Origin of the sequence: Pseudoduganella rivuli, assembly GCF_009674485.1 — a bacterium.
Lineage (GTDB): Bacteria > Pseudomonadota > Gammaproteobacteria > Burkholderiales > Burkholderiaceae_D > Rugamonas > Rugamonas rivuli_B.
On the sequence record NZ_WKJJ01000008.1, the window covers coordinates 287,450 to 342,001 of the forward strand.

Sequence of the window (54,552 nt, forward strand, 5' to 3'; positions counted from 1 at the left end):
ACCATCATGGTCATGCCTTCCTGCGCCAGCCCCACCATCACGTCCAGCACTTCATTGATCATTTCCGGGTCCAGCGCCGACGTCGGCTCGTCGAACAGCATGGCGATCGGGTCCATCGACAGCGCGCGGGCGATCGCCACGCGCTGCTGCTGGCCGCCCGACAGCTGGCCGGGGAACTTGTCCTGGTGCGCCAGCAGGCCGACCCGGTCCAGGTATTTCAAGCCCTTGGCATTGGCTTCGTCCTGGCCGCGCTTCAACACCTTGACCTGGGCGATGGTCAGGTTTTCGCGGATGGTCAGGTGCGGGAACAGTTCGAAATTCTGGAACACCATGCCGATGCGCGCGCGCAGCGCCGACAGGTTGGTCTTCGGGTCGCACACCGCCACGTTGTCGACCAGGATATTGCCGCGCTGGATAGGTTCCAGCCCGTTGACGGTCTTGATCAGCGTGGACTTGCCGGACCCCGACGGGCCGCAAATCACCATGACGTCACCCTTGCGGACATGCGTGCTGCAATCGGTCAGCACCTGGAAGTGCCCGTACCACTTGCTGATGTTTTCAATTTTAATCATTTGCTCTCTCACTGAAGGGATATCGATGGTTACCGAATGATGGCGACGCGCTGCTGCAACCGGCGCACCAGGGCCGACAAGCCAAAGCACAGCGCGAAGTACACCACCGCCACGAACGTATACATTTCCACCAGGCGCCCGTCGCGCTGGGCCACCTTGCCGGCGGCGCCGACGAAGTCGGGAATCGACAGCACGTACACCAGCGAGACGTCCTGGAACAGCACGATGGTTTGCGTCAGCAGAACGGGGATCATGTTGCGGAATGCTTGCGGCAGCACGACGTGCGACATGGTCTGGCGATAATTCATGCCCAGCGCGCGGCCGGCCCAGACCTGGCCGCGCGGAATCGCCTGTATGCCGCTGCGCATGATCTCGCAGTAATACGCCGCTTCGAACATGATGAAAGTGATCAGCGCCGACGTGAACGCGCCGACCTGCACCGGCGTCGGCGAACCGATCACCCAGGCCGCGATATACGGCACCAGGAAGTAAAACCAGAAGATCACCAGCACCAGCGGTATCGAGCGCACCAGGTTGACGTAGCCGGAGGCGAACACCGACACTGCCTTGATGCTGGACAGCCGCATCAGCGCTAACAAGGTGCCCACCACGATGCCGCCGGCCATGGCCAGCGCCGTCAGCTTCAGCGTGAACAGCATGCCGGTCTGGAACAGATAGCCCCACGAACGGGCGATCACGTCGAAATCAAAATTGCCGAGCATCTCAATGTCCTCCCGAGGCGGCGCCCGCCACGATAAAGCCAGGCACCGCGACTTTCTTTTCCAGGCGGTGCATCAGGTACACCACGCAAATGTTGACCGTCACGTAAATCAGCGTCGCGGCGGAAAATGCTTCGAATACCTGGAATGAAAATTCCTGGATGGCGCGCGCGCTGGCCGTCAATTCCATCAGGCCGATGGTCAGCGCCACCGAACTGTTCTTGATGATGTTGAGGAATTCGCTGGTCAGCGGCGGCAGGATCACGCGCGCCGCCATCGGCAGCAGCACGTAGCGGTAAGTCTGCCCCAGGGTCAGGCCGAGCGCCGTGCCGGCCATGCGCTGCCCGCGCGGCAACGCGGCGATACCGGTCGACACTTGCACCGCCACCCGCGACGACGTGAAAAAGCCCAGGCACAGCACGGCGGTGACGAACGGCGCGTTCGGCAGCGCCTTGATCCAGTCGCCGGCCGCCTGTGGCAGCACTTCGGGCATCACGAAGAACCACAGGAACATTTGCACCAGCAGTGGAATGTTGCGGAACAATTCCACATACGCGTTGGCCAGCGCCGCCAGCGCCTTGTTGGGCAGCGTGCGCGCGGTACCGACCAGCAGACCCAGGGCCAGGGCCATCAGCCAGGCGGTCAATGACGTGGCCAGGGTCCACGCCAGGCCCGACCACAAGGTATCGAGGTAGGTGCCGGCGCCATCGGGCGCCATTTCCCAGAAGATGCGCCAGTTCCAGTGGTAATTCATACGTTATCCTTATTCGTGAAGTGAGCCAGCCCGCGTGTTATTTCTTTTTGGTGGCGGCTTTCTGCGCTTCCGGCACGGCCGCGTAATCGGCCGGGTCGCCCGAATCGGTCGGCTTGGCCAGCACGTGCTCCAGTTGCGGCGGCATCGGGAAGCGCATGTTGATGCCCTTGGGCGGGATCGGCGACATGAACCATTTGTGGTACAGGCGCTGCATGTCGTCGCCCGACTTGTAGACGCGCACCAGCGCGTCATCGACCACCTTCTTGAATGCCGCGTCACCCTTGCGCATCATGATCCCGTAGGGTTCCACCGACAGCGCTTCGGACGTGATTTCATAGTCGCCGGGCGTTTTCGAATTGGCGCGCTGCGCCGCCAGCAGGATGTCGTCATTCGCTTCGGCCACGGCGCGGCCGGTTTCCACCATCAGGAACGACTCGGGATGGTCCTTGCCGACAATGATGTTCATGCCCAGGTTTTGTTCCTTGTTCAGGATCGTCATCTGCTTCAGCGTGGACGTGCCGGCGGTGGCCACCAGGGTCTTGCCCTTCATGTCGGCCAGCGTATGGATGTTGGACGATTTCTTCGCCATCAGCCGGTTGGCCACGACGAACATGGTGGGGGCGAACGCCACCTGCTGCTGGCGTTCCAGGTTGTTGGTGGTGGAGCCGCATTCGAGGTCGATGGTGCCGTTGGCCATCAGCGGGATGCGGTTGGCCGACGTGACCGGGTTCATCGCCACTTTCAGCTCGGTCAGGCCCAGTTGCTTTTGCAGCGCCGTCACCACCTTCATGCACAGTTCGATCGAATAGCCCTGATATTGCTGCTTGTCGTCCAGGTAGGAAAACGGCACGGAACCGTCGCGCACACCCAGCGTGATGGTCCCGCTCTTTTTGATCTTGGCCAGCGTGCCGCCCTCATCCTGCGCTTGCGCCAGCGCGGCGGCGGACAGCATACCCAGGCTAAACAGTGCGGCGATATAGTTCGACGATTTCATCAGACAGACTCCAGAAAAATCCGGCACTGCGTACCGGCGGGATGGGCAGGATGGGCAGCGGCCCATCCCGGGGTTAAGGAAACGGATCAGGCTTAGAAAATGTGGCGGATGCCGAGGTTGGTGGCGGCGTTGCCGCTGCCGGTCTCGGTGGCGTTGCCGACCTTGAACGTGGCGCCGTTGCTGTTGGCGATATGGCCATACGCGGCATACAGGTCGGTGCGCTTGGACAGCGAATAGGTGTAGCCCACCGCCCACTGGTTGGCGTTGCGGGCGGCCGCGGTCTGGTCGTCATGGCGGATATACGACGCATACAGCTTGTGCGCGCCCAGCGGCACGATCACGCCGACGATGGTGTCGTCGCTGCGTGCACCGGCCAGGCCATGGTTTTCCGCATAGCCCAGGGCCACATCCACCGCGCCGAGACGGTAGCGCGCCGTCACCAGCGCATTGCGGGTCTGGTCGGTCGCCGTTGCGTTATGGCGCTGGAACCAGCCCGCCGCCACCGTCAGGCCGCCCTGCACGTAATACACGGCCGTGCTGTAGGCGCGGTTCTTTTCGCTGTTGCCGGCGGTTTCGCCCATGCCGACCGCCACTTCGGCCGTCAAACCATTGAATTGCGGCGAGGCGTACTGCACCATGTTGTCGACCCGGGTATTGGTCACCATGATGTTGCCCGCATTGCCGGCCATGCCGATGCAGAACGGGTCGGCCACGTCGCGCAACGCCTTGTAATACGGCGAATACTGGCGGCCCAGCGTCACAGTGCCGGCCGCGCTGGCCAGGCCGACATAGGCCTGGCGGCCGAACAGCAAACCGCCCTGCGCCGCCGAGCCGTTGTCGATGTTCAAGCCATTTTCAACCTGGAAGATGGCCGCCAGGCCGCCGCCCAGGTCTTCCTTGCCCTTGAAACCCAGGCGCGAGCCGGACGCCACGCCCGGACCGATATTGGTCACGCTGCCCGCCGGACCGCCCGATTCGCGCACCAGCGCGGCGTCGGCCACGCCATAGACAGTCACGGTCGACTGGGCCCAGGCGCTCCCCGCGCACAGGCCGGAAATGGAAATGGCGGCAGCAATGGTCATTCGATTCATTTTTACGTCCTTTTTCTAGTTATGCGGAACCGGTTTTATTTAAATCCGTTCCGTTTTAAAAATTCAGGGGTGTCGTTTTAAATTCGAATCAAATTGTTTATTTGACCGGCAATACGCATGCACTTATCCATTCCAGCAATAAACCAAGGGTGGCGGTTATCGCAGGGCGTAATAATCCACAGGCGCCTATTTGGGCCTGGACTGAACTTCTAAATTAATTCCGGTTTTTTTAAGCGATATGCTTTATCGCTTCGCCATGTGTTTGAACCAGGTTTCTTGCCAAATCAACCTGGCGGACAATGTTGACGGCAACGCAACGAAAAGTATGGCCGGCCGGCGTCAGGCTGAGCGGCATGGAACTGCGGTCCACCAACTCGGCGCCAATCCATGATTCCAGGGACTGGATACGGCGGCTGAATGCCGCCTGGCTGGCGTTGCGCGCAAACGCGGAACGCTTGAAACTGCGCATCTCCGCCAGACACAGAAAATCTTCGACCCATCTCGTATCCATCATTCCCTCGTTAGTATTTGACCGGCCACCGGGATATTGTCTGCCTCTCTACTAGCAGTTTGCATGCCAACTAGATTAATTGCCGGAGGAAATCAAATATGTCCATGATTTACCATGAATTTTTAAATACGGTGGGAATGGCCTCGTTCGCTGCTCGTGTGTAAATCCACACGCGCAGGCCATTCGCGGTATGGATTTCGATACGCCCCATGCCTGCCTGTCCGATCGCCTTGAAAAAGTGATGATTAGAAATATTTTCTAAGGTAATATGTTCAGGGCATTCTTCCTGCCGACCTTCCCGAGGCAACAATTGCTGGCTTTTAGATCTGGTTTATTCAACCGCCCGGCGCTGGTATATACGCTGGGCACCGTGTTGCTGGGCTTGGCCGCAGCGGCGGTCGTGCAGGTGTATGCATGGAGCGCGCAACAGGGATACGACCAGCTCAACGACATGCTGGAGCACCAGCTCGATTTATATGCGGGCGGACTGGAAAGTGAACTGGGCAAACACGAATACCTGCCGGGCATTATTGCCATGGACCAGGATGTGCAAGCGTTGCTGGCCAGGCCGGACGACATGAAGCAGCTGGAAAAGACCAGCAAGCGCCTCTCCAGCCTGAACGTGCGGGCCGGCGCCATGATGACGTTCCTGGTCAACAGCACGGGCAACATTTCCGCTGCCAGCGACTGGTACCAGCAGGACAGCCGGATGGGCCGCGACGTGTCCACGCTGCCCTATGTCAGGGAAGCCCTGCAAGGCAGGCCGGCGCGCTACTTTTCACGCAGCGCGGAACGCAATACGCCGGAATACTATTTTGCCCAGCCGATCCTGCAGAATGGCGCGGTACTGGGCGTGGCGGTCGTCAAGATCAGTCTCGACCCGATCGAGTCGACGTGGAGCGCGTCGATTACCCAATCGAGCCACGAAATGCTGCTGGTGGTCGATGAAAACGACACGGTCATCATCGCCACCGCGCCCGAATGGCGTAACCAGCACGCGCCCCGCCTGCCCATGTCCGGCACCGCCGTCCTGCGCAGCCAGGGGCCCAATGCGGCACTGATCCTGTATGCGGCCCAGAGCCGCGCCATGCCGCACCAGGGCTGGCGCCTGGTGATGCTGGCCAGCGCCGGCAACGCCACCGTCAATGCCTTGCGCAACGCCATCGGCGCCGGCGTGCTGCTGGCCTTCGTCAGCCTGCTCGGGCTGTTCCTGGCGCAGCGCCGGCGCGCCATCGCCAGCCGCTTGAAAGCACGCGAAGCATTGCAGCGCGCGCATGACTTGCTGGAAGTGCGCATCGCGGAACGCACCGCCGAACTGCACGACATGAACCAGGAATTGCTGCGCGAAGTCAGCGAACGCAAACACGCGGAACAGGTGTTGCGCGCATCCCAGGACAGCCTGATTCACGCCAGCCGATTGGCGCTGCTGGGCCAGATGTCGGCCGGCATCACGCACGAAATCAGCCAGCCGCTGACGGCGCTGCGCTCGCTGTCATTCAATTCCCAGCTGTTGTTGAAGCGCGGCGAAATGGCGCGCATCGAAAAGAACCTGCAATCGATCAGCGCGCTGACCGAGCGCATGGGCCACCTGACCGAACAGCTCAAGTCCTTTTCGCGCAAGACGCCGCTGGCGTTGCGGCCATTCCTGCTGGCCGATGCGGTGGACGCCACCCTGCTATTGCTGGAAAACCGCATCCGTACCGAACAAATCACCGTGCATACCGTCATCGATGCCAGATTGCGCGCGCTGTGCGACAGTAACCGCCTGGAACAGGTGTTGATCAACCTGTGCGCCAACGCGCTGGACGCGATGCGCGAGGCGCCGGCCAGGACGCTGTCGATACGGGTCTGGCATGCCGGCGGCCGCGCTCATATCCGCGTGGAAGACAGCGGCACCGGCATCCCCGACGACGTGCTGGCGCGCCTGTTCGAACCCTTCTTCAGCACCAAGCTGCCGGGTCAGGGCCTGGGCTTGGGGCTGGCCATCTCGGCCGATATCGTGCGCGATTTCGGCGGCACCCTGCGCGCGTCGAATATTCCGGGCGGCGCCGCATTTGAACTCGATCTCCAGCTCTGCGAGGAAATCTCCCATGTTTGAAGGTTACAAAATCATTTTCGTCGAAGACGACCATGCGGTACGCAGCAGCGTGGCGGAAACGCTGGAGCTGGCCGGTTTTGCGGTGGAACCCTACGAGTCGGCCGAACACGCCCTGCCCCATATCGTGGAAGGCTTGCCCGGCATCGTGATCACCGACGTGCGGCTGCCCGGCATGGACGGCTTCGGCCTGCTGCGCCAGGTCTGCGCCACCGACGCCGCCATCCCGGTGATCCTGGTGACCGGCCATGGCGACGTGTCGATGGCGGTCGACGCCATGCGGCACGGCGCCTACGATTTCATTGAAAAGCCGTATGCGATGGAGCGGTTGGTGGAAGTGGCCACGCGCGCCGTGGAAAAGCGCACGCTGCGCCTGGAAGTCGACACCTTGCGCCGCAAACTCACGCAGACGTGCGGCCTGGACGCCACGCTGGTGGGCGAATCGCCCGCCATCCGCCTGCTGCGCGAACAGATCCTGAACCTGGCCGACACGCCGGCCGACGTGCTGGTATTCGGAGAAACCGGCACCGGCAAGGAAGTCGTGGCGCGCTGCCTGCACGAGCACAGCAACCGCCGCCGCGCCAATTTTGTCGCCATCAATTGCGGCGGCTTGCCCGAAACGCTGTTCGAGAGCGAGATTTTCGGCCACGAAGCGGGCGCCTTCACCAACGCCAGCAAACGGCGCGTCGGCAAGATCGAGCACGCGCATGGCGGCACGCTGATGCTCGATGAAATCGAAAGCATGCCGATGAACTTCCAGGTCAAGCTGCTGCGCGCGCTGCAGGAGCGCAAGATCGAACGGCTGGGCTCCAACGAACAGGTGGCGATCGATTTCCGCATCGTGGCCGCCACCAAGTATGACTTGAAGACGCTGAGCGATCAGGGCAAATTCCGCAGCGACCTGTATTACCGGCTCAATGTCGCCACGCTGACCTTGCCGCCGCTGCGCGAACGGCGCGACGATATTCCCCTGCTGTTCGAACACTTCCTGCTGCAGGCGGCGCGCCGCTATGGCCGCGAGGCCCCGGCCCTGCCGGCCGACCATGTCCGCAAGCTGATGGCCCATGACTGGCCCGGCAACGTGCGGGAATTGCGCAACGCGGCCGACCGTTTCGTGCTGGGCCTGCCCGGCGAAGGTGGCGCCGGCGCCGGACCGCTGACGCTGGGACAGCAGATGGACATGGTGGAAAAAACCCTGATCGAGCAGGCGCTGAAAGCGCACCAGGGCAAACCGCTGCCGGTGTGCGAAACGCTGGGGATCGGCAAGAAGACCTTGTACGACAAACTGCACCGGCACGGCATCGTCATCGACGATTTCCGTCCCGACGCGGGCTGAGCGGCCCGGGCGGACCGCCGCCCGCGTCAGCGGTAGTCAGCGGGATCGCCCGAATCGGTCGGCGCGGCCACCACGCGCCGCAACGCCGCGCTCATCGGCATATGCAATTCGATGCGGCTGTTCGGCAGCGGCGACTGGAACCATTTACGGTAGATTTGATGGATTTCACCCGAGCGGTACAGCTCGATGATGGCGTCGTCCACCACCCGCTTGAATTCCGGATCGCGCTTGCGCAACACCATGCCATAAGGTTCCTGCGGCAAGTCCGAGCGGTGCACCGCGTAATCGCCCGGCTTGGCCGCCGTGGCGGCCAGCCCCAGCAACAGTATTTCATCCATCGCGAACGCGGCGGCGCGGTCCGACTCCACCATGGCGAACGCATCGGCATGGTCTTTGGCCGCGATGATGCGCAAGTCGAGGTCCAGCGCACGGCTCCATTCCTGCAACGCCTTGACGGTGGTGGTGCCGGCGGTGGACACCACGGTGCGCCCCTTGAGTTCGGCCAGGCTCTGGAAACTGTTGGCTTTCCTGGACATCAGGCTGCTGGACGAGACAAACGTGGTGACGGAAAACGCCACTTCCTTTTGCCGCTCCAGCGTATTGGACGTCGAACCGCATTCGATGTCGACGATGTCATTGGCGACGAACGCCATGCGGTTGGCCGCCGTCACAGGCCGGTACATCACTTCCAGCGTCGGCAGCTTCAGCCGGTTTTTCACGGCCGCCACCACCCGCTCGCACAGTTCGATGGAATAGCCGATCGGCCGCTGCTGCCGGTCCAGGTACGAAAACGGGATGGACTTGTCGCGGAAACCAATCGAGATGACGCCGGTTTCCTTGATTTTCCTGAGGGTGCCCGAATCCTGCGCATGGGCGCCCGCGGCCAGCAGGGCGGACAAGGCAAGCAGCAGGCATGATTTTTTCATAACGGCATCAAGAGTAGATTTCATTGCCGATGGGGAATGTATGTACATGGTACGCCATTTGGACAGGCACAGTGGAGGGAACCGGGGCCAGCCGGAAAATCGCGACCGCCTGTTCGAGCCGTTCAGCCTGGATTTGCAGGCTGGCGGCCGCGGCAGCAGCCTGCTCGACCAGCGCGGCATTTTGTTGCGTCATGTCGTCCATCCGCGCCATGGCCTGGCTGATGTCTTGCAAGCCCGTGCTTTGGGCTTCGCTGGCGGCGGCAATATCGGCCATGATGGCCGCCACCGATTGCACCGAGGTGACGATGCGCGCCATGGTCTGGCCGGCAATGTCGACCAGGCGGCTGCCGCCATCGACCATGCCGACGGAGTCGCCGATCAGGATCTTGATTTCCCTGGCGGCAGCCGCGCTGCGCTGCGCCAGCTGGCGCACTTCGGAAGCCACCACGGCAAAGCCGCGCCCCTGCTCGCCGGCGCGCGCCGCTTCCACGGCGGCGTTCAGCGCCAGGATATTGGTCTGGAAGGCAATGCCATCGATGACCCCGGTGATGTCCGCGATCTTGCGCGCACTGGACTGGATGGCGCGCATGGTGTCGACCACTTCGGTCATCAGTCGCCCGCCCGTGGCGGCGACCGCCGCGGCATCCAGCACCAGGTCATTGGCTTGCCGCGCATGTCCGGCATTCCTGCCAACGGCGCCGGTCAGCGCCTGCATGGCGCTGGCGGTGTGTTCCTGCGACCCTGCCTGCGCTTCGGTGCGCGCCGACAAATCGGCATTGCCGATGGCGATTTCACGGGCCGCCACGCCGATATTGCAGGCGCCGTGCTGGATTTGCCGCACGGCGCCAATCAACTGGTGCTGCATGGTCTGCAATGCGCGCACCAGGGCGCCGGTTTCATCGTTCGGTGCGGACCCGATTTCCTGGCTCAGGTCGCCGGTGGCGATGGCGCCGGCAATGCGGCCCGCGTGATGCAGCGGCGCCGTGATGGTCCGGGTGGTCAGCCAGGCGATGACGGCGCCCAGCGCCAGCGCCAGCCCGCCCAGCGACCACATGCCCAGCATCGCGGCCTGGTAATGCCGGCCCGATGCGGCAGCCGCTTCCTTCATGGCGGCGCGCCGGTGGTCGGCCAGTTGGCTCAGCGCCGCCATCCATTGTTCATGGGGGCCCGACAGCGCCTTCACGGCCAGTGCGGCATCGAAATAATTGCCATCGGCCGCCTGGCGCCTGACCTGCTCCAGCATTGGCATGACCACCGCTTGCCGCGCCTGCACCTGCGTCAGCAAACGCATCCCTTCGGGGCTGGCGCTGTGCCACAGCAGGTGACGCAGCGCGCGGTCATAGGCGGCCAGCGTGTCCACCAGGCGCTTGCTTTCCTGCGCCTGTTCCGCGACATCGGTGGGGGCGCTCAACTTGCGCAGGATCAGCGCCAGCGCGCCGCCGTTTTCACGCATGCTGGTGGCGGCATCGAGGCCGGCGGCTTCGTCGTTGACGATGGCGTCGGTCAGGGTTTGCATCTGGCTCATCTGCCATAAACCCAACCCCAGCAGCGCGATTGCGCACAGCAGCACGATACTGAACCCCAGCGCCAGGCGCTGGCCGATCTTGATATTGGCGATGGTGGGCATGCCATTCCCCGTGTAGACATGAAGCCGCGCGGGAGGAAGCGGCGCGGTCGCTTTAAGGACGCAGCCATCGTCACACGGTTTTTTTCTACGGGCAAACCTTATGCAAAATACGCAATCGGTGTGCAGGCAATCCTGCATTCAGTCAGCGCTGCGCTGTCACGTGCCGCGGCAACAGCAGCACCGCTTCCGCGTTCGACGGCGAAAAGCACTTGTCCGCCGCTTCCAGGTACGGCAGCCACACGTGGTTCACATGCTCGCGGGGACTGAGCAGGATGGGAATATCGCGCGGCACTTCGACGGAAAACACGTGTTCCGTATTCTGCGTCACGCCCGGCGCGTAGCGGTGCCGCCACACGGGGTAAATTTCGTAAATGTTCGACAGATGCCAGTCGCGCAGCACGATGGTTTCACCATCGGCCACGATGCCCGTCTCTTCGAACAATTCACGGGTCGCGGTGGTCAGTAACGGCTCGTCCGGCGCATCGAGCGAACCGGTCACCGATTGCCAATAACCCTGCTTGTCGGCACGCTCGATCAGCAGTACTTGCAGGTCGGCCGTGTGGATCACGACCAGGACGGATTCGGGGATTTTGTAAGGCTTATCCATGCAGAATGCAGGCAAAACGCAGGCAAAAGAAAAGGCGCCGCAGCGCCTTTTCCATCACGACTGATTAACCAGCCACTTTCGGCTCGGCCGTGCGCAGGCGGATATGCAGCTCGCGCAGTTGCTTCTCGTCGACTTCCGACGGCGCCTGGGTCAGCAGGCACTGGGCGCGCTGGGTTTTCGGGAAGGCGATCACGTCGCGGATCGAATCGGACTTGGTCATCAGCGTCACGATACGGTCCAGGCCGAAGGCCAGGCCGCCGTGCGGAGGCGCGCCGTATTGCAGCGCGTCCAGCAGGAAGCCGAACTTCAGGCGGGCTTCGTCGGCATCGATCTTCAGTGCGCGGAACACTTTCGACTGCACTTCTTCGCGGTGGATACGGATCGAACCGCCGCCCAGTTCCCAGCCGTTCAACACCATGTCGTAAGCCTTGGCAACGCAGGCGCCCGGATTGGTTTCCAGCATGTCTTCGTGGCCGTCTTTTGGCGCGGTGAACGGGTGGTGGGTTGCGGTCCAGCGGTCGTCTTCCTCGTCGTATTCGAACATCGGGAAGTCGATCACCCACAGCGGCGCCCACACGTCGTCGAACAGGCCGTTGGCCTTGCCGAACTCGGAGTGGCCGATCTTCACGCGCAGCGCGCCGATCGCATCGTTGACCACCTTGGCCTTGTCGGCGCCGAAGAAGATCAGGTCGCCGTCTTGCGCGCCCGTCAGTTCCAGGATCTTGGCCAGGGCCGCGTCGTGGATGTTTTTCACGATCGGCGACTGCAGGCCGTCACGGCCTTTGGCTTTCTCGTTGACCTTGATGTACGCCAGGCCTTTCGCGCCGTAGATGGCGACGAACTGGGTGTACGCGTCGATTTCCGAACGCGGCATGTCCGCGCCCTTCGGTACGCGCATGCCGACCACGCGGCCGTTTTTCATGTTGGCGGCGCCGGAGAAGACCTTGAAGTCCACGTCCTTCATGACGTCGGTCAGTTCGGTGAATTCCAGCTTGACGCGCATGTCCGGCTTGTCCGAACCGTATTTGCCCATGGCTTCGGAGAAGTCCATCACCGGGAACGGGTTAGGCAGGTCGACCGACATCGTGTTCTTGAACACTTTGCGGATCATGTCTTCGAACAGGTCACGGATTTCCTGTTCGTTCAGGAACGACGTTTCGCAGTCGATCTGCGTGAATTCCGGCTGGCGGTCGGCGCGCAAGTCTTCGTCGCGGAAGCACTTGGTGATCTGGTAGTAGCGATCGAAGTTGGCCACCATCAGCAGCTGCTTGAACAGCTGCGGCGATTGCGGCAGCGCGAAGAAGTTGCCGGCGTTGACGCGGGATGGCACCAGGTAGTCGCGTGCGCCTTCCGGGGTCGACTTGGTCAGGGTCGGGGTCTCGATGTCGATGAAGCCCAGTTCGTCGAGGTACTTGCGCACTTCCATCGTGACTTTGTAGCGCAGGCGCAGGTTGTTCTGCATTTGCGGACGGCGCAGGTCCAGCACGCGGTGCGTCAGGCGGGTGGTTTCCGACAGGTTGTCGTCGTCCAGCTGGAATGGCACGGCCACGGACGCGTTCAGCACTTCGACTTGCGAAGCGACGACTTCGATCTTGCCGGATTTCAGGTTGGCGTTGACGGTGCCGGCCAGGCGGTCTTTGACCAGGCCGGTCACGCGCAGGCAGTATTCGTTACGGACCGATTCAGCGACTTTGAAAACTTCAGCCTGCTCCGGATTGCAGACCACCTGAACCAGGCCTTCGCGGTCGCGCAGGTCGATGAAAATCACGCCGCCGTGGTCACGGCGACGGTGTACCCAGCCGCACAGGCTGACGGTTTGGCCGAGCTGGGCTTCAGTGGTGAGGCCGCAGTAATGAGTGCGCATAGACATGTTATTTCTCAGTTCAGGTTAATTTGGTTCATTCAGGCGCAACCACGCCCATGGAAACGATGTATTTCAGGGCGGCATCGACGCTCATATCGAGCTCGATGACATCTTTTTTTGCCATCATCAGGAAAAATCCCGACGTCGGGTTCGGCGTGGTCGGTACGTACACACTGACGTAGTCGCCATCCAGGTGATTCTTCACGTCGCCGCCCGGCACACCGGTCAGGAAGGCGATCGTGCGCGAATCCTGGTGCGGATAGGGAATCAGCACCGCTTTACGGAAAGCATTGCCGGACGACGAAAACAGCGTATCCGACACTTGCTTGACGCTGCCATACAGCGAACTGACCACGGGAATGCGGTGCAGCAGCTTTTCCCACATGCGCACGACGTAATTGCCGACCAGGTTATTGGTCAGCAAGCCGGTCACCAGCACGATAATGAACGTCAAAATCGTGCCCAGGCCGGGAATATCAAAACCGATCAGCGTGCGTGGCTGCCAGCGTTCCGGCACCAGCAACAGCGACTGGTCCAGCGTACTGATGACCAGGTTCAGTACCCAGGCGGTAATCGCCAGCGGTACCAGAATCAGCAAACCGGTAATGAAATACTTGCGCATCGGGGTCCTTTCGCCTTCAGGCTGCGGGTTTGGTGGCGGCAGCGGGCGCCGCTGCCGGTGCAGCAGGAGCGGCAGACGACGCGGACGACGATTCCGTCGCCGGGGCAGCCGCGGCGGCGTCGGTCTTGGGCGCACTCGCCACGCCGGTGGCCGGCGCGGAGCCGCCACGGAAGTCCGTCACATACCAGCCGGTTCCCTTCAACTGGAAACCAGCGGCGGTCAGCTGCTTCTTGAAACTGGATTTGCTGCAGGCCGGGCAATCCGTCAGCTGCGGATCGGAAATCTTTTGCAGCACTTCATCGGCATGGCCACATTCCTCGCAGCGGTAGGCGTAGATAGGCATCTTTACTCCGCAAAAAACATCAAAAACCCTGAATTATAAAGCCTTTTTTCCGCCCGGCGTCAGTTTTGGCGCGGCGGCCGCGGCGGTTCAGACACGGAACCAGCTCATCCACCGTTCCTTGCCGGCAAAAACAGGGATGGAATCCCACACCGGTTCGTCCGCCACGCACGTGAAGTACGGCGACAGCAGCGCATCGAGTTCGGCGCGGGTAATGCCGAACGGCGGCCCCTTGGGATTGTTATCAAAGAAGAAAAATCCCGCCAGCATGCCGCCCGGCGCCAGCAATTGCGCCCAGCGCTCGGCCACTTGCGGCCACAGGTGGCGCGGCAGCGCACACAGGAAGGCCCGCTCGTAGATGCATTGCAGCGGTGCGGACGGCTGCCACGCGAAGAAATCCGCCTCCTCCACGCGGTCCTGCCACTGCGGCCCGACCGCTTCCTTGCCGGCAGCCACGGCGGCCGGCGAGAAATCGATGGCCGTCACGTCCCAGCCCGCTTCCGACAGGTAGGCCAGTTCGTAGGCGGAACCGCAGCCGGGAATCAGCGTCGCCGGCAACGGCAAGCCCGCCGCCGCGGCGCCATGGGCCGTATCCTTGACGAACTGGCGCAAGCGTTCGGGAATGCCGCCCCGGTCCCATGGCGTGAAATGCTTGCCAAAACGTTCATCCCAGAACGCGGGCGACATCGGGTCGCGGCTGTTGAACTCCAGTGCATCCATCACATCACTCCCCGCCAGTGCATGTACGCGCGCAGTCCCACCGCACCGAGTATGAAGGCGCCGGCAAAGTAGACAATAAAGCTCAGCAAGCGGTTGGTGCGCTGCTGTTCGTCGATCAGGGTGCGCAGCAATTCATCATTTTTATCCGGCTCGCTGGCCACGGACAAGGCGCGGTGCACCAGGCGTGGCAATTGCGGCAACACGTGCGTGTAGCGGGGCGCTTCCGACTTCAGGCGCTCCAGCATGCCTTGCCAGCCCACCTGCTCCGCCATCCAGCGTTCCAGGTACGGCTTGGCGGTCTTCCACAAGTCCAGGTCCGGGTCCAGCTGGCGGCCCAGTCCTTCGATGTTCAGCATGGTTTTTTGCAGCAGCACCAGTTGCGGCTGCACTTCCACGTTGAAACGGCGCGACGTCTGGAACAGGCGCAGCAGGATCTGGCCAAACGAAATATCTTTCAGCGGCCGGTCGAAAATGGGTTCGCAGCACGCGCGGACAGCCGATTCCAGTTCATCGACGCGGGTTTCCTTCGGCGCCCAGCCGGACTCGATGTGGGCTTCGGCCACCCGCTTATAGTCGCGGCGGAAGAAGGCCAGGAAGTTTTGCGACAAGTAATCCTTGTCGAAATCGTTCAGCGTGCCGACGATGCCGAAGTCCAGCGCGATATAGCGGCCAAAGGTGGCCGGGTCGATCGAGACCAGGATGTTACCTGGGTGCATGTCCGCGTGGAAAAAGCCATCGCGGAACACCTGGGTGAAGAAGATTTCCACGCCGTCGCTGGACAATTTTTTCAAATCCACGCCCGCTTCGATCAGGCGTTCCGTTTGCGACACGGGAATGCCATGCATGCGCTCCATGACAATCACGCTGGGCGAGCAGTAATCCCAAAACATTTCCGGCACCAGCAGCAAGTCGCCATCGGCGAAATTGCGGCGCAACTGGCTGGCATTGGCCGCTTCGCGCATCAAGTCCAGCTCATCGTGCAAGTGCTTGTCGAATTCCGCCACCACTTCCTTGGGTTTCAAGCGCTTGGCGTCTTCCCACAGGCGGCTGACCACGTCGGCCGCCAGGTGCATCAACGCCACGTCCTTGTCGATGGACTGGCGCATGCCGGGGCGCAGCACCTTGACCGCCACCTGCGTGCCGTCTTTCAGCGTGGCGAAGTGCACCTGTGCAATCGAGGCGGACGCGACGGGAATACGCTCGAACGTGGCAAACAGGCGGTCCGGGTGGCCGCCCAGCGAGCGCTCGATTTGCGCGATGGCGAGGTCGGAATCGAACGGCGGCACGCGGTCTTGCAGCAGCGCCAGCTCTTCCACGATATCGGCGGGAATCAAATCGCGCCGCGTCGACAGCACCTGGCCGAACTTGACGAAAATCGGACCCAGTTCTTCCAGCGCCATGCGCAGGCGGCGGCCACGGGGCGCGGAAATGTCGCGCCAGAAGAACAGCACGTCCATCAGGCGCGACGTGCGCGGCACGTCCAGGCCGGAAATGGCGATTTCATCGAGGCCGTAGCGGAGGGCGACGCGCAGGATTTTCAGCAGCCTCAGGAATTTCAGGATCATCTAGGTTCCGATGTGTGGGTTAAGCAGCGCCGCGTTGCGCAAGTTTCTTTTCCAGGTTGGCCAGGCGCTTGGCGAAGCGCTCGACGTCGTCGCGCAAGCGCGTCACGTCCGCGCCGAAACCGTCCGTCACGTCCGGCCGGACCAGCACGGGATTTTCCTCCAACAGGTATTCCGCCGTGTTTTCCGCCAGTTTGCGGTTGCCCGCCAGGAATGCGCCAAACAGCGATTTCGCCCCTTCCACCATGCGGACGGCCGCGACCGGGCCAACCAGCTTTTCCAGGTCGTGTTCCGCTTCCCAGCGCAGCGATTTCACCAGTTGCGAAATCGTGTTGGCAAAATCCGCGTCACCTTCAAGTTGCACATAGGAAAAAGCGCGGTCGCGGTTTTGCGCGATCAGCGGCAGGTCGGACAGCTTGACCTTGATCGTCACGTTGGCGGCCGTATCGCCCGCCGCCACGTCCACGTAGCCATCGCTGGTGGCTTGCAGGCGCACCACGACAGGACTGGCGTCGATGCAGGCGACCTTGCCCGCGTTCTGGCGCAGCGCCTCGCGCGCCCACGGCTCCTGGGCCAGCAAATGGTTGATGGTGGCGGCGACGGGCGCCAGCGGGGATGGCAAATTCGGTGGGATCGGCGATGGCATGCTTGCGGGCAGAAAAAGAAAAAAAACCGCCCGAAATTCGGGCGGTCTCGATCTTACTACAGAGGACGGGCGATCAAGCCAGTTGCTGGATACCGGCCAGCAGCCAGCCGGCGTTGCCGCTGACAGGCTTGGACAGGTTCCACACTTCCTGGAACGGTTCCGCCAGGGCGGTCGGCGACGGCTTGATGGTGCCGTAGAACTTCACGCTGGCCAGGTAATCGCGGCCATCGTTTTCAATGCCCAGCAATTCCGCCTCAATGGTGACCACGTCCGTGTAATCGGCCTGGCCGCCGCGTTCCGTGATTTGCATCTTCAGTTCGGCAAATACTTCCGGCGTCGTGAATTCGCGAATATCGGCCACGTCACCTTTATCCCACGCCGCTTGCAGGCGGATGAAATTGCCCTTGGCGTGGCGCAGGAACGTCGCCGCGTCGAAGTCGGCCGGCACGCCCCACGGTGCTTGCGCGGCGGCTGGCGCATCGCCCGGCTTGGCCAGGTTCAGGCCGCCCGCGGCAGGCTGCAGTGGCGGCAGGTTATAGTCCGGCGCCGGCGCGGCAGGCGGTTGCTGCCATGCATTGCTGTAGCCAGCCGGGGCCATCTGCGGTTGCTGTGGCGACATCTTGCTGCGGATCAAGCGCCAGATCAGGAACGCGCCACCCACCAGCAGGGCAATCATCAGCATCGAGCTGATGGCGCTGGCCAGGGCGCCGCCCAGGCCGAAGTGCGACAACAGGGCGCCCAGGCCCAGGCCCAGCAGCGCGCCGCCCAGGATACCTTTCCATGGGCTGGCCGGCTTCGGCGGCACTGCCGGTGGCGTCACGGCGCCCGGCGCGCGGGCCGGCTGAACGGCTTGACTGGCCGGCGGCGCGGCAGGCGGCGTCGCCTGGCGCGGCATGTTGCTGACGCTTTGCGACTGGCGGCCGATCGACCTGCCGCCGCCCATCGGACGGGCCAGCGCGTCGCCGATCATGGCGGCAGCGGACAGCGCCAGCGTGGCGCCGATCAAAAATTTCTTCATGTTCATGGCAGCTCTTTCTTACAGTTTGATACCGGTGTGCAAAGCGGCCACACCCGCCGTCAGGTTGTAATACTGGACCCGCTCCAGGCCCGCATCCTGCATCATGGTTTTCAGGGTTTCCTGGTCCGGATGCATGCGAATCGATTCCGCCAGGTACCGGTAGCTTTCCGCATCGTTGGCGATTTTCTGGCCCAGCCACGGCAATACCGAGAACGAATACAAGTCGTACGGCTTTTGCAGCGGCTCGGCAACCTTGGAAAACTCCAGCACCAGCAATTTGCCGCCCGGCTTCAGCACGCGGCGCATTTCCGACAGCGCCACATCCTTGTGCGTCATGTTGCGCAAGCCAAAGGCCACGCTGACACGGTCAAAATAATTGTCCGGGAACGGTAATTTCTCGGCGTCACACAACAAGGTGGGGGTGACCATCCCTTTGTTCAAGAGGCGGTCGCGGCCCACGCGCAGCATGGATTCGTTAATGTCGGTCAGCCACACTTCGCCCGTCGGCCCCGCCTGTTTCGCGAACGCCTTGGCCAAATCTCCCGTGCCGCCCGCGATATCGAGGCATTTGAAGCCGGGGCGCACGGCGGCATTGGCGATCGTAAAGGTCTTCCACAAACGGTGCAGGCCTGCCGACATCAAGTCATTCATGACGTCGTACTTGGCCGCCACGGAATGGAAGACCTTGGCGACTTCCTTGACTTTATCTGCTTCGTTGACGGTTTTATAGCCGAAATGGGTAGTATTGGTCATAGTGCGGAGCCAGTTGAGTTTGCCTGCATTATACAAGCGCCAACGGTCCGCCGCCCCTTTCAGCCCGCTTCCCGCTCGAACTTGGCCAGCACGTCGGCAATCTTTTGCGGTGTATAGGGTTTCACGACAAACCCGGCCGCACCGCGATTCATTGCAGAAATGACATTATCGATGGCGCTGTGGGCGGAAACCATCACGTACGCGCAGCCGGGCCGCGTCTGGCGCGCCATTTCCAGCACTTCCAGCCCGCTGAAGCCGGGCATGTCGATATCGAGGAAAGCCAGCCGCAATGATTTGTCGCCCGTGCGCAGGTGCTCCATCGATTGCTGCCCGTCGGACGCATGCAGGAAATTGCTGTAGCCACAACTCTTCAGTACGGACGCCAGCAGGTTGCGCATCGTCGCTTCATCGTCGGCAATCAATACGGAGATACGGTTCTTGTCTACCATGGCTTCCTTTCAGGCCGGCTGCGCCAGCAAACGCCGCACGTCGTCGAGTTGTTGTATCGCTGCCAGCACGGCGGCGGCCCGCGCGCCATCGCCAGCCACGAATGCCTGCTCCAGCTCAGCAGCCAGTTCTGTCACGCGCGGATAACCAAAGCTGCCCGCGCTCCCCTTCAACATATGGGCAATCTCCCGCCCTTCGGCGTGCGCATGGGCGGCGACCATGCCGGCCAGCGCCGCCAGCGCAGCCTTGAGCCGCGCTTCGAACTGGCGCCGCATATCGTCATAGCCTTCCAGTTGCGCATAGGGTAGCGGCGCCGGTGCCGCAGCGCTTGCCGCCAGCAGTCCGGCCAGCAGGCGGCCCAGCTCGGCGAAATCCACCGGCTTGGCGACGCATTCGTTGCAGCCCGCCGCCCTGTAGCGTTCGCGGTCTTCCGCCATCACGTTGGCCGTCAGCGCCACGATGGGTGTGGCGTAGCCGGTGCTGCGCAACAGGCGCGTGGCCTGGACGCCATCCATGTTCGGCATCTGGATATCCATCAGCACCACGTCATAATGACCGGCCAGCGCCAGCTCCACGGCGCGCGCGCCATCCGGTGCCGTGTCGACCGCCAGGCCCATCTGCGCCAGCCAGGCGCTGATCAGGCGGCGGTTGTCCGGCCCGTCTTCCGCCAGCAACACGGTGCCGGCCAATTGCCACACGGGTTCCTGCAACTGCGCCTGCGGGACTGTCCATGCCGGCATGGCCGCCAGCCATTCGGCGTCCGGCGCCGGCGGCGCCAAGATGTCCACCTCAAAGACCGAGCCCTGCCCCGGCGCGCTGTGCACCCGCGCCGTGCCGCCCATGCGCACGGCAAGCTGCTGCACCAGATGCAAGCCCAGCCCTGTGCCGCCATAGCGGCGCGCCACAGAACTGTCGGCCTGCGTGAAGGGTTGGAACAAGCCGGCCTGCTGCTCTGCCGTCATGCCGATGCCGGTATCGGCGACGCGGCATTGCAGGCGCCCCACTTCGCGTACGTAATGCAAGGTCAGCGTCACGCTGCCGCGCTCCGTGAACTTGACGGCGTTGCCGCACAGGTTGAACAGGATTTGCCGCCAGCGCGTCGGGTCGCCCACCACGTGCGACGGGAATGGGTAGACCGCGTCAAAGCGCACGGCGATGCCCTTGTTGCGCGCTTCGGCCTCGATCGCCGGCAACAGGCCGCGCGCCACGTCCAGCGGCGAAAACCGCACTTCTTCCAGCACCAGCCGGCCCGCCTCGATCTTGGAAATATCGAGAATGTCGTTAATGATGGTCAGCAAGTGCTGGCCGTTGCGCATGATGATTTCCCCCGCTTCCGCGCTGGGCATGCCGCCGCCGGAGGGCGCCAGCGTTTCCGCAAAGCCGATGATGGACGTCAGCGGTGTGCGGATTTCATGGCTCATCATGGCCAGGAATTCGGATTTCGCCCGGTTGGCCGCTTCCGCGGCGCCGGCCAGCGCGCGCATCTTTTCCATATCCTGTTCGCGCCTGCGCAGCGCCCGCACCAGCCCGGCAAAGGCCAGCACCATGGCCACCGCACTGGCCATCACCACGGCCGTCAACACTTGCGCGTAGCTGCGCCACTGGGCCAGGAACAAATCTTCCGTCACCGTGATATTGACGACCAGCGGATATTGCCCCACCAGCCGCACCGCCCCCATGCGCTGCACGCGGTTGCCCCCTTCGGAAAAACGGGGCGCATCGGTCACCAGCACGCCATCGGTCTTGCGCATTTGCTCGATCACGCGATACGACGTGCCGCTGCGGTTGACTTTCCCCATCAGCGCATCGTCATGAGGCGAACGGGCCAGCAACGTGAAATCGCGCCGGTACAGTGTGACGGACGCACCGTCACCAAGGCTGATCTTGCGGTAGAAGTCGGTCAGGAACGAACTGGAAAAGCCCACCAGCGCCAACCCCAGGAATTGCCCCTGCGGTCCCGTCAGGCGGCGGCTCAGGTAAAACGTCCACGCCTGGTTACCCTTGTTGCGGACCGGCGCGCTGACAAACACGCCCAGCTTGGGATCCTTCAGGTGAGCCTTGAAGTAGTCGCGGTCGGACAGGTTGATGGGGGGCGCGGGATGCGAACGGGTGAAATTCACCACATCGCCATTGGCCGCCACGATGGTGATGACGTCGACTTGCGGCAGCCCCTCGGCCATGTCGCCCATGCGCTGGAACGCTGCCGCCGTTCCCATTTGCTCGCGCAATTCCCGGTCAGTACTGATGCCGGACGCCTGCACGGATTCGACAATACTGCCCAAGATCAGGTAACCGGACGCCACTTCCTGCGCCGTCTGTTCGGCAATCACCAGCGACAGGTTGGACAGGTGGCGCTGCCACTCGGCGATCGATTGTTCCCGCGAAGCCCACAGCGCAAAGCCGAGCGCGCCGAGCATGGCTGCCACCAGGCAGCTCCCCAGCAAAACAATTAAACGGCTGGAACGGACGAACTGGCGCATCGGCACACATGTCAGGGAAACAGGTGCCTACAATACCATGTTGTTAGCAGGGTTGTTCAGGACATAGTGGGGCGGCGTGGCATTCACGCCGCATGGGGCGATGCCGGTCAGTGCTTGTGGCCGCAGCCGTGCGCCTTCGGCGCGGACGGCAATACCGTGCCAGGTTCGCGGCCGGAGTCGCCTTCAAAGCCCGCCGCGTGCAGCCTGGCCAGATAGTCGGCCCACAACTGTTCCTGTTCGGCGCCCAGCTTGTACAGGTAATCCCACGTAAACAAGCCGGAATTATGGCCGTCGGTAAACGTCGGCTTGACCGCGTAATTGCCGACCGGGTCCAGCGCCGAAATGCCGACGTCGCGCTGGCCCACTTGCAGGATTTCCTGGCCCGGGCCGTGGCCCTTGACTTCCGCCGACGGCGAATACACGCGCAACAGTTCAAACGGAATGTTGAACGATGCACCATCGTCGAAAGCCACTTCGAGGATGCGGGATTTGCTGTGGACAGTCAGGCCGGTGGGATTTTTCATTGGTCGAGATTGGCAATGATGGCTGCGCGCAATTGCGGCAGCAGGGCACGGCGTGCGGCCACTTCTTGTAGATGTGGCTCGCGCTGGGCCGGGCCCCAGGTCGGTTGGGGGAAATGCACGTCGCTGGCAAAGCGCGGAATCACGTGCCAGTGCACGTGCGGCGTCATGTTGCCAAAGCTGGCCACATTGATTTTATCGGGCGCCATGACGGCACGCTGCGCCGCTTCGACTTGCCACACCACCCGCATCACGTGGTCGCGCTCGGCGGGCGCCAGGTCCGTCATTTCCTTGACGTGCGCATTCCAGATCACGCGCGCAAAGCCCGGATAGTGCGGTTCGTCGACCAGCACTACGGACACTTGCGCGTCCCGCCACACCAGCACATCGGCCGGTGGGCTGGCGAGCAGGTTGCACAAGTCACAGGCCATTACACCAGCACCCGTTCGATACCGCCGTTATTGGCTTGCGCCACATAATCCGGCATCCAGTTCTCGCCCAGCAAATGCTTGGCGATTTCCACCACGATGTAATCGGCCGTGGTGCCGGCATCTTCGCCGTAACGCGATACGCCGCCCAGGCAGGCCGGGCAGCTGGTCAACACCTTGACTTCGCCCGTGAAGCCATCTTCGCGCAGTTTGTCCGCGTGCTTGACCATTTCCTGTTCCTTGCGGAAGCGGACCTGCGTCGAGATGTCCGGACGGGCCGCCATCAAGGTGCCCGAATCGCCGCAGCAACGGTCGTTTTTCTCGATCTTGGTGTCGTCCACCGTGGTGATCAAGCCGTTCACCGTCTTCAGCGGGTCCTGCATCTTCATCGGCGTGTGGCAAGGGTCGTGGTACATATAGCGCGTACCTGCGACACCTTCCAGCTTGACGCCCTTTTCCAGCAGGTATTCATGGATATCCATGATGCGGCAGCCCGGGAAGATTTTCTCGAACTCGTAACCCGCCAGCTGGTCATAGCAAGTGCCGCACGACACCACCACGGTCTTGATGTCCAGGTAGTTCAAGGTGTTGGCCATGCGGTGGAACAGCACGCGGTTGTCCGTCACCATCTTGTCGGCTTTATCAAAATCGCCCGCGCCCCGCTGCGGATAACCGCAGCACAGGTAACCCGGCGGCAGCACCGTCTGTACGCCGACATTCCACAGCATCGCTTGCGTGGCCAGGCCCACTTGCGAGAACAGGCGCTCCGAGCCGCAGCCCGGGAAGTAAAACACGGCTTCCGAATCGGCCGTGGTTTTCTTCGGATCGCGGATGATCGGGATCACCTTGTTGTCCTCGATGTCCAGCAAGCCGCGCGCGGTTTTCTTCGGCAGGTTGCCCGGCATCTTCTTGTTGATGAAGTGGATCACCTGTTCCTTGATGGGCGGCTTGCCCACGGTCGGAGGCGGCGCCTTGGTCTGGTCCTTGGCGAATTTCTTCAACACGTCATTGCCCAGGCGCTGCGCTTTATAGGCAATCTCCATCCCCTGTCGCACCGCGTTGATGGTGGTCGGATCGGTCGCGTTCAGGAAGAACATCGCGGCCTTCTTGCCGGGATTGAAGCTGCGCTTGTCCATCTTGCGCAACAGGTTGCGCATGTTCATCGACACATCGCCAAAGTCGATATTGACCGGGCATGGCGATTCGCACTTGTGGCACACGGTGCAGTGGTCCGCCACGTCTTCGAATTCTTCCCAATGGCGGATCGAAATACCGCGGCGCGTCTGTTCCTCGTACAGGAACGCTTCGATCAGCGACGACGTCGCGAGGATCTTGTCGCGCGGCGAGTACAGCAGGTTGGCGCGCGGCACGTGCGTCGAGCACACGGGTTTGCACTTGCCGCAGCGCAGGCAATCCTTGACGCTGTTGGCAATCGCGCCGATATCGCTTTGCTGCATGATCAGCGATTCGTGGCCCATCAGGCCGAACGACGGCGTGTACGCATTGCGCAAGTCCGCTTCCATGCCCGGCAAATTCAGCAGCTTGCCCTTGTTGAAGCGGCCTTCCGGGTCCACCCGTTCCTTGTACTTGCGGAAGTCGCCGATTTCTTCTTCGGTCAGGAATTCCAGCTTGGTGATGCCGATGCCGTGCTCGCCCGAAATCACGCCGTTCAGCGAACGGGCCAGCACCATGATGCGCGCCACGGCCTTGTGCGCCAGTTGCAGCATCTCGTAATGGTCCGAGTTGACCGGCAAGTTGGTGTGCACGTTGCCGTCGCCCGCGTGCATGTGCAGCGCGACGAACACGCGGCCGCGCAGCACGCGCTTGTGGATCACCGCGCATTCATCGAGGATCAGTTTGTATGCGGCGCCGTTGAAGATCTGGCGCAGTTGCGCGCGGATTTCCTGCTTCCAGCTGATGCGCACCGTGTGGTCTTGCACGATGTCGAACAGGATCGCGTCCGGCTGGCGTTCCAGGCGCGCATCGATGACGGCATCGAGATGGCCCAGGCCCAGCTCGCGCAACTCGTCGCGCAGCGATACGACGGGCTGGTCCAGCTTGTCGAGGATGGTTTGCCAGCGTTTCTGCACCAGTTCCAGCAAGGCTTGCGCCTGCTGCTGGCGGTCGCCCAGCATTTCCGCGTCGCCCACCTTGTCGTCGGACGCATCGTCGCTCTTGCCGACCGGCAGGTTGCCAGCGTCAAAGAATTCGCGCAGTTCGGCCGCCAGTTGCAGCTTGTTGGTGATCGACAGTTCGACGTTGATGCGCTCGATGCCATCCGTGTACTCGCCCATGCGGTTCAGCGGAATCACCACGTCTTCATTGATCTTGAACGCGTTGGTGTGCTTGGCAATCGCGGCGGTACGGGCGCGGTCCAGCCAGAATTTCTTGCGCGCTTCCGGGCTGACGGCGACGAAGCCTTCACCCACGCGGGTATTGGCCAGACGCACCACTTCCGAGGCGGCCAGCGCCACCGCGTTTTCATCGTCGCCGACGATATCGCCAAACAGCGCCATCTTCGGCAAGGTGCCGCGCTTGGACTTGGTGGCGTAACCCACGGCGCGCAGGTAGCGCTCATCGAGATGTTCCAGGCCCGCCAGGCGCAGCGTCTTGAATTGTTCGCCCTTGGCCGGCAAGCCGTCCAGGTAATCCTTGATTTCCACGATCGATGGAATCGCATCGCGCGCCTGGCCGAAGAATTCCAGGCACACGGTGCGGGTGAATTTCGGCATCTTGTGCAGGATCCAGCGCGCCGACGTGATCAGGCCGTCGCAGCCCTCCTTCTGGATGCCCGGCAGGCCGGCCAGGAATTTGTCCGTGACGTCCTTGCCCAGGCCCTCCTTGCGGAACACGCGGCCGGCGATTTCCAGGATTTCCGTCTTGAACGGCGCGCCCTTGGCTTCGCCTTTGGCGTTCGGGTGCGTCCACTCCAGCTTGAAGCGGGCCAGCGGCGTATCGTGGATCTTCGACAGGTTGTGGTCCAGGCGCGTGACTTCCAGCCAGTCGCCCTGCGGATCGACCATCTTCCACGACGCCAGATTGTCCAGCGCGGTGCCCCACAGCACGGCTTTCTTGCCGCCCGCATTCATCGCGATATTGCCGCCGATGCACGAGGCGTGGGCCGACGTCGGGTCCACGGCAAACACGAAACCGGCCTTCTCGGCCGCTTCCGACACTTTGTTCGTGATGACGCCGGCGCCGGTGTAAATGGTCGCGTATTCGCGGTCCACGCCCGGCAGCATTTCCATTTTCACGGCGCCCATGTCCAGCAGCTTTTCCGTGTTGATGACGGCCGACAGCGGCGTCAGCGGAATCGCGCCGCCCGTGTAGCCGGTGCCGCCGCCACGCGGGATGATGGTCAGGCCCAGTTCGATACAGCCTTTGACCAGGCCGGCCATTTCATCTTCGGTATCCGGCGTGAGGACGACGAACGGATATTCCACGCGCCAGTCGGTGGCGTCCGTCACGTGCGAAATACGCTTCATGCCGTCGAAGCAGACGTTGTGCTTTTCCGTGTAGCGGCCCAGCACCTTGGTGGCGCGCTTGCGCAAGTCGTACATTTGGCGGAATTCTTCGCCAAATTTTTCCACGGCCTGGCTGGCTGCTTTCAGCAATTGTTCCACGGAGGCGCTGCGCGATGGATCGCCGCCGGCTCCGGCGTCCACGGCCATGCGGCGCTTGTCCACTTCGGACAGGCGGTGGTGAAGCGCATCGATCAATTCCTGGCGGCGCTTCGGATTGTCCAGCAAGTCGTCCTGCAGGTACGGGTTGCGGCGCACGGCCCAGATATCGCCCAGCACTTCGTACAGCATGCGTGCGGAACGGCCGGTCTGGCGCGCGGCGCGCAATTCGTCCAGCAAGCGCCAGGAATCTTCTCCCAACAGACGGATGACGATCTCGCGATCGGAAAACGACGTGTAGTTATAAGGGATTTCACGCAACCGGGTGGGTGCGGGACCATTTGGCGATTCGGCGAGCAATGCTTGGATTTGTGCTGGGGCGTTCATGATGGATGTACTGCGGACTGACCCTAAGGATGGCCATTCTATCGTATTGCGCCGCACCACGCCGGAACAGCCTTAGCCGACGACGGGGTTACGTAAGCGTCAATTGACCAAAATTAATTCGAAAAACACTCATCTTACCGCAATTTGATGCCAATTATCGAATACCGGCAAAACAAGGTTTGCCGCAACCGGCATTAGGCAAAACAGACTAAATCGTTTCGAAGGGCTTAGCCGCCCAGCGTATGCGCGATGGATTTCCAGACACCGTCCGGCACGTACAGCAAAACCGACGTCATCGTGACGTAGCGGGCGAACTTGCCGATCGCCATGTAGACGATGCAGGGCCAGAACGGCAGCTTGAGCCAGCCGCCCAGCGTGCACAGGGGATCGCCGATGCCCGGCACCCACGACAGCAGCATGGTTTTCGCGCCATAGCGGGCCAGCCAGGCAAACCAGCGGCTTTCCCGCTCTTTGGCAAACGCGCTCTTGGCCTTGTAGCCCAGCCAGTAGTCGACCGCGCCGCCCAGCGTATTGCCGCAGGTGGCGACCAGGATGGCGGGCCAGAACAGCGCCTGGTTGGCTTTGATGGTGGCAAACACGGCCGGTTCGGAGCCCAGCGGCACCAGGGTGGCGGAGACAAAACTGACGAGAAATACCGAAGTCAGGCCGACTTCGGGCGCGGCCAGCAGGTTCAACAGCCAGCGGATGGAAGATTCAATCATGTTCCCATTATAATGAACCAGCGAATTATCCATTTCGCACATGATTTACTATCGAGCAGTACACTACCCCACCCGGCCAGCGCTATCCGCGCGGCGCCAGGTGCACAGCCTCAATTCGGTTACCCGCCGTTGAAAGCATGTCCTTGCCCTGCCAGCAATCTGGCGCCTACGACCCAAGCAGACTATGACTATCGACTATCTGAAGAAAACCCTGACCGCCCGCGTTTACGACGTGGCCCACGAAACGCCGCTTGAGCTGGCGCCGACCCTGTCGCAGCGCTTCCAGAACCGAATTTATTTCAAGCGCGAAGACATGCAGGACGTATTCAGCTTCAAGATTCGCGGCGCCTATAACAAGATGGCGCACCTGAGCGAAGCTCAGCTGAAACGCGGCGTGATTTGCGCTTCCGCAGGCAACCACGCGCAGGGAGTCGCTTTGTCCGCTGCCAAGATGGGTTGCCGCGCCATCATCGTGATGCCGACCACGACGCCGCAAGTCAAGGTCGATGCGGTGCGCTCCCGTGGCGGCGCCGCGGTGGAAGTCGTGCTGCATGGCGAATCGTACACGGACGCGTACAACCACGCGCTGTCGCTGGAAAAAGAACAGAAACTCACGTTCGTGCACCCGTTCGACGATCCGGACGTGATTGCCGGCCAGGGCACGATCGGCATGGAAATCCTGCGCCAGCACGCGGGCCCGATCCACGCGATCTTCGTGCCGATCGGCGGCGGCGGCCTGATCACCGGCATTGCCGCTTACGTCAAGCAAATCCGCCCGGACATCAAGATCATCGGTGTGCAAACCTTTGATTCCGACGCCATGGCGCGCAGCCTGAAAACCGGCGAACGCGTCACGCTGCCCGACGTCGGCCTGTTCGCCGACGGCACGGCCGTGCGCCTGTGTGGCCAGGAAACATTCCGCCTGGCGCAGCAATATGTTGACGAAGTCATCATTGTTGACACGGACGCCCTGTGCGCCGCCATCAAGGACGTGTTCACCGATACCCGTTCGATCCTGGAGCCGTCCGGCGCGCTGTCGATCGCCGGCGCCAAGGCTTACGTGGAACGCGCCGCGCTGACCAGGGAACCGGTCAAGAATGAAACCCTGATCGCCATTGCCAGCGGCGCCAACATGAACTTCGACCGCTTGCGCTTCGTGGCCGAACGTGCGGAACTGGGCGAAGCGCGCGAAGCCGTGTTTGCCGTGACGTTGCCGGAACAGCGCGGCAGCTTCAAGCGCTTCTGCTCGCTGGTGGGCCCGCGCAACGTGACGGAATTTAACTACCGGATCAGCGATGCCAACGAAGCGCACGTGTTTGTCGGTGTGCAAATTTCCGACCGGGGCGAATCGTCCGCGCTGGCGCGCAGCTTCGAAGCCAACGAATTCAAGACGCTGGATTTGACGCACGATGAACTGGCCAAGTCGCACTTGCGCCACCTGGTGGGCGGCAAGAGCACCCTGGCCAAGGATGAATTGCTGTACCGCTTCGAGTTCCCCGAACGCCCGGGCGCGCTGATGCGCTTCCTGGACAGCATGGCGCCGAACTGGAACATTTCCCTGTGTCACTACCGCTCGCAGGGCGGCGACGTGGGCCGCATCCTGATCGGCTTGCAAGTGCCACAAGATGAAATGGGCGAGTTCGCGCAATTCCTGGCCGGCCTGGGCTATCGCTACTGGGATGAAAGCGCCAATCCCGTGTACAAACTGTTCCTCTGACGTCCCCCTGACGTCTTCCCCAGGCGGACCGCCCGGTCCGCCTGTATGCATCGCTTTCACCGTCCCCATCACGAAAACGCATATGCCGCAATGCCGCAATTGCGCTACCATTCGTCTTTCGCCTATCGCTTTTTGTCCACACCATGACCAACACTGCCGACCAGTCCCCGCTGGGGAAATCTTCCGCGTACCGCACGGATTACGCGCCTGAACTGTTGTTCCCGATTCCCCGCCAGGGCAAGCGTGACGAGCTGGGCCTGACCGGCACGATGCCGTTCTTCGGCGTCGACATCTGGAATGCCTATGAACTGTCGTGGCTGAACATGCGGGGCAAGCCGCAAGTGGCGGTGGCAAAAATCACGGTACCGGCCGACTCGCCCAATATCATCGAGTCGAAATCATTCAAGCTGTATCTGAACTCGTTTAATCAAACCAAAGTCGCCGATGCGGATGCATTGAAGATTTTGCTGGAGCAGGATTTATCGGCGGCCGCCGGTGCTTCCGTGCACGTGACGATTATCGAACAGCAGGATTTCAATAAACTGGCCATGGGCGAACTGGAAGGCGTGTTATTGGATCGCCTGGATATTGAAGTCGATAATTATTCGCCACAGCCGGAAACCCTGAAAGCCGACTTCGACGAACAGCCTGTCGAGGAAGTTTTTATTTCCCATTTATTGAAATCCAACTGCCTCGTCACGGGACAGCCTGATTGGGGCAGCGTGCAGATCCAATATTATGGCCCGCAAATCGACCAGGAGAGTTTGCTTAAATACCTGATCGGTTTCCGCGAACATAACGAATTCCACGAGCAATGTGTGGAGCGTATCTTCACGGATATCCTGCGCCAGTGCAAACCACAGCAATTATCCGTTTATGCGCGCTATACACGCCGTGGTGGACTGGATATTAATCCGTGGCGGAGTAACTATACCAGCGGGCAAAAGCCATCGAACCTGCGTAACGCCCGCCAGTAATTCAGCACGGTTCACGAACGCCGCTGTCCGGGTCATTGCCCGGCAGCGGCGTTTTGCATTTCAACGCCCCAAGCAGTAAAAACCGCCGTTTCAGGCTACTTTTATGCCCACGATTGGCGCAATCGCGCCAATATTTGGCACGAGTTAATATTTTCTTTCATTAATCGATTTAAATACCGATATAACTGCAATTTAAATCGGCTTATTAAAATGTCCTGGACATTGTCATCGGTGATTTTCAGTGAGAATTCACTGTTTTAGCTCAGCAACAAAGTGCTTGAAATGCGCTGAACTTCAGGGGTACTATCTTTTTAGCCGGCACCGCCTGGAAGCCGGGTGCAATGGTTTTTACGACAACATTGCATTTCATTGGTAAAACCGCTGGCGTCGGTTCGACGCCGTTTTCATCATGGCCATTTCTTTTTGACAGGGATTCTGATGCTGGTTTCCATTTCTGAAGCTGCCCGTATGGTACGGCGAGGCCGGGCGACGCTGTACCGCGATATCGACCGGGGGCGCTTGCACAAAGCTATTTCCCCCAATGGCGAATCCGTGCTCGACACGGCGGAATTGATCCGAGTGTATGGGCAATTATTCATGCACGGAACAAACAATGATGCGCACGGCGCGCCCTATATCACGCCCCCCGCCAGTCTTGATACGCATGCCACCTCGAATTTCCACGATGTACCGAAAGACGACAGTTTGTTCCGTATCATGGAGGAACGCATCCATTCGCTGGAGCGCATCATTGCGCTGGAAGCGGAATTGCGCAAAGTAAAAGACCAGGTCACCAGTGAAATGCGCGCCCGGCTCGACGATAAAGACCAGCTGATTAAAATGCTGGAAGAAAAGGTCCAGCATCTCGAGCACGGGTTGCCAGCGGAGCAAGGCGGCGACGCCGGCAAGGAACCACGGGGCTTCTGGGCCAAGTACGCGCGGGGCCGCTGACCACCTCCGGGGCTGGCATCCTGTCCAGCCCGCCCCCTTGCGGCACAGCCGTGCCGCCTCCATATTCCCTTCATCATGGCTTGCCATACTGACCACCAGCCGGCGATAGATGCCAGGAATGTGTCAGTTTTTAGCGCAAGCAAATTCAGCCGTGTATCACCTGCCTCAAAATTGTCTTACAATGAGTCAAGAACTATTGCAGTTTTCTAAGCTGCTGCCGTTAACTCAGTTAGACGTTGAAAAGTTGGCGAAACCGCATTCTCTCAGGTAAATATCTGGCGTTTACACTGAAAAGTGCGTGCGGAGAGCTTACCCGTGCCAGTGTGTATTTTTAACAATGCTACGGCCTGCCCCTGGCGGACTGCGGCGGATAGTGGCTACGACCTTGGCACGAGCGAATTCATGTTACACGGCTGAAAAACAAGCCTATAATTCTGCTCGCAAGCCACCTTTGTGCGCCGCACCATTCCACGTCGCGTTATGAACAACCTGAGCAAAATCCTTTCACTCGAAAACGTGCAACTGGACTTAGAAGTGTCCAGTAAGAAACGAGCTTTCGAGCAAGCCGGCCTGATCTTTGAAAACAATTGCGGCATTGCCCGCTCGACCGTTTCCGACAACCTGTTTGCGCGCGAGCGCCTGGGATCGACCGGTTTGGGTCACGGCGTGGCGGTACCGCACGGGCGCATCAAGGGAATGAAGAGCTTGAAATCGCCGCTGGCGGCGTTCGTCCGGCTGGCGGAGCCGATTCCCTTTGAATCGCCGGATGGCAAGCCGGTCAGCCTGCTGTTCTTCCTGCTGATTCCAGATCATGTCACGCAACAGCACCTGGAAATCCTGTCGGAAATCGCCGAAATGTTTTCGGATGATGCGTTCCGCACGGCGCTGGCGACGGACCCTGATCCGCAATCCGTATATTCGCGTATCGTGAATTGGCAACCCAGCCTGCAAGCCGCAGGTTAAACTGTCAGGATTGCCATCCTGAACTGAACGACCATGCTGCAAACGCCACTGACGATCCAACGCCTGTATGACGATAATCGTGAAAGTTTGCAGCTGGGGTGGTTCGCCGGGTTTCCCGGCGGCGAACGCCTGATTTCCGGCGACGTCGCCTCCGCCGCCGACCAGGTTGGCCACCTCAACACCATCCACCCGGGCCGTATCCAAGTGTTCGGCCACCAGGAAATCAATTATTACCAGCGCCTGAAATCGCTGACGCGCGCGCACGTGATTGGCGAATTGATCGCCGGCGGCCCGCCCGCGCTGATCATTGCGCAAGGCCTGGAAACGCCGCCAGACATCCTGGCGATCTGCGACGAGAAAAACATCCCCCTGTTTTCCACCCCGCTGCCGGCGGCGCAGGTGATCGACTTCCTGCGCGTCTACCTGTCGAAGAAACTGGCGCAGCGCATCATCATGCACGGTGTCTTCATGGACGTGCTGGGCGTCGGCGTGCTGATCACGGGCGATTCCGGCCTCGGCAAATCGGAGCTGGGCCTGGAACTGATTTCCCGCAGCCATGGCCTGGTGGCGGACGATGCGGTGGAGTTCGCCCGCATCGCGCCCAACATGATCGAAGGCCGCTGCCCTGCCCTGCTGCAAAACTTGCTGGAAGTGCGCGGCCTGGGCTTGCTGGACATTAAAGCCATCTTTGGCGAAACCGCCGTGCGCCGCAAGATGCGGTTGAAACTGATCGTGCACCTGGTGCGCCGCTCCGCGCTGGAAGAAGAAGTGGAGCGCCTGCCGTTCCAGTTCCCGACCGAAGACGTGCTGGGCCTGCCGATCCGCAAAGTCGTGATCCCCGTCGCGGCCGGCCGCAACATCGCGGTGCTGCTGGAAGCCGCGGTGCGCAATACAATTTTGCAGCTGCGGGGCATCGATACATTACAGGAATTCATGGAGCGCCAGCGCCAGGCCATGTCCGGCGATTAAGCGGCGGCCTGGAGTGCAAAACGGTAGCGATCAGCGCGAGCACTATCGGTAGGCATTGAGGTATTATCAATACCTATGCGAATCGTGCTCATTACCGGTATATCCGGCTCCGGAAAATCCGTCGCCCTGAACGTCCTCGAGGACACGGGCTTTTACTGCGTCGATAATTTGCCGCCTGGCTTGCTGGCCCACCTGGTCACCCAGTTGGCTGACGAAGGGACACAGGCACTGGCCGTCGCCGTCGACGCGCGCAGCTCCCAATCGCTGGCCAGCCTGCCCGGTGTCGTGAGCGACCTGCGCGTGCAGGGACATGACGTGAAAATCATGTTCCTGACGGCCAATACCCATTCCCTCGTCGCGCGCTTCTCGGAAACGCGCCGCAGCCACCCGCTGTCGCACGAACTGAAGCCAGGCCATAATCCGGCCGCGCGCCGCACCCTGATCGAATGCATCCTGGAAGAGCGGGAACGCCTGTCGGCGATCGAGCAGCTGGGACACGTGATCGACACGTCGGAACTGAGCGCCAACAAGCTGCGCGCCTGGGTCAAGGACCTGGTGCAAAGCGAAAACGCGCCGCTGACCGTGTTCTTCGAATCGTTCGCGTTCAAGCTGGGCGTGCCGCTCGATGCGGACTTCGTGTTCGACGTGCGCGCCATTCCGAACCCGTATTACGACCTCGCGCTGCGACCGATGACAGGCCGCGACGCGCCGGTCATCGCCTTCCTCGATGCGCAACCAAGCGCCGAAGAAATGTTCAAGGATATCCGCGACTTCATCACCAAGTGGCTGCCATCGTTCAAGGGCGACAACCGCAGCTACCTGACGGTGGCGATCGGCTGCACCGGCGGCCAGCACCGCTCCGTGTACATGGCGGAGCGGCTGGCGCGGCATTTCCACCAGAGTGAGCGCGTGGTGTTGCGGCACCGCGAACAGTCGTAATGTAAAAGGCCTGCCCTGGCGGCAGGCCCTGGTCTTTTACGCCAGGTGGCGCAGCGGATGCGCCCATGCCGGCCAGGCCGGTTCAAAGAAGCGTTCCACCATGGCCGGCGTCACGTCGTCCAGCGACGCTGGCGACCACTTCGGCGCATTATCCTTGTCGATCACCAGCGCGCGCACGCCTTCCAGCACTTCGCCATGTTCGAAATTGCGGCGCACCACATTGCGCTCCATGCGCAGGCAATCAGCCACGTCCAGCGACGCGCCACGGTCCAGCAGCGACAGCGTCACGCACATCATCAGCGGCGAGCGGCCCTGCATGACCTTCAGTGTTTTCTGCGCAAATTCGCTGCTGTCGCCCGCCAGCGACGCCATCATGGCCGGCACGGACGCCGGCGCGAAATGACGCTCGATGGCAGCGCGTTCAGTTTCCATTGCCGCCACGCCGGCCTGCGCGCGGAACGGCGCGGCAAAATCGGCAATGCGCTGAACTAATTGCGCGCCCGGCGTGGTGTCCAGCAATGCCGCCAGCGCCGGTAATTGCGCCACCGGCACGAAGTGGTCGGCCAGGCCCACGTACAGCGCGTCGGCCGCGCCCACGGTCACGCCCGTGACGCCGAGATAGCGTCCCAGGCGGCCCGGCGCATGCGACAGGAAGTGGCTGCCGCCCACGTCCGGGAACAAGCCGATATTCACTTCCGGCATCGCCATCTTCGTGCGCTCCGTGACGATGCGGACGCCGCAGCCGGGACCACCCTGTGCAATGCCCATGCCGCCGCCCATGACCACGCCATCCATGACGGCGATATACGGTTTCGGGTAGTAATGGATCAAGTGGTTCAGCGCATATTCTTCCGTGAAGAAGTCTTCCAGCAGCGCGCTGCCGCCCTGCGGCGTGGCTTTGCCCGCATCGTGGAAGAAGCGGATATCGCCGCCTGCGCACAGGGCTTTTTCACTGCTGCTGCGGATCACCACGGCTGCCACCTGCGCATCGTCGCGCCAGGCCAGCAGGATTCCCGTCATGGCGCGCACCATGTCGAGCGACAGGGAATTCAGGGCCTTGGGACGGTCCAGCGTAATGAAACCGGTACCATTGCTGACGTGGGTAACGACGTGGTTGAGGACGTGTTCGCTCATGACGGGGATCGCTAAGTTAAAAGAAAGCTATTGTAGCGTCGGCAGCAGAGCAGGCGCAAAAAAGGGCGCCTGATGCGCCCTTTTCGTCCGTATGCCGGGGACCGCTTATGCGGTAGCGGCCGGCTCGTCGTAATTATCCGGGAGATGTTTAATCGCCGTGTGGTTATGCTCTTGTACTTTGGATTTGTATTTCATGACCTGGCGATCCAGTTTGTCGACCAGCGTATCGATGGCGGCGTACAAGTCTTGCGACAGGCTCTCCACGTACACGGTCTTGCCGGACATTCGCAAATTGATCTCGGCTTTCTGCCTTTTCTCTTTCTCGGTGAGGTTATCTACAGTCAGGATGACAGCAATATCAATTACTTGATCGAAATGACGTTTTACGCGCTCCAGTTTGTTCTGAACGTATTCGCGAATCGCGGGGGTCACTTCGAGATGATGTCCACTGATGGTGAGATTCATACACACTCCTAAAGATGAAGGTTCGTACGCATCGCAGTTGTGCTGTGGCGCGCAGGGGAACCCAGTAACACTACAGAGCTTTGCGCAGACTTACGGGCGGGATTTTCAATGCTTCGCGATATTTGGCAACAGTTCGTCGCGCAATTACCATGCCTTGTTCCCCCAGCATGTCCGCAATCTTACTGTCGGATAATGGATTTTTAGGGTCTTCTGCTCCTGTCAATTGCACGATCAGCGCCCGTATCGCCGTGGAGGACGCCTCTCCTCCTGCTTCCGTTGCGACGTGGCTGCCAAAGAAGTATTTCAACTCAAACATGCCATGGGGCGTCAGCATGTATTTTTGAGTTGTTACGCGAGAAATAGTGCTCTCGTGTAGACCCAGTGTATCAGCAATTTCACGCAACACAAGGGGCCGCATCGCAACCGCGCCGTGCGAGAAGAAATTCTTTTGCCGCTCGACGATGGCTTGCGCCACGCGCAAGATCGTATCGAAGCGCTGACGCATGTTTTTAATCAGCCACTTGGCTTCCTGCAACTGCGCGCCCATCGCGGACTCGCCCTTGCCCTGCTTCAACAGATTGGCGTACATGGCATTGACGCGCAAGCGGGGCATGACATCATTGTTCAGCGTCACCTGCCAGCCATTGCGGGCTTTTTTCACCACCACGTCCGGCACCACGTAATCCGACACGTCCGAAGCGAATTCCGCGCCCGGATGGGGATTGCACAGGCGGATCACGGCTTGCGCTTCGCGCAAATCCTCATCGTCGCAATCCAGGGCTTTTTTCAGCTTGTTGAATTCGCGCTGGGCAAACCATGTCAGGTGCTTTTCCACGATGGTCAGCGCCATGCGGCGCGTCACCAGCGGCACGTTCGGCAATTGCTTTATTTGCAACGCCAGGCATTCGGACGCGCTGCGCGCGCCCACTCCGGACGGATCGAACGATTGCAGCAGCGCCAGCGCCGTGCGCAGTTCATCCAGCTCCACTTCCGCCTCTTCCGGCAGGCGGGCATGGATTTCCTCCAGCGTCTCTTCCAGGTAACCGTTGTCGTCCAGCGCGTCGATGATCAATTCCATCAAAATGCGGTCGCGCTCTTCCGTGACCGTCACGCGCATCTGTTCCAGCAAATGTTCGCGCAACGTGCAATGGCTGGCTTCGATCTGTGGCCGGGAATCGTCATCGTCCGGATTCTTGGCGCGGCCGACGTCGCCCCAGTCGCTGTCGCCTTCGGCGGCGCCGGATGCATCGCCGTCGCCATCGGCGCCGGCTTCATAGGACTGTTCGCCGTCGGCGGGCGCCGCGCCTTCCTGCGGCGGCTGCAGGGTATCCGGCGTGGCTTCCGCACCGTTTTGCACGGGTGCGCTGATGGCGCCATCGGCCAGCAGGCGCACCGAGTGGTCGAGCGGATCGTCGAGGCGCTCCAGCAGCGGGTTTTCGCCGAGGATTTGTTCCAGTTCCTGGTGCAGCTCCAGCGTGGACAATTGCAGCAGGCGGATCGACTGCTGCAACTGGGGAGTCAGCGCAAGGTGCTGCGAAGTGCGAAGTTGCAGTGACTGTTTCATCGGATTTTCTACATACGGAAATGTTCACCCAGGTAGACGCGGCGCACGGATTCGTCGGCGATGATATCGTCCGGACGGCCCGAGGCCAGTACGGCGCCCTGGTTGATGATGTACGCGCGGTCGCAGATACCCAGCGTCTCGCGCACATTGTGGTCAGTGATCAGCACACCGATACCGCGCTCCTTGAGGAAACGGACAATGCGCTGGATTTCGATGACGGCGATCGGGTCGACGCCGGCAAACGGTTCGTCCAGCAGCACGAAGCGGGGATTGGTGGCCAGCGCGCGTGCGATTTCCACGCGGCGGCGCTCGCCGCCAGACAGCGACAGCGCCGGGTTTTCACGCAATTTCTCGATTTGCAGATCCGCCAGCAGCCGGTTCAGCCGCTCGTCGATCTCCGCCTTCGCCAGCGGTTTGCCGTTGACCTTTTGGATCTCCAGCACCGCGCGGATGTTTTCTTCCACCGTCAGCTTGCGGAACACCGAAGCTTCCTGCGGCAGGTAGGACAGGCCCAGCGCCGCGCGCTGGTGGATCGGCATCGACGACACATCTTTGCCGGCAATGTCGATGCTGCCCGCGTCGGACGGCACCAGGCCCACGATCATGTAAAACGACGTGGTCTTGCCGGCGCCGTTCGGTCCCAGCAAGCCCACCACTTCGCCGCATTCGACCTGCAGCGACACGTCATGCACCACCTGGCGCTTGCCATACGACTTTTGCAAGCCGCGCACCAGCAGCGTGCTGCCGCAGTTGGCAGCCTGCTCCGGCGCCGCGGTTTGTGCCGCGGCTCGCGTCGCCGCCTGAATTTCCGCCTGCGCCATCTTATTTCCCCGCCTCGGGCTGCGTTGCGCCATCCGGCGGCGGACGCTTGGCGGACGGCTGGATCACCATCGTGCCGCGGCCCGCACCCGGTTTGCTGTCGCCCGTCACGGTATTGCGCACGGCGAAGTATTCCTTGCGGCTGTCATACGAAATGAATTCGCCGGCCACTTCATCGCTGGGGCGGCTGCCTTCCAGGCGCTTGATGCGGGCTTTCGAAAACAGTTTGACCAGTTCGATGCGGCCGTCGTAATCGATGCGTTCCGCCTCGCCTTCGACCCATTGCTCGCCTTCGCCGTCGCGCTTCTGGCGGAACGTGGCGGGTTTGCCCGGCACGCCCGTCAAGGTCACGTATTGGTAGCCTTCCGGGTCCTGCGTCACCACGGCCTTGTCGGACTTCATGCGCAGGGTACCGCGCGTCAGCACGACATTGCCGCGCAAGGTGCGGATCTGCTTGACGTCGTCCAGGTCGGCCGTGTCGTACTGGATTTCCGTCGGCTTGTACGAGTCCGCCTTTTCCGCGTGGCTGGCGCCCATTGCCAGCAGCAGCGCGGCCGTGGCCGCAAAGTATTTAATCGCCATACGTCATCACTTCCATATATTCAAGGTTGCGCCTTCGGCGGCATCACGAGGGTGCCTCGGCCTTGCAGGTGCACTTCGCGCGTCGCATTATTGGCGCGCATGCCTTGCGCCGTCATGCTGGCGCCGCCCTGCACCACCTGCACCGGCTGGTCCGTTTCCATCCGGTCTTCATCCGGATAGACCGTCATCGCCTGCGTGGTCATCACCATCGCGGCAGATTTGCCGCTGGCGGCACGGTCCACCCGCACATTGTCTTTCAGCGTCACGCGCGTATTGTTTTCATCCACGCGCGCGCGCGCCGCATGTATGTCCATCGGCGGCCGGCCTTCCGCCATGTTGCGCACCACCGGCTTGTCGATATCGGATGCATCGTCGATCGGACGGTGCACCAGCTTGTCGCCGGACACGATGTAGCTGGGCTTGCCATCTTTGCCCATGCGCACGGCGGAAAACTGCTCGATGATGTAATCCGGCTCGTTGGCGCGCAGATCCGCCTGCATGTCATCGGCGCTACGGTTCAGCAATTGCACCAGCCACAACGAGCCGAACGCAAACAGTACGCCGGCGGTCAGCGTCAGTCCCAGGCGCCAGCGGTGCGCGGTTTTTTCCTTGCGCATGCTTATTTACCCGAATTCATACCAGGAACTGCGCCATGACTTTGTCATAGTTGCCCGTCGCCCGCAGCACGAACTCGCACACTTCGCGCACGGCGCCACGGCCGCCATGCGCTTCCGTCACGTGGTGCGCACGGCTCAGCACGTCGACGCGCGCGTTCGGCACGGCCACCGCGAAACCCACGCGCGACAGGATCGGCAAGTCGACCACGTCGTCGCCGATGAAGCCCACTTCGTCCGCGCGCAAGCCCGTCTTGTTCAGCAAATCCATGAACGGCGTCAGCTTGTCGTGACCGCCCTGGTGCACGAATTCAATGCCCAGGTCGCGCGCCCGCGCCACCACGATCGGCGAACGGCGCGCACTGATGATGGCCGTCAGGATGCCTGCTTCCTGCAACAGCTTGATGCCGAGGCCATCCTGCACATGAAAGGTCTTCATCATTTCACCTTCGGGACCGTAATGCAGGCTGCCATCGGTCAGCACGCCGTCGACATCGAAGATAAACAGTTTGATTTTCGCGGCGCGCGCCACGTTACCGAGATCGTAAGCCTTGCTCATTAAATCACCTTGGCACGGGTCAGGTCGTGGATATGCAGGGCGCCCACCAGTTTGCCGGCATCGTCCGTCACCAGCATCTGGTTGATGCGGAATTGTTCCATGATGGCCACCGCGTCGACGGCCAACTTATCCGGCGAAATGCTGCGCGGATTCACGTGCATGACGTCCTTGATGACGACCTTGCTGAAATCCTGCACTTTCTCGATCATGCGGCGCAAGTCGCCGTCCGTGAACACGCCCAGCGGCTTGCCATCGTCATCGACAATGGCCGTCATGCCCATGCCTTTTTGCGTGATTTCCAGCAGCGCGTCCGGCAGGCGCACGTCCGCCTTGACGGCCGGTACCGCATCGCCCGTGCGCATGACGTCGCGCACGTGGGTCAGCAAGCGGCGGCCCAGCGCACCACCCGGATGCGAGCGGGCGAAGTCTTCTTCCTTGAAGCCGCGCAAGTCCAGCAGCGCGACGGCCAGCGCATCGCCCAGCGCCAGGGTGACGGTGGTGCTGGCGGTCGGCGCCAGGTTCAGCGGGCACGCTTCCTTTTCCACCGACACGTCCAGGTGCACGTCCGCCAGCTCCGCCAAGCTCGAGCCTGGTTTGCCGGTAATGGAAATCAGCATGCTGCCCATGCGTTTCACGACGGGCAGGATCGCCATCAGTTCCGAACTCTCGCCGGAATAGGAAATGGCAATGAACGCATCCTCGGCCGTGACCATGCCCAGGTCGCCGTGCGCGGCTTCGGCCGGGTGCACGAACAGCGCCGGGGTGCCGGTGGAAGCCAGGGTCGCGGCAATCTTGCGCGCAATGTGGCCGGATTTGCCTATGCCGGACACGACAACACGTCCCTTGCAATTAAGCAACATTGCGACCGCCTTGCCCACGCTATCGTCGGTGGCCAGGCGCGCATGCAGGGCGGCGATGGCATCGCCCTCGATTTGCAGGGTTTCGCGGGCCAGTTGCAGCGCGCGCTCCGCAGTCTTGTTGTCAAAAGCTTTCAGCATAGGTTTTTCATCGGTTACACTCATGCCGGAAGTATAGCCGAATTGCGTAAGCAAAAAACTTGCCAGTCCTGAATAACAACGGAAACGCCGCACGGGATCGACGACTGAATGTTTTCACCGCTTGAACTGACCCTCTTGCTGCTAGGCAGCGCTGTACTGGGCGTGGTCGCGTTCAGGATGATGCACCTTCCCCCGATGCTGGGCTATCTGGCCGTCGGCATTATCATCGGTCCCCATGCGCTGGGACTGGCCGAACAGAGCGAAGCGAGCCATATCCTCGCTGAATTCGGCGTGGTTTTCCTGATGTTTTCCATCGGGCTGGAATTCTCGCTGCCCAAGCTGATGGCAATGCGCAACATTGTGTTTGGCCTGGGCATGGCGCAGGTGGCCTTGACCATCGTGGCCGCCATGGGCCTGGGCTGGATCCTGTCCGTGCAATTGCCGAACCTGCACATCGGCTGGCAGGCATCGTTTGCGCTGGGCGGCGCGCTGGCCATGTCGTCCACCGCCATCGTGGTGAAAATGCTCACGGAACGGCTGGAACTGGAAAGCGAGCATGGCCGCAAAATCATCGGCGTGCTGCTGTTCCAGGATTTGGCCGTGGTGCCGCTGCTGATCCTGATCCCTTCGCTGGCCAAAAATCCGGACGACCTGGCGGAAACGCTGGCCTGGGCCGCCGGCAAGGCCACGCTGGTGCTGGTGCTGCTGCTGTTCGTGGGCCAGAAGCTGGTGCGCGGCTGGTTCACCATCGTCGTCAAGCGGCGCTCGCAGGAATTGTTCATGCTGAACCTGCTGCTGATCACGCTGGGCGCCGCGTGGATCACGGAAAAAGCCGGCCTGTCGATGGCGCTGGGCGCGTTCGTGGCCGGCATGCTGATCTCGGAAACCGAATACAAGCACCAGGTGGAAGAAGACATCAAACCGTTCCGCGACGTGCTGCTGGGGCTGTTCTTCATCAACGTGGGCATGCTGCTCAACGTCAGCCTCGTCATTGCCAACTGGTGGCTGGTGCTGGTGCTGCTGGCCGGCCCCGTGCTATTGAAATTCGCCCTGATCGCGGGCCTGGCCAAGCTGTTCGGCTCGTCGGACGGCGTCTCGATGCGCACCGGCCTGGCGCTGGCGCAGGCGGGCGAATTCGGGTTCGTGTTGCTGAACCTGGCCGGCGGCATGGCGCTGATGGACCCGTTCATCGTGCAGGTGGTGCTGGCGTCGATGGTGCTGTCGATGCTGCTGGCGCCCTTCATCATCGCCCAGTCCGACAACCTGGTGATGAAAATCTCCAGCAATGAATGGATGATGCAATCGCTGGCGCTGACCAAGATCGCCACCCGCACCATGGCCCAGCAAAAGCACGTGATCGTGGCAGGTTTCGGCCGCAGCGGCCAAAGCCTGGCGACCCTGCTGACCGAGGAAAACATTGCGTACCATGCGCTCGACCTGGACCCGGAGCGGGTGCAGGAAGCACAGACGGCGGGCGCCAGCGTGTCGTATGGCGATGCGGGGCGGCGCGAAAGCCTGGTGGCGGCCGGTATTTACCGCGCCAGCGCCGTCGTGATCACGTACGCCAGCACACCGTCCGCACTGCGCGTGCTGCACCTGGTGCATGAACTGGCGCCCACCTTGCCGGTCATCGTGCGCAGCCACGACGATACGGACCTGGACCGCCTGAAAGCGGCCGGCGCGGCCGAAGTGGTGCCGGAACTGATGGAGGGCAGCCTGATGCTGGCCTCGCACGCGCTGGTGATGCTGGGCGTGCCGCTGCGGCGCGTGGTGCACCGCGTGCAGGCGGCGCGGGATGCGCGCTATGCGTCGCTGCGCGGCTGGTTCCATGGCGCCAGCGATGCGGGCGAGGACGCCGACCTGGTGCGCCTGCACTCGATCCCCCTGGGAGAAAACGCGTCCTGCATCGGCAAGCGCATCCGCGAACTGGGCTTGCGCGGCATGGGAGCCGATATCGCGTCGATCCGGCGCGGCAAGGGCGGGGTCAATGTGACGGGCGATACGGAGCTCGAAGCCGGGGACGTCGTCGTGGTGCGGGGTTCGGCCGATGCCGTGGCCCGGGCAGAGAGCCAGTTATTGGCATGACGGGCCAGGCACCGTAGGGCGGATCGGGTTTATCGAGCCGCCATGCAGGCATCACGTTGCCGCCGGCATGGCGGCTTTGCTGCGCAAAACCGCCCTACGCATTTGGGGCCAAGGGCAAGGCCGGAGGGCCTCAGGCGGCCGGCCGGAAGCTGATCACCCGGTTGCGGCCACCGTCTTTCGCCTGATATAGCGCCGCATCGGCCTGTGCAATCAATTCCATCGCGGCCGCTTCCACCGGCGTATCGAGCACGCTGCGGTCCAGGCACGCCACGCCCAGCGACGCCGTGACGGAGATCTGCACGCTGGGCGACACGTCGATCATGCTGGCGGCAATGCTGGCGCGGATCCGTTCGGCCACGAAGGCGGCGCTGTCCAGATTGGCATTGATCAGCAACACCACGAATTCTTCACCGCCAAAGCGCGCCAGCGAATCGGACAGGCGCAATTCATTCTTGATGCGGGCCGCCACTTCGCGCAGCACTTCATCGCCACCCTGGTGACCGATGGTGTCGTTGACGCGCTTGAAGTGGTCGATGTCGATGTACATGAACGAAATGTCGTAATTCTGGCGGCGCGCGCGGGAAATTTCCTCCAGCAGGCGGCGGTCCATGTAGCGGCGGTTGTAGACGCCCGTCAGCGAATCCGTCAGCCCGATGTACTTCAGCATTTCGTTACTGATGACGTTTTCCAGGCAGATCGCAATGATGGACGCCATGTGCTCGACGAAATCCGTCGCCATGCTGGGCGTAAAGCGCGTCGGGTCGTGGCTGCCCAGGTTCAGGGTGCCGATGATGCGCTTGTTGCGCAGCAGCGGCACCAGCGCCACGCTTTGCAACCCATGCGGAGGGCTGGGAAACGCGTGCGCATGGCGCAGCGGGTCGTACATGCACAGCACGGGTTTGGGCGGACCGGCATCCTCGGTGCGGTCGCCCAGCGTGATGCCCAGCGCATCAATGCTGTCGGCAAACAGCAAGTCCGGAAATTCCGCAAAATTGACGCCCAGCTTGCCCATCACGGTGTGGATGTCGGCGTCTTCATCGAGCAGGGTCAGGGTCACCGCGTCGAGGTCGGAAATGACGGGCAGGCTGCGGAAGATGCGGCTGACCAGCTCCTGGAACGTGGCGGCCCCCACGATATCCAGGTCGAACGCCTGATGCCGCATCATGATCGAATGATTGCGCTCGGCCTGTTCCAGCAGGTACGCCATGCGCGAGCGCAGCGCCTGGTTTTCCGCCAGGACTTCCGCCAGTTCGGGCATTGTCGATTGGGCCATATCCATCCCTTAAAACGCCAGCGTGACCTCGATTTCCTGCCCCACCTGCAACCGCTGGCCATCGCCTTCCAGGACAATAGCATTCATGCCGAAGCAGATGGCGCCATCCACCTCTTCCTTGGCGCGGTAAGCCTGCATGACATCGAGCGGATCGGGCCCGACCTCGCCCGTGGCCTGGTCGACCGACGGCATCGGACAGCGGGGGCACGGCTTCACAGGTTTCAGCAGCACATCGCCAATGCGCAGCGATTCCGCATAATCTTCTTCGAATGCTTCCACGCCCGCGATCACGATATTCGGACGGAAGCGGTTCATCGGCAACGGGGCGCGTCCCGCCGCCGCCAGCTTGCCATTGACGTCCTCTAGCGATGCGCTGCCCGCCACGAGGATTGGATAACCATCGGAAAACAAGGTCGTGGCCTCGACGCCATTGGTCCATTTGGTCGACACGGCGCGGTGCGCATTCGCGTGGAATCGGGCCAGGCGGCACGGCACGCCGAGGAAACTGGAAAACCAGGCGGCGGTCGTGGCGTCGCAATCGTAGGCCAGCACGGTATCGTCCCACACCCGCACCTGCAGGGTCGGCGCCAGTTCCGGATCGGGCAGCCCCAGTTCGATTTCCAGGCGCAGCATGCCGGGCGCGCGCAATTCCAGCGTATCGGCTTTCAGTTTCGGCACGATCAGCGCCATGCGCGGATGTTCGCGCTGTGTCATCGCATTGCCGTTTTCATCGACCACCACCCATTCGCGGTCATAAATCTGTTCCGTCATCAGCCCGGCGCGGGTCACGGTCGCGGAACGCAGCGCCATGCCGGCGCAGGATTTGATGGGATAAAGCGTGATCTCGGAAAGAATTGCCATGCGCGCCGCCAGCAGACAGTGTTAAAAACACTGCCAAAATGTTTATACGAATTGGCAGTATGGCAGCAAAGTGCACGGCAGTAAATCTGTACGGCCGGGCGTGGCGGGCCGCAACAACGGCGGGATGGCAGGCATTGTCAGGGTGCTATCGAATATTTGCGCGATTACCGGCGTCCCGGAGGCAAGGCGCGGTCAGGCTTTCGCCATGCCATGGGAGAAAATCGCGCCGCCTGTGCGGACGGCGCGTGGTGCGCAGGTCAGCTACCCTGCTTGGCGTCCGGCTTGCGCGGACGGCGCGGGCCGCGCGACGACGGCTTGCGGGCCGGCTTGGCGGCGGCATCGGCGCCTTCCGCCGGCGCGGAAGCTTCCTGCGACGGTGCAACGGCATCCACCATTGCGGCTGGCGCCGACTGTGCGGCTGGCGCATGCTGTGCATCGGGCGCCGGCTGTGCGGCAGCCTGGCCGGTTGCCTCAGGCTTGGCGCCGCGCGCCGTCCCCTTGCCGCCACGCCCCTTCGCCGGGGTACGGCCGCGGCCCTTGCCCGCCTTGGCGGCGCCGGCTTCCGGCGCTTCCGCCGCCTGTGCCGATTCCGCCGCATCCTGCGCCGCCGTTTCCGCGGCAACGTCGGCCACCACGGCGACCGTCACGTCGGAAACGGTGGCCGGTTCGGCCGGCGCTACAGGTTCTGGTGCAGCCGGCGTTTCGCCCTTGGCGGCCGCTTGCTGCGCCTTCATCTTGGCTGCCTTGGCCGCGCGCGCAGGCAATTTCGGCTGCTTGCGCTTGCCCTGCTCGGCCGCTTGCGCTGCCGTCTGGGCCAGGTCCACGTCGATGGCGGCTTCATCGGCCGCCATGCCGCCTTGCTCCTGCCCCGCATCTTCCGGATGCGCGACAAACACGGCGTCGTCGGCCGCATGTTCCGCCTCGGCTGCCGCATACGCGTTTTCATCCTGCGCCAGTTGCAGGTCGGACGGGGTTTCCTCGTTGATCCGGCCGGCGTTCGGGAATGGACGGCGATCGCGGCCACGGTTGCGGCCACGACGGCCGCCTTCATGGCGGCCCTGCGCGCCGTCGGCCGCCTCGCCCGGCGCCGCCGGGGTGGCCGGCGCACCCGGCGTCACGCCATCGGCGGACACCACAGCGGCGGCGCCATCGGCGCCCAGCACCGGCACGCCGGAACTGCGGTACACATATGCGCCGGATTTTTCATCGCGGCCGAATTCCAGGAAACCGCGCGCTCGGGCTTCTTCCAGCAGGTTGCCGAAGGTACGGAAACCGTAATACGACTCGCTGAAGTCCGGCTTGCGGCGCTTGATGGCTTCCTTCAGCACGGACGCCCAGATCTTGCCGGAATCGCCCCGTTCGGCCACCAGCGCATCGAACGTTTCCACGGCCATTTCCACGGCCTGCGTGCGGCGCTTGTCCATTTCTTCGCGGCGGCGCTTTTCCTCTTCCGGCGTGCGCTTGGCGCCCTGGCCTTCGCGCGTATCGCGCTTGGCGGCGTCCGCGCGGCGGCGTTCGCGCACCAGGTCGTCGTAGAAAATGAATTCATCGCAGTTCGCCACCAGCAAGTCCGACGTCGATTGTTTGACGCCCACGCCGATGACCTTTTTCGCGTTTTCGCGCAGTTTCGACACCAGCGGCGAAAAGTCGGAATCGCCGGAAATGATGACGAACGTGTTGACGTGGGACTTCGTGTAGCACAGGTCGAGCGCATCGACGACCATGCGGATGTCGGCGGAATTCTTGCCGGACTGGCGCACGTGCGGGATTTCAATCAGCTCGAAATTCGCTTCGTGCATGGCCGATTTGAATCCCTTGTAGCGGTCCCAGTCGCAATAGGATTTCTTGACCACGATGCTGCCCTTGAGCAGCAAGCGTTCCAGCACTGGCTTGATATCGAATTTTTCGTAGTTGGCGTCTCGCACGCCCAGTGCGACGTTTTCAAAGTCGCAGAACAGCGCCATGCTGACGTTATCGTTGGATGAAGCCATGTTGTTCTTTAGTGGTGGGGAGAAGGGCATGCCGGAGACTCCGGCGCGCGGGTTGGCAGATTATACAGCCAGCCCCCCGCACGCGTGGCGCATCCGCACCGGCAACGTTTTACTCCCCGGGGCTGTCCGGCGGCGCGCCCGCTTCGTGGATCTTGCGCATGCGGTATGCCAGCGTGGGCCGGCTCAGGCCCAGCAGGCGCGCCGCGGCCGACAGGTTGCCGCCGGCCTGTTCCACGGCGGCGGCGATCAGCGTCTGTTCCAGCTGGTCCAGCGACCACGCGCCGCCGGGGTTGAGCATGCCGGGCACCAGGTCCAGCAATTGCCGCCCCGGGCTGGCGCCGCCGGCCCCCTGCGCACCATCGCGCTGCTGCAGGCGCCCCGTCACGCTCAGCGAAAAATACGACTGCTCCGCCTCTTCGCCGCTGGTAAATAGGTGCGGCAAGTCGATCGGACCATCCTCGTCGGCATAGATCGTGCCCCGCTCCACCAGGTTTTGCAGCTCCCGTATGTTGCCGGGAAACGCATAGTTCAGCAGCGCATCGACCGCGCGCGCCGTGAACCCGGTCAGGCGGCGCTGGTGCTTTTGCCCGTAATGGCGCAGGAAATAGCTCATCAACAGGGGAATGTCTTCGCGCCGGTCGCGCAGCGGCGGCAAATGGATGGGGAATACATTCAGCCGGAAAAACAAGTCTTCGCGGAAACGCCCCTGGCGGATTTCTTCCCGCAAATTGACATTGGTGGCCGCCACCACGCGCACATTGACCCGCAACGTGCGCACGCCGCCCACGCGCTCGATTTCCCCTTCCTGCAAGGCGCGCAACAGCTTGCCCTGCGCTACCATGCTGAGGGTGCCGATTTCATCGAGGAACAAGGTGCCGCCGGCGGCGCGTTCGAAGCGGCCCGGGCGCGACTCGGAGGCGCCGGTAAACGCGCCCCGTTCGACGCCGAACAATTCCGATTCAATCAGCGTTTCCGGAATCGCCGCGCAATTGACGGCCACGAAAGGCCGTTGGCTGCGGCGGCTGATCTGGTGCAGCATGGAGGCGAACATTTCCTTGCCGACGCCGGATTCCCCGGTAAACAACACGGTGGCCTCGGTCGGCGCCACCCGGCGCAGCATGTGGCACGCCGCGTTGAATGCCGAGGACACCCCGACCATTTGCCGCTCCTGGTCCGCGTCGTCGCCGGCGGCCGGGAACAGCACGGCCGTGTTTTTCGATGTGGCGCGCTGCCCGTACGCATTGGTGCTGACGAATTCTTCCGCGTTCAGGTAACTGAGGTCTTCCTCGACGTCATCCCACTCGTCGGCCGGCTTGCCCACCAGCCGGCAGTGGCGGTGGCCCATCGACTGGCATTCGACTTCCCGGTAAATGATCAGCCGCCCCACCAGCGCGCTGGTATAGCCGATCGCATAGCCGGTCTGCATCCAGCACGCCGGTTCCGTGCCGATGCCGAAGTGCGCGATATGGGCTTCGTCTTCGCTGGAGTGATGCCACAGGAATTCGCCGTGATACGTGCCGCGCTCGACGTCGAACTCGAAGTGCACCGGTTCGACCTTGACCGCCCCTTCCAGCGCGTGCATGCGCGGACCGGCCGCAAACAGCGCCGCCGGCTCCGCCCCCGGCCAGCGCTCGCGCAACAATTGCGCATCGCGCACGCCGGCGGAATAGCCGACCCGCGTCAGCAAACCACGCGTCTTTTCGATGCCCAGGCTCTCCATCAATTCATGGCGCAGGTTGCCCAGTGAACTGGTGTGCAGCAATTGCATGCGCTGGCCGTTGAGCCAGATGCGCCCGTCGCCGGGAGAAAACTGCAGGCTTTGCATCAAATCGTCCAAGGTCGGCGGCGCGCCCGCGTTCATGTGCGCGCTGTCGCCGCGGTTCAGGATTTTGCCGCCGCCCCTGGCCATTTCCGCCAGCGATACCTGTTGCACGTTTGCCATACGCCTCCCCCTTTTCATCAAATAGTACAACGGCGCGTGCGGCTTTGATCATTTGATGAAATTTTTCCGCCATCCACCTCGCTGCTGCACTGCAGCACTTCCGCGCCGCCCAGGAAAATTAATTATTAAATATAAGCATTTAGCCTGATATCGCAGTGCGGCACAAGCACCCTTGCCGGGCTCTGGCATGGAACTCGCTATTCCTTTCCCAAAAACCACATAACTCAACCGATGGAGACAACAATGGACGCATCCGGCACGATCGCGTTTTTGCACGACAGCACCTGGCACGGCAAGGTCTTTGACGGCGACTGGATCGCCGCCCACGGCGGCAGCCAGCCCATCATCGAACCCGCCACCGGCGACACGCTGGGCGCCACCGGCCTGGCCGACGCCCACGACGTGGCGCGCGCCGCGCTGGCCGCGCGCGCCGCCCAGCGCGGCTGGGCCGCCATGGATTACAAGCAGCGCGCGCAAATCTTCCGCAAGGCGGCCGCCTTGCTGGAACAGCACGGCGACGAACTGGCCGCGTGGATCGCCCGCGAAACCGGCGGCATCCTGCCAAAGGCGCAGCTGGAAGTGCGCGAAGCCACCGCCCACCTGCACGAAGCGGCCGCCATGCTGACGCAGCCGCAGGGCCAGTTGCTGGCCGCGCCGCACGGCCAGTTCAGCATGGCGCGGCGCGTGCCGCACGGCGTGGTCGGCGTGATTTCTCCCTTTAACTTCCCGCTGATCCTGTCGATCCGTTCGATCGCGCCGGCGCTGGCCATGGGCAATGCCGTGGTCCACAAGCCGGACCTGCAAACGCCGGTCACGGGCGGCGTCATCATCGCCCGCATTTTCGAAGCGGCCGGCTTGCCGAAAGGCGTGCTGCACGTGCTGCCGGGCGGCGCCGACGCCGGAGAAGCGCTGTGCAGCCATCCTGCCATCGCCATGGTGTCGTTCACCGGTTCCACCGCGGTCGGCCGGCGCGTGGCGGAACTGGCGGGGCGCACGCTGAAAAAAGTATCGCTGGAACTGGGCGGCAAGAATTCACTGGTGATCCTCGACGACGCCGACCCGGACATCGCGGCCGCCAACGTGGCCTGGGGCGCCTACCTGCACCAGGGCCAGATCTGCATGGCGTCCGGCCGCATCCTGCTGCAGCGGGGCATCGCCGCCGCCGTCACGGAACGCTTGCTGGCCAAGGCCAGCACGCTGCCCGTCGGCGATCCGATGAGCGGCACGGTGGCGCTGGGCCCCCTGATCAATGGCCGCCAGGTCGAGCGCCTGCACGGCATCGTGCAGGATTCGATCGCCGCCGGCGCGCGCCTGCTGGCCGGCGGCCGCCACGACGGCCGCTTTTACCAGCCCACCGTGCTCGATGGCGTCACCCCCGGCATGCGCTGCTTCGAAGAGGAACTGTTCGGCCCTGTCGCCTCCATCACGGTGTTCGACAGCGACGCCGACGCCATTGCGCTGGCATCAGACACCGAAGGCTGCCTGGCGCTGGGCGTGATTTCACCGTCGCTGGCGCGCGCCATGCACATCGTCAACCACGTGCCTTGCGGCCACGCGCACGTCAATGACCAGACCGTGCTGGCCGAAGTGCACGCGCCGTTCGGCGGCAGCGGCACGTCCGGCAATGGCGGCCGCCACGGCGGCCCGGCCGACTGGGACGAATTCTCGCAATGGCAATGGCTGACCATCAAGAGCGAAGCGCCGCGCTACCCGTTCTGACTGTTTTCCACCCTGACAACCCCAACGGAGACACCATGGATTTACTCAACAAGACCATCGTCATCACCGGCGCCTGTTCCGGCATCGGCGCGGAAAGCGCGCGCCTGGCGCGCGCCCGCGGCGCCACCGTGATCGGCATCGACCGCAATCCGCCCGGCCTGACGCTGGATGGCTTCATCCAGGCCGACCTGGGCGACACCGACGCCATCGACGCGGCCGTGGTGCAATTGCCGGCGCAGGTCGACGCGCTGTGCAACGTGGCCGGCGTGCCCGGCACCGCGCCGATGGAACTGGTGGCGCGCGTCAATTACCTCGGCTTGCGCCACCTGACCGAACGCGTGCTCGAACGCATGCCGGCCGGCGGGTCCATCGTCAACATCGCGTCCATCCTGGGCGCCGAATGGCCGCAGCGGCTCGCGCAGCACAAGGAACTGGCCGCCACGCAAGGCTTCGACGCCGGCGCCGCGTGGCTGCGCGACCATCCGGTGCACCAGGACACCTGCTACCAGTATTTCAAGGAAGCGCTGCTGGTCTGGTCGTTCGCGCAATCGCAGCGCTGGTTCCTGGAAAAGTCGGTGCGCATGAATTGCGTGGCGCCGGGCCCGGTCTTCACCCCGATCCTGGGCGACTTCGTCTCCATGCTGGGCGAAGACCGCGTGCAGCGCGATTCGGCGCGCATGAAGCGCCCCGCGTTTGCCGACGAAGTGGCGCCGGCCGTGCTGTTCCTGTGCTCGGACGCCGCGCGCTGGATCAGCGGCGTCAACCTGCCGGTCGACGGCGGGCTGGCCTCGACCTACGTCTGAATCCGCAGCAACCGCAATACCCGCAGCATCCGCAGTCCACACATCTAAAACAACCCCTGGGGGAGACAATGAAACTGCAACGCACATGGCCGCCGCTGCGGCCCACCATCCTTGCGCTCGCGCTGGCCGCCTTTGGCGCATCGGCGCACGCGTACGAATTCGACACCGGTTCCGACGTCAAGGTCACGTGGAACAATACCTTCAAGTACAGCATGGCATACCGCCTCAAGGATGCCGACCCGCGCCTGCTGGCGGGCGGCTATCAAGGTTATGGCCCGGCCGACTTTACCGGTTTCAACCTGGACGACGGCAACCAGAATTTCCGCAACAAGGGCGTGGTGTCGAGCCGCGTCGACTGGCTGACCGAATTCGACGCCGGCACCCGCAACGCCGGCTTGCGCGTCAGCGCGGCGGCCTGGTATGACAGCGCCTATACCGGCAGCAACGACAATGCGTCGGCCGCCAGCAACGCCGGCGTGCTGGACGGCTATGCCGGCAACGCCTTCACCAAGGGCACGCGCATCCTGCACGGCCGCAATGCCGAATTGCTGGACGCCTTCGTGTTCGGCAAAGGCAGCCTGGGCGACATGCCCGGCACGCTGCGCGTGGGCCGCCACACGCTGCAGTATGGCGAAAGCCTGTTCTTCGGCGCCAACGGCATCGCCAATGCGCAGGGCCCGGTGGACCTGGTCAAGCTGCTGTCGGTGCCGGGCGCGCAATTCAAGGAAATCCTGCGCCCCGTGAACCAGGTGTCCGGCCAGCTGCAACTGGCGCCCAACCTGTCGCTGGGCGGTTATTACCAGTTCGAATGGCGCCCTACCCGCATTCCCGGCGTGGGCAGCTATCTGAGCGCATACGACGCGGCCGGCGCCGGCGCCACCGCCTTCCTGGTCGCCCCCACCAATTCCGGCGCGCCGGCGTTCTACACGCAGCCGGACATGAAAGCGAAAAATTCCGGCCAGGGCGGCTTGCAGCTGAAATTCACGCCGGCCGGCTCCGACGTCGAATACGGCCTGTACGCGGCGCGCTACCACGACAAGACGCCGTATTTCTACCTGGGTTTCGCGCCGGCCTTCCCGCCCGGTGCGCCGGCCACCGTGCAAGCGGTCTACGCGGAAGGTATCCGCACCTTCGGCGCCAGCGCCAGCACGGTGCTGGGCGGCTTCAACGTGGCGGCCGAAGTGTCGGTACGGCGCAATAGTCCGCTGGTCAGCGATCCCACGCCGAACTTCCTGTCGCGCCAGGGCATGGGCGTGCCCGCCAATAATAGCGGCAATCCGGCCTATGCCGTCGGCAACACGGCGCACGCCAACCTGTCGGCGATTTACGTGCTGCCAACCAACAGCCTGTTCCAGGGCGGCGCGCTGCTGGGCGAGCTGGCATGGAACCGCACCACCAGCGTCGCCTTCAAAGGCTCGCTCGACCCCAACACCACGCGCGACGCGACATCGATGCGCATGATCTTTGAACCGGCGTATTACCAGGTCATGGACGGCCTCGACCTGACGGTGCCGATCGGCCTGGGCTACAACATCGACGGACGCTCGTCCGCCATCTTCAACTTCAACGGCGGCAGCGCGCATGGCGGCGATTTCAATATCGGCATCAATGGCAGCTACCAGCAGGACTGGAAGTTCGGCATCAGCTACGTGCGCTTCCTGGGCAAGACCGGCGTCTTCCTGAAAAACAACCCCGCCACCGATACGCCCATCCTGAGCTATGCGCAGCCGCTCAAGGACCGCAACTACATCTCGTTCAATATCAAACGCGCGTTCTGAAGGAACCCATCATGAAAGCATACGCAACCACCCTGTCCACCGCGATCGCCCTGGCTTGCGCCACGCTGGCGCCGCACGCCATGGCCGCCGTCAGCCCCGAGGAAGCGGCCGCGCTGAAATCCACGCTGACGCCGCTGGGCGCGGAAAAAGCCGGCAACAAGGAGGGCACCATCCCCGCGTGGGAAGGCGTCTACAGCAAGGTCCCCGCCGGTTACAAGGAAGGCGACGCCCGCCCCGACCCGTTTGCCGCGGAAAAGCCGCTGTTTGCCATCACCGGCAAGAACGTCGACCAGTACGCGGCGAAACTGTCGGCCGGCACCGTGGCCATGCTGAAGAAGTATCCCAACTACCGGCTGGACATTTACCCGACCCACCGCACCGGCGGCGCGCCGAACTGGGTGTATGACAACACGTTCAAGAACGCCACCCGCGCCAAGACCGTCGACGGCGGCTATGGCGTCGACGGCGCGTTTGGCGGCACGCCGTTCCCGATCCCGAAAACCGGCTATGAAGCGGTGTGGAACCACCGCCTGGCATGGACCGGCGAAACCGCGATCTATGCCACCCGCACGTGGATCGTCACGCCGGACGGCAAGCGTTCGCTGGCCAACGAGGCGGAACAAACCATCATGCGCCCGTATTATTTCAAGGACGGCAGCCTGGAAAAAATGGACGGCCCTTACCAGTACGGCCGCCTGATCACGCGCGCTCCGGCATCGAAAGCGGGCGAAGGCATCCTGGCGCACGACGGCCTGAATGAAAAATCGCCGCGCGCGCTGTGGCAATACCTGGTGGGCCAGCGCCGCGTGCGGCGCGCGCCGTCGGTGGCGTACGACACGCCGGACTCGGTGACGTCCGGGATCGGCTTCTTCGACGAAGCGTTCATGATGTTCGGCCCGATCGACCACCACGAATTGAAGCTGGTGGGCAAGAAGGAAATGTACATCCCGTACAACAACAACCGCGCGGCCGGCGCCAAGATCGCCGACCTGGTCGGCCCGCAATTCCTCAACCCCGACCTGGTGCGCTGGGAATTGCACCGCGTGTGGGAAGTCGAAGCCACGGTGGCGCCGGGCAAGCGCCACGTGGTCGCCAAGCGCCGCTATTACCTGGACGAAGACACGTGGCAAGCCATCCTGGCCGACGGCTATGACGCGCAGGGCCAGATCTGGCGCAGCAATTACACGCTGACGTTGCTGGCGCCGGACTTCCCCGCCGTGATCGGCAGCGTGATGTGGGGCACCTATAACGTGCAAACCGGCGCTTACCTGCTGAACGCGGCGTCGAATGAATTGCCGACCCAGTACAAGGCCATCCCGCGCCTGCCGGTCAGCTATTTCGGCCCGGAAGAACTGGCCAACCAGGGTTCGCGCTGACGCGCCGGCCACAGGAGTCGACATGAAGATCCTTGCAATCCTGCTGGCCGCCGGCGCGCTGCTGCCGCCCGCGCTGGCCGCTGCGGCGGCCCCCGCCGCGGCGCCGGCGTT

48 protein-coding genes (1 of these 48 running past the window's edge) are annotated in these 54,552 nt (G+C 62.5%); 13 read left to right on the top strand and 35 right to left on the bottom strand.

What is annotated here, in order from left to right; genetic code table 11:
- The 6 genes from GJ700_RS14780 to GJ700_RS14805 form a co-directional block, all read right to left on the bottom strand.
- Positions 1–572: the 5' portion of an amino acid ABC transporter ATP-binding protein gene (locus GJ700_RS14780; protein ID WP_154375082.1), read on the bottom strand. The gene continues 154 nt to the left of window position 1, outside the view; 572 of the gene's 726 nt are visible here — the first part of the coding sequence; its start codon is at positions 570–572; its stop codon lies off the left edge, out of view.
- A 29-nt stretch (positions 573–601) separates the two neighbouring features.
- Complete coding sequence (locus tag GJ700_RS14785) at positions 602–1,294, bottom strand: amino acid ABC transporter permease (RefSeq protein ID WP_154375084.1); 693 nt, start codon at positions 1,292–1,294, stop codon at positions 602–604.
- A 1-nt stretch (position 1,295) separates the two neighbouring features.
- Complete coding sequence (locus GJ700_RS14790) at positions 1,296–2,045, bottom strand: amino acid ABC transporter permease (protein WP_154375086.1); 750 nt, start codon at positions 2,043–2,045, stop codon at positions 1,296–1,298.
- Positions 2,046–2,082: 37 nt separating this feature from the next.
- Positions 2,083–3,039, bottom strand: a complete 957-nt coding sequence (locus tag GJ700_RS14795) for an amino acid ABC transporter substrate-binding protein (protein ID WP_154375088.1) — start codon at positions 3,037–3,039, stop codon at positions 2,083–2,085.
- A 92-nt stretch (positions 3,040–3,131) separates the two neighbouring features.
- Complete coding sequence (locus tag GJ700_RS14800) at positions 3,132–4,130, bottom strand: porin (RefSeq protein ID WP_154375090.1); 999 nt, start codon at positions 4,128–4,130, stop codon at positions 3,132–3,134.
- Between the two features lie 229 nt (positions 4,131–4,359).
- Positions 4,360–4,644, bottom strand: coding sequence for a LysR family transcriptional regulator (locus GJ700_RS14805; protein ID WP_229507012.1), 285 nt, complete (start codon positions 4,642–4,644; stop codon positions 4,360–4,362).
- A gap of 265 nt (positions 4,645–4,909) precedes the next feature.
- On the opposite strand from GJ700_RS14805, the gene GJ700_RS14810 reads away from it, so the two are divergent.
- Positions 4,910–6,739 carry a sensor histidine kinase gene (locus GJ700_RS14810; protein ID WP_154375092.1) on the top strand — a complete coding sequence of 610 codons (1,830 nt, stop codon included), beginning with the start codon at positions 4,910–4,912 and terminating at the stop codon, positions 6,737–6,739.
- Positions 6,732–8,072, top strand: a complete 1,341-nt coding sequence (locus GJ700_RS14815) for a sigma-54-dependent transcriptional regulator (protein WP_154375094.1) — start codon at positions 6,732–6,734, stop codon at positions 8,070–8,072. The genes GJ700_RS14810 and GJ700_RS14815 overlap by 8 nt, the downstream gene beginning before the upstream one ends.
- 26 nt (positions 8,073–8,098) lie before the next feature.
- On the opposite strand, the gene GJ700_RS14820 is transcribed toward GJ700_RS14815, so the two are convergent.
- The 17 genes from GJ700_RS14820 to GJ700_RS14900 form a co-directional block, all read right to left on the bottom strand.
- Positions 8,099–8,998 (bottom strand): amino acid ABC transporter substrate-binding protein, encoded by a 900-nt coding sequence (locus GJ700_RS14820; RefSeq protein ID WP_229507013.1) that lies wholly within the window; start codon positions 8,996–8,998, stop codon positions 8,099–8,101.
- 7 nt (positions 8,999–9,005) lie between these two features.
- A complete protein-coding gene (locus GJ700_RS14825) occupies positions 9,006–10,625 on the bottom strand; it encodes a methyl-accepting chemotaxis protein (protein ID WP_154375098.1) in 1,620 nt (539 codons plus the stop codon).
- Positions 10,626–10,767: 142 nt separating this feature from the next.
- Entirely contained in the window at positions 10,768–11,232 is a 465-nt protein-coding gene (gene nudB, locus GJ700_RS14830; protein WP_154375100.1) for a dihydroneopterin triphosphate diphosphatase, read from the bottom strand.
- Between the two features lie 64 nt (positions 11,233–11,296).
- Positions 11,297–13,102, bottom strand: a complete 1,806-nt coding sequence (gene aspS, locus GJ700_RS14835; protein WP_195763906.1) for an aspartate--tRNA ligase — start codon at positions 13,100–13,102, stop codon at positions 11,297–11,299.
- 28 nt (positions 13,103–13,130) lie between these two features.
- The gene (locus tag GJ700_RS14840) at positions 13,131–13,718 is read right to left on the bottom strand and encodes a DUF502 domain-containing protein (protein WP_154375102.1); all 588 of its coding nucleotides are present in this window, start codon (positions 13,716–13,718) and stop codon (positions 13,131–13,133) included.
- Between the two features lie 16 nt (positions 13,719–13,734).
- Positions 13,735–14,061 (bottom strand): FmdB family zinc ribbon protein, encoded by a 327-nt coding sequence (locus GJ700_RS14845; protein ID WP_154375103.1) that lies wholly within the window; start codon positions 14,059–14,061, stop codon positions 13,735–13,737.
- An 87-nt stretch (positions 14,062–14,148) separates the two neighbouring features.
- The gene (locus GJ700_RS14850) at positions 14,149–14,778 is read right to left on the bottom strand and encodes a methyltransferase (RefSeq protein ID WP_154375106.1); all 630 of its coding nucleotides are present in this window, start codon (positions 14,776–14,778) and stop codon (positions 14,149–14,151) included.
- Positions 14,778–16,343: a ubiquinone biosynthesis regulatory protein kinase UbiB gene (gene ubiB, locus GJ700_RS14855; protein ID WP_154375108.1), complete on the bottom strand. Its 1,566-nt coding sequence runs from the start codon at positions 16,341–16,343 to the stop codon at positions 14,778–14,780. The genes GJ700_RS14850 and ubiB overlap by 1 nt, the downstream gene beginning before the upstream one ends.
- A 19-nt stretch (positions 16,344–16,362) precedes the next feature.
- Entirely contained in the window at positions 16,363–16,986 is a 624-nt protein-coding gene (locus GJ700_RS14860; RefSeq protein ID WP_154375110.1) for a ubiquinone biosynthesis accessory factor UbiJ, read from the bottom strand.
- Between the two features lie 73 nt (positions 16,987–17,059).
- Positions 17,060–18,010, bottom strand: a complete 951-nt coding sequence (locus GJ700_RS14865; RefSeq protein ID WP_154375112.1) for a Tim44 domain-containing protein — start codon at positions 18,008–18,010, stop codon at positions 17,060–17,062.
- A 12-nt stretch (positions 18,011–18,022) separates the two neighbouring features.
- Positions 18,023–18,757, bottom strand: a complete 735-nt coding sequence (gene ubiE / locus GJ700_RS14870; RefSeq protein WP_154375114.1) for a bifunctional demethylmenaquinone methyltransferase/2-methoxy-6-polyprenyl-1,4-benzoquinol methylase UbiE — start codon at positions 18,755–18,757, stop codon at positions 18,023–18,025.
- A 59-nt stretch (positions 18,758–18,816) separates the two neighbouring features.
- Entirely contained in the window at positions 18,817–19,206 is a 390-nt protein-coding gene (locus GJ700_RS14875) for a response regulator (RefSeq protein ID WP_154375116.1), read from the bottom strand.
- 9 nt (positions 19,207–19,215) lie between these two features.
- Complete coding sequence (locus GJ700_RS14880) at positions 19,216–21,621, bottom strand: ATP-binding protein (protein ID WP_229507023.1); 2,406 nt, start codon at positions 21,619–21,621, stop codon at positions 19,216–19,218.
- Positions 21,622–21,791: 170 nt separating this feature from the next.
- On the bottom strand, positions 21,792–22,208 hold the full coding sequence (locus GJ700_RS14885; protein WP_154375120.1) for a gamma-butyrobetaine hydroxylase family protein: 417 nt from the start codon (positions 22,206–22,208) through the stop codon (positions 21,792–21,794).
- Complete coding sequence (locus GJ700_RS14890; RefSeq protein WP_154375122.1) at positions 22,205–22,636, bottom strand: HIT family protein; 432 nt, start codon at positions 22,634–22,636, stop codon at positions 22,205–22,207. The genes GJ700_RS14885 and GJ700_RS14890 overlap by 4 nt, the downstream gene beginning before the upstream one ends.
- A complete protein-coding gene (locus tag GJ700_RS14895) occupies positions 22,636–26,640 on the bottom strand; it encodes a DUF3683 domain-containing protein (protein WP_154375124.1) in 4,005 nt (1,334 codons plus the stop codon). Before GJ700_RS14895 ends, GJ700_RS14890 begins: the two co-directional genes overlap by 1 nt.
- 227 nt (positions 26,641–26,867) lie before the next feature.
- Complete coding sequence (locus GJ700_RS14900) at positions 26,868–27,362, bottom strand: YqaA family protein (RefSeq protein WP_154375126.1); 495 nt, start codon at positions 27,360–27,362, stop codon at positions 26,868–26,870.
- A gap of 184 nt (positions 27,363–27,546) precedes the next feature.
- On the opposite strand from GJ700_RS14900, the gene ilvA reads away from it, so the two are divergent.
- The 6 genes from ilvA to rapZ all read left to right on the top strand — a co-directional run bounded on the left by ilvA (position 27,547) and on the right by rapZ (position 33,878).
- On the top strand, positions 27,547–29,079 hold the full coding sequence (gene ilvA / locus GJ700_RS14905; RefSeq protein ID WP_154375128.1) for a threonine ammonia-lyase, biosynthetic: 1,533 nt from the start codon (positions 27,547–27,549) through the stop codon (positions 29,077–29,079).
- A 143-nt stretch (positions 29,080–29,222) separates the two neighbouring features.
- A complete protein-coding gene (gene queF, locus GJ700_RS14910; protein WP_154375129.1) occupies positions 29,223–30,056 on the top strand; it encodes an NADPH-dependent 7-cyano-7-deazaguanine reductase QueF in 834 nt (277 codons plus the stop codon).
- Between the two features lie 336 nt (positions 30,057–30,392).
- On the top strand, positions 30,393–31,007 hold the full coding sequence (locus GJ700_RS14915) for a hypothetical protein (protein WP_154375131.1): 615 nt from the start codon (positions 30,393–30,395) through the stop codon (positions 31,005–31,007).
- Between the two features lie 480 nt (positions 31,008–31,487).
- A complete protein-coding gene (locus tag GJ700_RS14920) occupies positions 31,488–31,970 on the top strand; it encodes a PTS sugar transporter subunit IIA (protein WP_154375208.1) in 483 nt (160 codons plus the stop codon).
- Between the two features lie 33 nt (positions 31,971–32,003).
- Complete coding sequence (gene hprK / locus GJ700_RS14925; protein ID WP_154375133.1) at positions 32,004–32,939, top strand: HPr(Ser) kinase/phosphatase; 936 nt, start codon at positions 32,004–32,006, stop codon at positions 32,937–32,939.
- A gap of 75 nt (positions 32,940–33,014) precedes the next feature.
- Positions 33,015–33,878 (top strand): RNase adapter RapZ, encoded by an 864-nt coding sequence (rapZ, locus tag GJ700_RS14930; RefSeq protein WP_154375135.1) that lies wholly within the window; start codon positions 33,015–33,017, stop codon positions 33,876–33,878.
- A gap of 36 nt (positions 33,879–33,914) precedes the next feature.
- Here rapZ and GJ700_RS14935 read toward each other — a convergent pair whose 3' ends face one another.
- From GJ700_RS14935 to GJ700_RS14970, 8 genes are all read right to left on the bottom strand, one after another.
- The gene (locus tag GJ700_RS14935) at positions 33,915–35,012 is read right to left on the bottom strand and encodes an enoyl-CoA hydratase/isomerase family protein (RefSeq protein WP_154375137.1); all 1,098 of its coding nucleotides are present in this window, start codon (positions 35,010–35,012) and stop codon (positions 33,915–33,917) included.
- Positions 35,013–35,117: 105 nt separating this feature from the next.
- A complete protein-coding gene (gene hpf / locus GJ700_RS14940; protein ID WP_154375139.1) occupies positions 35,118–35,477 on the bottom strand; it encodes a ribosome hibernation-promoting factor, HPF/YfiA family in 360 nt (119 codons plus the stop codon).
- 70 nt (positions 35,478–35,547) lie between these two features.
- The gene (locus tag GJ700_RS14945; RefSeq protein ID WP_154375141.1) at positions 35,548–37,041 is read right to left on the bottom strand and encodes an RNA polymerase factor sigma-54; all 1,494 of its coding nucleotides are present in this window, start codon (positions 37,039–37,041) and stop codon (positions 35,548–35,550) included.
- A gap of 8 nt (positions 37,042–37,049) precedes the next feature.
- Positions 37,050–37,862 (bottom strand): LPS export ABC transporter ATP-binding protein, encoded by an 813-nt coding sequence (lptB, locus tag GJ700_RS14950; RefSeq protein WP_229507014.1) that lies wholly within the window; start codon positions 37,860–37,862, stop codon positions 37,050–37,052.
- A gap of 1 nt (position 37,863) precedes the next feature.
- Entirely contained in the window at positions 37,864–38,442 is a 579-nt protein-coding gene (lptA, locus tag GJ700_RS14955) for a lipopolysaccharide transport periplasmic protein LptA (RefSeq protein WP_154375143.1), read from the bottom strand.
- Between the two features lie 20 nt (positions 38,443–38,462).
- Positions 38,463–39,059 carry an LPS export ABC transporter periplasmic protein LptC gene (lptC, locus tag GJ700_RS14960; protein ID WP_154375145.1) on the bottom strand — a complete coding sequence of 199 codons (597 nt, stop codon included), beginning with the start codon at positions 39,057–39,059 and terminating at the stop codon, positions 38,463–38,465.
- Positions 39,060–39,075: 16 nt separating this feature from the next.
- Positions 39,076–39,615: a KdsC family phosphatase gene (locus tag GJ700_RS14965; RefSeq protein WP_154375148.1), complete on the bottom strand. Its 540-nt coding sequence runs from the start codon at positions 39,613–39,615 to the stop codon at positions 39,076–39,078.
- A complete protein-coding gene (locus tag GJ700_RS14970; RefSeq protein WP_154375150.1) occupies positions 39,615–40,613 on the bottom strand; it encodes a KpsF/GutQ family sugar-phosphate isomerase in 999 nt (332 codons plus the stop codon). Before GJ700_RS14970 ends, GJ700_RS14965 begins: the two co-directional genes overlap by 1 nt.
- A 108-nt stretch (positions 40,614–40,721) precedes the next feature.
- Between GJ700_RS14970 and GJ700_RS14975 the strand changes: the two genes are divergently transcribed.
- Complete coding sequence (locus GJ700_RS14975; RefSeq protein WP_154375152.1) at positions 40,722–42,698, top strand: monovalent cation:proton antiporter family protein; 1,977 nt, start codon at positions 40,722–40,724, stop codon at positions 42,696–42,698.
- A gap of 130 nt (positions 42,699–42,828) precedes the next feature.
- On the opposite strand, the gene GJ700_RS14980 is transcribed toward GJ700_RS14975, so the two are convergent.
- The 4 genes from GJ700_RS14980 to GJ700_RS14995 all read right to left on the bottom strand — a co-directional run bounded on the left by GJ700_RS14980 (position 42,829) and on the right by GJ700_RS14995 (position 48,765).
- Positions 42,829–43,971 (bottom strand): GGDEF domain-containing protein, encoded by a 1,143-nt coding sequence (locus GJ700_RS14980; RefSeq protein WP_154375154.1) that lies wholly within the window; start codon positions 43,969–43,971, stop codon positions 42,829–42,831.
- A gap of 9 nt (positions 43,972–43,980) precedes the next feature.
- Positions 43,981–44,832 (bottom strand): MOSC domain-containing protein, encoded by an 852-nt coding sequence (locus tag GJ700_RS14985; protein WP_154375156.1) that lies wholly within the window; start codon positions 44,830–44,832, stop codon positions 43,981–43,983.
- Positions 44,833–45,089: 257 nt separating this feature from the next.
- Positions 45,090–46,823 carry an NYN domain-containing protein gene (locus GJ700_RS14990; RefSeq protein WP_154375157.1) on the bottom strand — a complete coding sequence of 578 codons (1,734 nt, stop codon included), beginning with the start codon at positions 46,821–46,823 and terminating at the stop codon, positions 45,090–45,092.
- Between the two features lie 109 nt (positions 46,824–46,932).
- Positions 46,933–48,765, bottom strand: coding sequence for a sigma-54-dependent Fis family transcriptional regulator (locus GJ700_RS14995; RefSeq protein WP_154375158.1), 1,833 nt, complete (start codon positions 48,763–48,765; stop codon positions 46,933–46,935).
- A gap of 243 nt (positions 48,766–49,008) precedes the next feature.
- Here GJ700_RS14995 and GJ700_RS15000 point away from each other — a divergent pair, with 243 nt between their 5' ends.
- From GJ700_RS15000 to GJ700_RS15015, 4 genes are all read left to right on the top strand, one after another.
- Positions 49,009–50,484 (top strand): benzaldehyde dehydrogenase, encoded by a 1,476-nt coding sequence (locus tag GJ700_RS15000; RefSeq protein ID WP_154375160.1) that lies wholly within the window; start codon positions 49,009–49,011, stop codon positions 50,482–50,484.
- A 35-nt stretch (positions 50,485–50,519) separates the two neighbouring features.
- Positions 50,520–51,287 carry a coniferyl-alcohol dehydrogenase gene (locus GJ700_RS15005; protein WP_154375162.1) on the top strand — a complete coding sequence of 256 codons (768 nt, stop codon included), beginning with the start codon at positions 50,520–50,522 and terminating at the stop codon, positions 51,285–51,287.
- Positions 51,288–51,355: 68 nt separating this feature from the next.
- Positions 51,356–53,065 (top strand): DUF1302 domain-containing protein, encoded by a 1,710-nt coding sequence (locus tag GJ700_RS15010; RefSeq protein ID WP_154375164.1) that lies wholly within the window; start codon positions 51,356–51,358, stop codon positions 53,063–53,065.
- Between the two features lie 11 nt (positions 53,066–53,076).
- A complete protein-coding gene (locus GJ700_RS15015) occupies positions 53,077–54,441 on the top strand; it encodes a DUF1329 domain-containing protein (protein WP_154375166.1) in 1,365 nt (454 codons plus the stop codon).
- The last annotated feature ends 111 nt before the right edge of the window (positions 54,442–54,552 follow it).

Bases quoted from the DNA above. Each gene is read 5' to 3' on its own strand.
- GJ700_RS14920 (WP_154375208.1), top strand. From the start codon at position 31,488: ATGAACAACCTGAGCAAAATCCTTTCACTCGAAAACGTGCAACTGGAC.
- GJ700_RS14810 (WP_154375092.1), top strand. From the start codon at position 4,910: ATGTTCAGGGCATTCTTCCTGCCGACCTTCCCGAGGCAACAATTGCTG.
- GJ700_RS14850 (WP_154375106.1), bottom strand. From the start codon at position 14,778: ATGGATGCACTGGAGTTCAACAGCCGCGACCCGATGTCGCCCGCGTTC.
- GJ700_RS14900 (WP_154375126.1), bottom strand. From the start codon at position 27,362: ATGATTGAATCTTCCATCCGCTGGCTGTTGAACCTGCTGGCCGCGCCC.
- GJ700_RS14880 (WP_229507023.1), bottom strand. From the start codon at position 21,621: ATGCTCGGCGCGCTCGGCTTTGCGCTGTGGGCTTCGCGGGAACAATCG.
- GJ700_RS14860 (WP_154375110.1), bottom strand. From the start codon at position 16,986: ATGCCATCGCCGATCCCACCGAATTTGCCATCCCCGCTGGCGCCCGTC.
- GJ700_RS15015 (WP_154375166.1), top strand. From the start codon at position 53,077: ATGAAAGCATACGCAACCACCCTGTCCACCGCGATCGCCCTGGCTTGC.
- rapZ (WP_154375135.1), top strand. From the start codon at position 33,015: ATGCGAATCGTGCTCATTACCGGTATATCCGGCTCCGGAAAATCCGTC.
- GJ700_RS14805 (WP_229507012.1), bottom strand. From the start codon at position 4,644: ATGATGGATACGAGATGGGTCGAAGATTTTCTGTGTCTGGCGGAGATG.
- GJ700_RS14885 (WP_154375120.1), bottom strand. From the start codon at position 22,208: ATGAAAAATCCCACCGGCCTGACTGTCCACAGCAAATCCCGCATCCTC.
- GJ700_RS14790 (WP_154375086.1), bottom strand. From the start codon at position 2,045: ATGAATTACCACTGGAACTGGCGCATCTTCTGGGAAATGGCGCCCGAT.
- ubiB (WP_154375108.1), bottom strand. From the start codon at position 16,343: ATGATCCTGAAATTCCTGAGGCTGCTGAAAATCCTGCGCGTCGCCCTC.
- lptA (WP_154375143.1), bottom strand. From the start codon at position 38,442: ATGGCGATTAAATACTTTGCGGCCACGGCCGCGCTGCTGCTGGCAATG.
- queF (WP_154375129.1), top strand. From the start codon at position 29,223: ATGACCAACACTGCCGACCAGTCCCCGCTGGGGAAATCTTCCGCGTAC.
- GJ700_RS15005 (WP_154375162.1), top strand. From the start codon at position 50,520: ATGGATTTACTCAACAAGACCATCGTCATCACCGGCGCCTGTTCCGGC.
- GJ700_RS14825 (WP_154375098.1), bottom strand. From the start codon at position 10,625: ATGCCCACCATCGCCAATATCAAGATCGGCCAGCGCCTGGCGCTGGGG.
- GJ700_RS15010 (WP_154375164.1), top strand. From the start codon at position 51,356: ATGAAACTGCAACGCACATGGCCGCCGCTGCGGCCCACCATCCTTGCG.
- ubiE (WP_154375114.1), bottom strand. From the start codon at position 18,757: ATGACCAATACTACCCATTTCGGCTATAAAACCGTCAACGAAGCAGAT.
- GJ700_RS15000 (WP_154375160.1), top strand. From the start codon at position 49,009: ATGGACGCATCCGGCACGATCGCGTTTTTGCACGACAGCACCTGGCAC.
- GJ700_RS14785 (WP_154375084.1), bottom strand. From the start codon at position 1,294: ATGCTCGGCAATTTTGATTTCGACGTGATCGCCCGTTCGTGGGGCTAT.
- nudB (WP_154375100.1), bottom strand. From the start codon at position 11,232: ATGGATAAGCCTTACAAAATCCCCGAATCCGTCCTGGTCGTGATCCAC.
- ilvA (WP_154375128.1), top strand. From the start codon at position 27,547: ATGACTATCGACTATCTGAAGAAAACCCTGACCGCCCGCGTTTACGAC.
- hprK (WP_154375133.1), top strand. From the start codon at position 32,004: ATGCTGCAAACGCCACTGACGATCCAACGCCTGTATGACGATAATCGT.
- GJ700_RS14975 (WP_154375152.1), top strand. From the start codon at position 40,722: ATGTTTTCACCGCTTGAACTGACCCTCTTGCTGCTAGGCAGCGCTGTA.
- GJ700_RS14865 (WP_154375112.1), bottom strand. From the start codon at position 18,010: ATGAACATGAAGAAATTTTTGATCGGCGCCACGCTGGCGCTGTCCGCT.
- GJ700_RS14985 (WP_154375156.1), bottom strand. From the start codon at position 44,832: ATGGCAATTCTTTCCGAGATCACGCTTTATCCCATCAAATCCTGCGCC.
- GJ700_RS14935 (WP_154375137.1), bottom strand. From the start codon at position 35,012: ATGAGCGAACACGTCCTCAACCACGTCGTTACCCACGTCAGCAATGGT.
- GJ700_RS14815 (WP_154375094.1), top strand. From the start codon at position 6,732: ATGTTTGAAGGTTACAAAATCATTTTCGTCGAAGACGACCATGCGGTA.
- aspS (WP_195763906.1), bottom strand. From the start codon at position 13,102: ATGTCTATGCGCACTCATTACTGCGGCCTCACCACTGAAGCCCAGCTC.
- GJ700_RS14840 (WP_154375102.1), bottom strand. From the start codon at position 13,718: ATGCGCAAGTATTTCATTACCGGTTTGCTGATTCTGGTACCGCTGGCG.
- GJ700_RS14895 (WP_154375124.1), bottom strand. From the start codon at position 26,640: ATGAACGCCCCAGCACAAATCCAAGCATTGCTCGCCGAATCGCCAAAT.
- GJ700_RS14890 (WP_154375122.1), bottom strand. From the start codon at position 22,636: ATGGCCTGTGACTTGTGCAACCTGCTCGCCAGCCCACCGGCCGATGTG.
- hpf (WP_154375139.1), bottom strand. From the start codon at position 35,477: ATGAATCTCACCATCAGTGGACATCATCTCGAAGTGACCCCCGCGATT.
- GJ700_RS14990 (WP_154375157.1), bottom strand. From the start codon at position 46,823: ATGGCTTCATCCAACGATAACGTCAGCATGGCGCTGTTCTGCGACTTT.
- GJ700_RS14965 (WP_154375148.1), bottom strand. From the start codon at position 39,615: ATGAGCAAGGCTTACGATCTCGGTAACGTGGCGCGCGCCGCGAAAATC.
- GJ700_RS14800 (WP_154375090.1), bottom strand. From the start codon at position 4,130: ATGAATCGAATGACCATTGCTGCCGCCATTTCCATTTCCGGCCTGTGC.
- GJ700_RS14970 (WP_154375150.1), bottom strand. From the start codon at position 40,613: ATGCTGAAAGCTTTTGACAACAAGACTGCGGAGCGCGCGCTGCAACTG.
- GJ700_RS14845 (WP_154375103.1), bottom strand. From the start codon at position 14,061: ATGCCTATCTACGCCTACCGCTGCGAGGAATGTGGCCATGCCGATGAA.
- lptC (WP_154375145.1), bottom strand. From the start codon at position 39,059: ATGCGCAAGGAAAAAACCGCGCACCGCTGGCGCCTGGGACTGACGCTG.
- GJ700_RS14795 (WP_154375088.1), bottom strand. From the start codon at position 3,039: ATGAAATCGTCGAACTATATCGCCGCACTGTTTAGCCTGGGTATGCTG.
- GJ700_RS14980 (WP_154375154.1), bottom strand. From the start codon at position 43,971: ATGGCCCAATCGACAATGCCCGAACTGGCGGAAGTCCTGGCGGAAAAC.
- GJ700_RS14995 (WP_154375158.1), bottom strand. From the start codon at position 48,765: ATGGCAAACGTGCAACAGGTATCGCTGGCGGAAATGGCCAGGGGCGGC.
- GJ700_RS14875 (WP_154375116.1), bottom strand. From the start codon at position 19,206: ATGGTAGACAAGAACCGTATCTCCGTATTGATTGCCGACGATGAAGCG.
- GJ700_RS14945 (WP_154375141.1), bottom strand. From the start codon at position 37,041: ATGAAACAGTCACTGCAACTTCGCACTTCGCAGCACCTTGCGCTGACT.
- lptB (WP_229507014.1), bottom strand. From the start codon at position 37,862: ATGGCGCAGGCGGAAATTCAGGCGGCGACGCGAGCCGCGGCACAAACC.
- GJ700_RS14820 (WP_229507013.1), bottom strand. From the start codon at position 8,998: ATGAAAAAATCATGCCTGCTGCTTGCCTTGTCCGCCCTGCTGGCCGCG.